The sequence below is a fragment of the Janthinobacterium sp. ROICE36 genome (genome assembly GCF_002869965.1).
In the GTDB taxonomy this organism is placed as follows: domain Bacteria; phylum Pseudomonadota; class Gammaproteobacteria; order Burkholderiales; family Burkholderiaceae_D; genus Janthinobacterium.
The window spans coordinates 1-55,705 of record NZ_PEBS01000009.1; the positions used below are offsets into that span (position 1 = coordinate 1).

Here is a 55,705-nt window from a genome sequence, read left to right on the forward strand (position 1 = left end):
ACAAACCACGTTCACTTTCGCCGCTTACAACCTGACGCGCATGGCGACGATCTTTGGCTGGCGTTTATCGGCGGTGGTTGGATAACTCCGTCCATAGAGTACGGAAAGCGCTAAAAAATGTCAAAAAACGGCCTGAAAAGTGGCTGAAAACTGCTTTTTAGGCAAAATGCGGCTTCCAGCCCGAAAAATTCGCATGTCTGGCGACAAAATCCGAAGGACTGGGGTCCTTTTTCAACACCCTGTTAGGAGCGCCGCGCGGCGGGGAGCTGCAATAGCAGCGCGGCGATGGCCACGGCGGCGGCGGCGGCGGCCAGCAACCACATGGGCCAGTTAAGCAGGAGCAACAAGCCGCCCGTGGTGGCGGCGATGGCGCTGCCCAGATACAGCGCCGATTCGTTGAGGGCGATGGCCAGGTTGCCGTCGCCCTGCCGCGCACGTACGGCCAGCAACCGCTGGTTCTGCGGCACTTGCAGGGCCCAGCCCGCCGCGCCCCACAGCGCAATCGGCGCCAGCATCAGCCAGGCCGACCAGCCTGCCGCCAGCGGCAGCGCGCACAAGGCCAACACCAGCAACAGCAAGATGAACAGCGTCAGTTTCGGTGCCGCCACTTTGTCCGCCCATGGCCCGACCAGTACGCTGCCAACGATCCCCCCCACGCCCCAGGCCCACAGGAAGGGCGTGGCGGAAATCACTGCACCGTGCGCAGACCATGCCAGCAACGGTGCAATAAACGTGTACATGCCCAGGCTGGCAATCGCCGCCAGCAGCGATACCATCAGGATAGCCAGCACCTGCCCGTCGGCCAGCAAGGCCAGCTTGCGGCGCAGCGGCATGGCCGATACCGTCGGCAGCGCGGGCAGCTTCCACAGCAAGCCCGCGAGCGCCAGCGCGCCGAGAATGGCGACCAGCCACAGGGCCGCCGTCCAGCCCAGCTGCTGCGCCAGCAGCAAGCTCAATGGCACGCCCAGCACCGTGCCGCCCGCCATGCCACCCATGATCACGCCGATGGCCTTGCCCCGCTGCTGCGGCGCCGACACGCGGGCCGCCGCCGCGATGCCCAGCGCCAGGTAGACACCGGCACCGATGCCGGCCATGGCCCGCCATGCCAGCAAACTGCTGAAACCGGACGCCAGCGCGCTGGCTCCGTTCGCCAGCACGAACACGGCCAGGGCGGTCAACAGGCCGGCACGCTGCGCGCGCGCCGGCAGCAAGGCGATGGCCAGGGGCGAGCCGAGGCCATAGGCCAGAGTAAACGCCGTCACCAGTTGCGCGGCCATCGCCAAGGAGACAGAAAATGCACTGGCGATCATCGGCATCAAGCCCGCCGTCACATACGACGCCATGCCCAGCGCGAACGCGCCCACGGCGATCAGGTAGACGGTGGCAGGCAACATGGTGGCGGCAGGCGCTGCGGCACCGGAAGAAAAATAGTCAGACATGGGCAAGCTTTCGGGAAGAAAGCAGGTATTCTGGAATACAATATAAACAATTACAATTTAACTGTTTATGCTATTACTGATAGCAACAGGCTCACAGGAAAGACAGCACCATGCGCACTTTGGCCCGCACCCGCCACGAACTGGCCGCCTACCTGCAGGCGCGGCGCGCGCGGCTGTCGCCCGAGGAAGTGGGCCTGCCCGGCGGCGGGCGGCGCAGGACGCCGGGCTTGCGCCGCGAAGAGGTGGCGGCGCTGGCCGGCGTGGGGCTGACCTGGTACACCTGGCTGGAGCAGGGGCGCGACATCGGCGTCTCCAGCGCCTTTCTCGACAAGCTGGCCGAAGTGCTGAAGCTGGACGGGGGCGAACGGCGCCACCTGTTCCTGCTGGCGCATGCGCGTCCGCCGGCCGAAGAGGGCAAGACGTATTGCGTGGTGCCGCCGCCGGTGCGCCGCTTGATGCACGAACTGGCGCATCCAGCCTATGTGCTCAACTTGCGCTGGGACGTGCTGGCGTTCAACGGGGCAGCCGATGCCCTGTTTGGCTTCGGCGTGCATGCTGCCGCGCGCCGCAATCTGCTGTGGCTCTTGTTTACCGATCCGCTGCTGCGCTCACGCTTCGCCGGCTGGGAAGAGCAGGCGCCGCTGATGCTGTCGAGCTTTCGCCGCGACTACGCGCGCGCCACGCAGGAAGCCGATATCCACGCGCTGGTAGAAGAACTGGAAAAAGTGTCGCCCGAGTTCAAGCTGTGGTGGCGCCGCCATGACGTGCATGCGCCCTGCGCCGGCGTGCGCCATCTGCACGTCGACGGCGAGCAGGTCGCCTATGAGCACACCTCGCTGACCATCGATGCGGACCGCCACTTGCGGCTGGTGGTGTATGCGCGCCAGCAGCCGCAGTGAACGGCAGCGCACAACGAAAAAACCGCTGACCCTCTTGCGAGGAGCCAGCGGCTTCGAAATGGTTGCGGGGACAGGATTTGAACCTGTGACCTTCGGGTTATGAGCCCGACGAGCTGCCAGACTGCTCCACCCCGCACTCGAATTATATACCAGATTGTTGCGCGGCGTAAAGGGCAAGAATTGACAATGTCATTCCTGCCCCGTCTTCCGGAGTTTGTCGTTGGGTAGCAATGAAAAAAGCCGCTGATCTTTTTCAAGAGTCAGCGGCTTTCAGGTATTGGTTGCGGGGACAGGATTTGAACCTGCGACCTTCGGGTTATGAGCCCGACGAGCTGCCAGACTGCTCCACCCCGCACTCGAATTATAAGGGCAAACGGGTGGCTTAGGCAATAGCTATCTCAACTTCTACTGCAATAGAGCCATTTAATGAAAAAATCCGGCCAATTGCCGATTGGCATTGTGTCCGCCTGTCACGCCACGTCGCGCGCAATCGGTGTACAGTAAGCGTTACACTAGACACCCATTTTCCTAAGCCCGCCCATGAAATTCTGCTCCGAATGCGCCCATCCTGTCAGCCTGTCCATTCCGGAAGGCGACAACCGTCCGCGCTATGTCTGCGCCAACTGCGACGCCATCCATTACCAGAACCCGAAAATGGTGGTCGGCTCGATCCCCGTGTGGGAAGAGGAAGGCCAGCTGCAGGTCTTGCTATGCAAGCGCGCCATCGAGCCGCGCCTGGGTTACTGGACCCTGCCGGCCGGCTTCATGGAAAACGATGAGACCACGTCGGACGCGGCCGAGCGTGAAACGGTGGAAGAAGCGGGCGCCAATATCGAACTGGGCCCCCTGTTTTCGCTGCTCAACGTGCAGCGCGTGCACCAGGTGCACCTGTTCTACCTGGCGCGTTTGCGCGACCTCGATTTCGCACCGGGCATCGAAAGCCTGGAGGTGCAGCTGTTTACGGAAGCCCAGATTCCCTGGGATGACCTGGCCTTCCCCACCATCCGCGCCACCCTGGAACTGTTCTTTGCCGACCGCGTGAAAATCCGCGAAGGCGGCAGCTATGGCGTCCATACGGGCGACATCACGCGCCCGATGGCGCGCACGGATGCCGAGTAAGCCCCTGCCACCTGCCACATTTGACACCGCATGATTCCCTGGCTCGACATCCACACCCCCTTTCCCGACGTCTCGCGCGCCCTGACGGACGAAGCGCCCGGCCTGCTGGCGGCCGGCGCCGACCTGTCGCCCGCGCGCCTGCTCGACGCTTACCGGCACGGCATCTTCCCCTGGTTTTCCGAAGGCCAGCCCATCCTGTGGTGGAGCACCGATCCGCGCATGGTGCTGATGACGGAAAACTTCAAAGTGTCCGACAGCCTGGCCAAGGCGATCCGCAAGGTCGAGCGCAGCGCCGCCACGGACGGGCGCTGGCAATTGCGCTTCGACGGCGATTTCGAAGCGGTGTTGCGCGCCTGCGCTGCGCCGCGCAAGGATGGCCCGGGCACCTGGATCTCGGACGAGATCATCGCCGGCTACACGGGCTTGCACAAACTGGGCTACGCGCACTCGTCGGAACTGTGGCTCGATGGTGAACTGGTGGGCGGCGCGTATGGCGTGTCGATCGGGCGCATGTTCTATGGCGAATCGATGTTCGCCCGCGTCACGGATGGTTCGAAGATCGCGCTGGCGCAGCTGGTGCGCTTTTTGAAGGCGCGCGGCGTGACCATGATTGACTGCCAGCAAGAAACAAAACACCTGGCTTCGCTGGGCGCGGCGCCCATTTCACGCGCGCGCTTCCTGGCCCACGTACGCAGCGCCATTGAAACAGCGCAAATCACCGACTGGCATGCTGCGCCGCCCGCATAAAAAAGCTATGATATCTGCACGCAGACATCCATTGCCGCGGCCAGACCAGACAGGATCAGCATGACGCACCTGAACGAACTACCGTTTGCCACCCTGCAGTTCTACACGACGGCACCCTACCCGTGCAGCTACCTGGACGACCGCCAGGCCCGCTCGCAGGTCGCCACGCCTTCGCACCTGATCAACAGCGACGTGTATTCGGAACTGGTGCGCAACGGCTTTCGCCGCAGCGGCATCTTTACCTACCGCCCGTATTGCGACGGCTGCCAGGCCTGCATCCCCGTGCGCGTGGTGGCGCAGTCCTTCACGCCCAATCGCAACCAGCGCCGCGCCTGGAGCCGGCACGCCGACCTGCAGGCGGGCGTGGCCAGCCTGTCCTTCCTTGACGAGCACTATGAGCTGTACCTGCGCTACCAGAGCACGCGCCACGCGGGCGGCGGCATGGACCAGGACAGCCGCGACCAGTACGCGCAATTTTTGCTGCAAAGCCGGGTCAACACGCGTCTGGTGGAATTTCGCGATGCCGAAGGCACCCTGCGCATGGTCAGCATCATCGACGTACTGGCCGATGGCCTGTCATCCGTCTACACTTTTTTTGATCCGGACGTGCCGGGCGCCTCCTACGGCACCTACAACGTGCTGTGGCAAATCGCCCAGGCGCGCGAACTGGGCCTGCCGTATATCTACCTGGGTTACTGGATCGCGCAAAGCTCGAAAATGGCCTATAAAATCAACTTCAAGCCGCTGGAAGCGCGCATCAAGGGGCAGTGGGTGATCCTGTAAATTAAACCCAACGGCAGACACTGGGGTCGTACCCTGAAGGTACGACCCCGGCCCTTGCTGGTGGGTTTGAATTGCCGCCTTACTTGCTCTTGTCCGGAAACGCCGGTCGTGCAGGCCGCGCGGGCGGATTCTTCGCCAGTTCGGCCTGGATCACCTCAATCGCTTTTTCCAGCTGCGGATCACGGCCGGCGATGACGTCGGCCGGCGTTTGTTCGACTTCGATATCGGGCGGCACGCCTTCGTTTTCCACGCCCCAGCCGTTCTCGCGCGTCCAGAATGCCAGATTCGGCGCCGTGATGAAGCCGCCATCCATCAGCACGGGGAAGCCCAGCACGCCCACCAGACCGCCCCAGGTAGCCTTGCCGATCAACGGACCCATATTGTTTTTGCGGAACATCCACGGCAGCAGGTCGCCGCCCGAACCGGCCGTCTCGTCGATCAGCATGGCGCGCGGCCCCTGGATGGAGGCCGACGGCGTCTTCATGTCGGCGCCATAGCGCATGCTCCACCAGGCGATTTCCTTCCTCTGCAGGATCTCGATGTAGTAATCGGCCACGCTGCCGCCGCCGTTGAAACGCTCGTCGACGATGATGGCCTGCTTGTCCGCCTGCGGGAAGAAATAGCGCTTGAAGTAGGTATGACCCAGGCCCGCCGTATTCGGCACGTACACGTATGCCACCTTGCCGCCCGTCGCCGCATTGACCTTGCGCATATTGCCTTCGATCCAATCGCGGTTGCGCAAGGCATCCTCGGTCGGCACGGGCACCACGGTGATCGTGCGCGCACCCTTGCCGTCGGCCGACGGCCCCACGGTCAGGTCGATGGCCTTGCCGGCCGTGTTTTCAAAGGCGCTGTACAAGTTAGTGGGCGGCAACAAAGGGCGGCTATCGACGGCCAGCAGAAATTCGCCCGCCTTCACGTTCAGGCCCGGCTCCGTCAGCGGGGCGCGCAGGGCCGGATTCCAGTTCAAGCCGCCATACACTTTCTTGAAGCGGTAATGTCCGTCGCTCACCTCGTAGTCGGCGCCCAGAAGCCCGCCCGGCACCTTCTTCGCCTCGATAAAATCGTCGCCGCCGCCACCGCGGTGGTGGCCCACGGCCAGTTCGCTGCACATCCACTGTATCAAACGATTCAGGTCGGCGCGGCTGGACAGCTCGGGCAGGAAGACGGCGTACTTGTCGCGCATGGCCTTCCAGTCCACGCCATGCATGCCCGGATCATAAAAGTAATCGCGATTGATGCGCCAGACTTCATTGAAAATCTGCGTCCACTCGGCGCGCGGATCGGCTTTTACCTCGATGGCGTCGACCTTGATTTTGCCTTCGCCCGGCACCAGCAGCTTGCCCGTGGCCGAGCCCATGGCCCACTTATCCTTCTGGCGGTACAGCAGCTTCTTGCCATCGGCCGACACGTCGAAATCGTCCGCCTCGGCCACCACGGTTTCCGCCTTGCGCTCTTTTAAATCAAAGCGCTGCACGGCCTTCTTGCCATCGCTTTCGCGCAGCAAAAAGATCTGCCCTGCGGCGCCGGCGGCCAGGCTGGAGAACTGCGCGGCCGGCAGCGGCAAGTCGACGATGCGCGTGGCGATGCCGTCGAAATCGATGTGGATCGGCGCCACGGGCGCCACCACCACTTTCGGGTCGTCGCGGCCCGTCTTCGGATCGACCTTCGGTTCGCTCTTCGCCTCCGGTTCGTCTTTCGTCGCCTCCTTCTTCGGCTCCGCGCTGGCCGCCTTTTCCTCGTCGCTTTCCTTGATCAGTGGCGAAGGCAGGTCGCGCCGCAGCACGGCCATCCAGACCGTGCGCGTCACCAGGTTGTCTTCATTCTGCTGCGAGAACCAGTTATTGCTGGGGCCTGCATTCGTCGAAGCGAAGAAGTACAGGTATTTGCCGCTCTTGTCGAACACGGGTTCGGCCACGTCGGACAGGCCATCGGTCACGGGCATGGACTTGTTCTGCTCGATGGAATAGATGTAGGCGCTGCGCGTGTAGGTGGGCGAATTGAGCGTGTAGGCCAGCCAGCGCGAATCAGGGGCCCACGAGGCGCGCATGCTTTTGTCGACGCCATACATCGGCTCCGTGGCTATTCTTTGCAGCTTGCCAGTGCCGACGTCGATCACGTACATGTTCCAGCCATTGTCGGCGAATGCAATCTTCTTGCTGTCGGGCGACCAGACGGCGTTGTCATAGAAGCCGCTGCCATGGAGCTTGAACTTGCGCACGGCGCCCTTGCCGTCCTGCGCCCGCACATGCAATTCATACTCGCCCGATTCGTCCGAGAAATACCCGACCGAGCGGCCGTCTGGCGACCAGATGGGCGTGCGCTCGTGGGCGCCGGCCGTCTGCGTCAGATTGCGCACGTCGCCCTTGTCGGCGGGGATGGTGACGATCTCGCCCCGGTATTCGAAGGCGACGCGCGCGCCCGACGGCGAAATCGACGCATCGCGGATGTATTTCGCATTCTTGACCCAGCGCGGGCGCGTCTGCCCCAGGTCGCTGGCCACGCCGATGGTGAGTTTATGCGCCTGGCCGCTGGCGATATCGAAGGCGTGCAAATAGCCGGCCTGCTCGTAGACGATCGTGCCGTTCGCCGCCGACGCGTTCAACACGGGAAAATCCTTGTGCTGCGTCAGCTGGCGCACGGCCTTGGTCTTGACGTCATAGGCAAACAGGTTGAATTCGCCGTTGCGGTCGGAGCGAAAGTACACGCTGTCGCCCAGCCACATCGGGTCGACGTCGTTCGAGCGGGTGCTCGGCTGGGGGATTTTTTCGATGGATTTGTCGCTGGACGAAAACAGCCACAGCCAGGAATTGGTGCCGCCCCGGTAGCGCTTCCATTGCTTGAAGGCGGGCGCCAACGGGTTGTACGCAATGCGCTTGCCGTCCGGCGAATACGCGGCGCGCGACGCGTTGGGAATCTCCAGCTGCGTTTCCACGCCGCCCGCCACCGGCACCGTCAACAACTTCTGAAAGCGGTTGTTGAAGGCGGCGCGGGGCGAGGTGAACATCACGGCCTGACCATCGGGCGTGAACGATTGCGCCAGATCAACACCCGGGTGGAAAGTCAGGCGGCGCGGCACGCCGCCTGCCGCCGCGATCACATACACGTCGACATTGCCGTCGATGCTGGCGCTATACGCGATCAGGCTGCCGTCGGGCGAGAACACGGGGTTGGACTTGTAGCCCAGGTCGGACGTCAATCGCCGCGCGCCGCCGCCGTCCAGGTTCGACAGCCACACATCGCCCGCATAGATGAAGGCGATATGGCGGCTGGAGACGGCCGGTTCGCTCAGCATGCGGGTGTCTTGGGTATTGGGCAGGGCCAGGGCCGGGTGGCTCAGCAGCAGTGCGCTGGCGGCGGCGATGGCCGTCAAGATGCGTGTCTTTTTCAATCGATGTCTCGCTTATTGTGTAAGAAAACAGAGGATGTCAACAGTCTGGGCTGGACTCAATATTGCTTGAGGCCAATGACAACTATACACCGGAGCCGGCGCGGAACACGGTAAAATACCGCCAATTACATAGCCGGCCGTCAGCCCTTTCCATTGGCCCGCACACCTACTCAAAGCGCCCCATGTCTGAAAAATTCCTGTACTCCCTCGCCCGCCCGCTGCTGTTTTCGATGGATGCCGAAGCGGCCCACCATCTCACCCTGCCCGCCCTGAAACGCGCCAGCGCGCTGGGCCTGACGAAGCTGGCAGGAAAACCTGCTCTTGATCCGCGCACGGTGATGGGCATCACCTTCCCCAATCCCGTGGGCCTGGCCGCTGGTCTGGACAAGGATGGCGCTTATATCGACGCGCTGGCCGACCTGGGTTTTGGCTCCATCGAAGTGGGTACCGTCACGCCGCGCGCGCAGGCCGGCAATCCGAAACCGCGCATGTTCCGCCTGCCGCAGGCGCAGGGCATCATTAACCGCATGGGCTTTAACAACGGCGGCGTGGACGCCTTCGTGGCCAACGTGCAGGCGTCGAAGTTTTACCAGAACCGCGCCGGCGTGCTGGGTCTGAACATCGGCAAGAACGCCGATACGCCCATCGAACGGGCAGCCGACGACTACCTGCTATGCCTGGAAAAAGTCTACCCCTACGCCAGCTATGTGACGGTGAACATCTCGTCGCCGAACACCAAGAATTTGCGCCAGTTGCAAGGCGCGTCGGAACTCGACGCCCTGCTGTCGCAGCTGAAGCAAGCGCAGGCGCGCCTGGCCGACCAGCACAAGCGCTACGTGCCGCTGGCCCTGAAGATCGCCCCGGACATGGATGGCGAGCAGGTGAAAAGCATCGCCGAATCGCTCACGCGCCACCGCATCGACGGCGTCATCGCCACCAACACGACCCTGTCGCGCAGCGCCGTCGAAGGCATGCCGCATGGCGCCGAAGCAGGCGGCCTGTCGGGCGCGCCCGTGTTCGAACTGTCGAACAATGTCATCCGCCTGCTGAAGGCGGAACTGGGCGACGCCCTGCCCATCATCGGCGTGGGCGGCATCATGCAGGGCAAGGATGCCTTGGCCAAGTTCGATTCCGGCGCGCAACTGGTGCAGCTGTACAGCGGCATGATTTACGCCGGTCCGGCCTTGATCAAGGATTGCGCGCGCGCGCTTCGCGGCAAACAGCCAGCATGATAGCGAAGGTCAGACTCGGTTCCAGCAGCCTGGAAGTGAGCACGATCTGCCTGGGCACGATGACCTTCGGCGAACAGAATTCGGAAGCCGAAGCGCACAGCCAGCTCGATTACGCGCTGGAACGGGGCATCAACTTCATCGACACGGCGGAGATGTATCCGGTGATGGCCAGCGCACAGACGCAGGGCAGCACCGAGCGCCATATCGGCAGCTGGCTGAAGAAAAGCGGCAGGCGCGGCGACATCGTCCTGGCCAGCAAAGTAGCCGGGCCGAACTCGCGCATGCACTGGATACGCAAGGGCAAGACGGACCACGACGCGGTCAACATCCGCGCCGCCGTCGAAGACAGCCTGCGCCGGCTGCAGACGGAGCACATCGACCTGTATCAATTGCACTGGCCCAGCCGCAACCTGCCCATCTTCGGCGCCAGCGTCTACAACCCACGCAAGGAACATGCCTCGGTCGCCATCGAAGATACTTTGGCCGTGCTGGGCAAGCTGGTCGAGGAAGGCAAGATCGGCCACATCGGCGTGTCGAACGAATCGTCGTGGGGCGTGTGCGAATTCATTAAGCAGGCCGAGCTGAAAGGCTTGCCGCGCATCGCGTCCATCCAGAACCTGTACAACCTGACGGCGCGCCATTTCGAGACCAGCCTGCTCGACGAAACCTGCCACCGCGAGAACGTCGGCTTGCTGGCCTACAGTCCGCTGGCGTTCGGCCAGCTGACGGCGAAATACCTCGACGATCCGCAGGCCAAGGGCCGCCTGACGCGCTTCCCTGCCGGCTGGAGTCCCCGCTACGTGCGCCCCGCCACCATCGCGGCAGCCAGCCAGTATGCGGCGCTGGCCCGCGCGCACGGCTTGACGCCGGCGCAACTGGCGCTGGCCTGGTGCTATACGCGCTGGTTCGTGGCCGCCACCATCATCGGCGCCACCAGCGTGCAGCAGCTGCAGCACAATATCGATGCGCATCAAGTCACCTTGTCGCCGGAACTGGTGGCGGCCGTCGACGCCATCCACGCCAGCGCGCCCAATCCGGGTCAGTAGACATGCGCCGCCAGGCCTGCAACGTTCATTCCCTATAGTCGTATTTATACAACAGCTACCCATTTACTGCTGTGCAGCATTGCAGCCTTGCCATGCCCGGTCGTATGCTGGACACAAGGCCATATGCGCTACTCGCGCCATTTTTACGTGCATCAGATATTTATTGCATATCGATAGACAGAACGATTCGTAAGCAGGCCGTTCGCCCGCTGATAGGCTGATTTCGTCACCGGACCGCCATGGTCCGCGCAACCACTAACCGAAGAGATATTGTCGATGAGTTCAAGCACCGCCCGCTGCCAGCTTCCCGCCCTCCCCGTAAAAACCGTCCTCGCCGCCAGCCTGATCGCCTGCTTCACCCTGCCCATGCATGTGCAAGCGCAGCAAGAGCTGCCGGCCGAAGGGGAATTGCAATCGGTGGTAGTCCCCGGCACCTTCGCCAAGAACCGCCGCACCATCGATTCCGAATCGCCGATCGACATCCTCACCTCGCGCGACCTGCAAAGCACGGGTTCGGGCGAACTGGCCACCGTGTTGGCGCGCCTGCTGCCATCGCTGAACTTTGCCCGCGCCACGGGCGCCGACGCCAGCGACGCCGTGCGTCCGGCCCAGCTGCGCGGCCTGTCGCCCGACCAGACCCTGGTGCTGGTGAACGGCAAGCGCCGCTACACTTCGGCCGTGGTCAACGTCAACGGCTCGCTGGGCCGGGGTTCGGCGCCCGTCGACCTGAACGCCATTCCCCTGGCCGCCATCGACCACGTGGAAGTGCTGCGCGATGGCGCGGCGGCCCAGTACGGCTCCGACGCGATTGCCGGCGTGATCAACATCATCCTGAAAAAAGGCGCGGCCGGCGGCGATATCGAAGTGGGCTATGGCCAGACGCAGGAACGCGACGGCAAGCAAAAATCCATCAAGGGTTCGGCCGGCTTCGCCCTGGGCGACGACGGCTGGGTGCGTGTCTCGGCGGAAGTGGCCGAACGCGATCCGACCAACCGCGCCGGCGCTGACTTCCGCAATCCGCTGGAACCGCGCTATGGCAAGGTCAACCAGCGCTATGGCGACCCAGAAAGCAAGCCGGCGACGATATTCCTCAACAGCGAATACCGCATCAATGACAATGTGGACTGGTACGCCTTCGGCAATTACGGCAAGCGCGACACCTCGGCCGCCGCCACCTGGCGCACGGCGCTGATCGCTGACCCAAATAATGCGAAGCTGTTCGTCCAGCGCACGCCGCTCTTCCCGGAAGGCTTCCTGCCGCTGCAAAACAGCACCCTGACCGACCAGTCCATCGTCACGGGCTTGCGCGGCGAGGCGGCCGGCTGGCGCTGGGATGCCAGCATCAATTACGGCAGCAACAAGTTCGAACTGGACCTGGACAACACGGTCAACCAGTCGCTGGGCGCAGCCAGCCCCACGCATTTCTATGCCGGGTCGCTGAAAAACGAACAAACGGTATTCAACCTCGATGCCGCGCGCGAATTTCCCGTTGCTTACTTTACGGGACCGCTGACGGTAGCCGTGGGTGCCGAAGCGCGGCATGAAAAGTACAGCATCGGTGCAGGCGACGAAGCGTCGTACACAGGCGGCGGCTCGCAAGGCTTTGCCGGCTTCCGTCCTGCCAACGCAGGCAGCCATTCGCGCCACAACGAGTCGATCTATGTGAACCTGGAAGCGGAAGCGACGAAAAACCTGTCCGGTGGCGTGGCCCTGCGCCATGAACGCTACAGCGATTTCGGCAGCACGACCTCGGCCAAGGGTTCGGCCCGCTATGCGTTCACCGATGCCCTGTCCCTGCGCGGCACCGTGTCGAGCGGCTTCCGCGCGCCATCGCTGGCACAGCAGTACTACACCATCACCACCACCAACTTCCAGGTCGTCAACGGCGTCAACACACCGATCGAGACGGGTACCTTTGCCGTCAATACGCCGCAGGCGCGCGCCCTCGGTGCGCAAGACCTGAAACCGGAAAAGGCCCGCAACTACAGCCTGGGCCTGCAATTCCAGCCCAGCCGCAACTTCACGACGACAGTGGATGCCTACCGCATCGACATCGACAACCGCATCCTGTTCTCGGCCAATCTGATCCTCAGCAATGCTTTGAAGAACATCCTGGCAGCACAGGGCACGCCGGTGGGTTCGGGACGCTACTTCACCAACGCCGTCGACACGCGCACGCAAGGCGTGGACATCGTCAGCACCTACCGCATCGACCTGCAAGACAAGGACCGCCTGGACCTCACCGTGGCGTACAACCATAACAAGAGCACGGTGCAGAAAATCGCCGACAATCCGGCCATCCTCACGGCCAACAACCTGAAACTGATCGACCGCCAGAGCATCGACCGCATCACGGTGGCGTCGCCGAAGGACAAGTTCAGCCTGGCCGCGGACTACGGTTTCGGCATCTGGAATGCGCACGGCGTCGTGACGCGCTACGGCAGCTTCACCGTGCCGCAGAACGATGTCAAGCTGGACCAGACGTATGATCCACAATGGGTGCTGGATGTGTCCGGTTCCGTGAAGCTGGGCAAGAACTGGCGCGTGGTAGCCGGCATCGACAACGTCAGCAACCGCTACCCCGCACAAGTGACCAGCAACGGCAACCTGAATGTCAACGGCACCCAGCCGTACAGCATCTTCGCGCCGAACGGCTTCAACGGCCGCTATTACTACGCCAAGGCGGGTTATAGCTGGTAATCGCCGGCAATAGCAACGCAGCACGGGAGGCATCTGCCTCCCGTTTTTTATTCCGGCATGCCCCCTTGGCGTATGGGTGGCCATCCTGGCAAGCAATCGGCTACCATGGACATTCCCCCACTCTGACGACGGAATACCATGCCCAGCTGGCATCTGACCGACGCCGCCCATCTGGCGGCGCGCCATCCCTACACTTTTTACAAATCGCCACCCGAGGCCATCGCCCAGGTGCGCCCCGGCGACGTGGTCAAGCTGATCTTCGCCTTCCACAGCGACGATACGCAAGCGCCGGGTGCCGAGCGCATGTGGGTGCTGGTGGAGACGCTGGAAGCGCATGGCCACTTCACGGGCAAGCTCGACAACATGCCCGGCTACATCGCCGATCTGCACGCCAAAGACCCCATCGCCTTCGAAGCGCGCCACATCATCAATACGCAACACGACGATGACGACAATCTGGTCAACCGTTATGCGGGCCTGTGTTTCGTCACAAAACGCGTGCTGGAAGACGGCGCGCCCGTCGGCTATCTGTACCGCGAGGAGCCGGACAACGACGACGACAGCGGCTGGCGCTTCACGGCCAACGACGAGAGCGACGACTACATCAACGACAGCGCCAACGTGGCCCTGGTATCGATCGGTGCCGTGCTCAGCGTGGATGACCGTTTCATCCGCCTGCTCGATGCTCCGGCCGGGTCGGCATATGCCTTCGACCACAGCACGCAACAATTCATGGCGGTTGAGGAATGACAAGCGATGAACTGAAGCAATTTTGCGCGGCCCTGCCCGGCGCGCAAGCCGTACTGTACGGTGCGCCGTCGAACATCCTCGTGCTTGAAGTGAGCGGCAAGAAATTTGCCTACTTTAAGACCAACGCACCGGAGCAGTGGCGCTTCAGCCTGCGGGTCAGCGCGGAACGCTTTATTGAACTGACGGACATGCCCGGCGTCAAACCGGCCCGCTACATGGGCCGCTTTCACTGGGTCACCATCGTCGATGTGACACGCTTCCCGGCCGATTACCTGGCCGAGCTGGTGCAAGATAGCTACGCGCGCGCCGTGGCCAGCCTGACGCGCGCGCAGCGGGCAACCATCGGCTAGAGGGCTTCCTCGCCCGCCATGGCGCGGTCGATGTCTGCGCGCGTCAGGTCCGGCGCCAGTTGCAGGATGAACTCGTAGGCGTAGGTGCGCAGGTAGGCGCCACGGCGCACCGCCAGGCGCGTCGTGTTGGTGGCGAACAAATGCGACGCCTCCACCGCCCGCAAGCCCTTGTCACGGCCGTGGTCGAAGGCCATCGATGCCACGATGCCCACGCCCATGCCCAGCGCCACGTATTGCTTGATGACGTCGGAATCCATGGCCGTCAAAATAATATCGGTGGCCACGCCCGCCTTGGCGAACGCGTCATCGATATGGCCGCGGCCCGTGAAACCCTTGTCGTAGGTAATCAACGGGTATTTCGCCAGGTCTTCCAGGCGGATAGGTGTATGTTCGAGCAGCGGGTGGCCGTCCGGCACGACGATCAAATGGCTCCAGCGGTAGCATGGGAACGACACCAGGTCGTGGAACTGGCTCAGGCCTTCCGTGGCGATGCCGATATCAGTCTTGCCTGACAGCACCCATTCCGCGATATGTTCAGGCGCGCTTTGTTGTAGCGCAATACGCACGTCGGGGAAGGCGGCGCGAAAGCCTTGCACCACTTTCGGCAGCGCATAGCGCGCCTGCGTGTGCGTGGCCGCCACCGATAAGGTGCCGCTGGTCTGGCCGCTGTATTCCAGGCTGGCCTGCTGCAGGTTTTCCGCCTCGATCAAGAGGCGGTCGACGATTTTCAAAATGCCCTTGCCCGGCTCGGTCAAGCCCGTCAAGCGCTTGCCGTTGCGCTCGAAGATGACCACGCCCAGCTCGTCCTCGAGTTCGCGTATCTGCCGGCTCACGCCCGGCTGCGACGTGAACAGGGCGTTCGCCACTTCTGTCAGGTTGTAGCCGCGGCGCGCCGCTTCGCGGATGGAGCGCAGTTGTTGAAAATTCATAGTGTTCCAGCCTCTCAGGTTCTTGTCGGTTCAACGAACACGTGTAATCGTTTCGGGCGCACGACCAAGGTCTCGCCCTCTTTCAGCTGCAGATGGGTAAAACGCTCGTTCGACATCACCGCTTCGATCAGTTCGCTGTTATCGACGCGCTGCAAGTCCAGCTGGGCCAGCGGGCCGATCGCATGGGCGCGGCTCAGCTTGACCACGATGCCTTCGGCGCCCTGCGTGTAACGGTCGATTTCCAGGTCGTGCGGACGCACATAGGCCGTGCCCTTGCTGTCGCTCACGCCCGCATAATCGGGCACGTCGAAGCTGGCGTCACCGGTGGCCATCACGCCGTCATGCACGCGGCCGTGGAACAGGTTGACGTTGCCCAGGAAGCCATACACGAAGGGCGAAGCCGGGTGGTTGTAAACTTGTTCCGGGGAACCGAGTTGCTCGACGGTACCCTTGCTCATCAGCACGACCTGGTCCGCCACTTCCAGCGCCTCTTCCTGGTCATGCGTGACAAAAATGCTGGTCACGTGCAAGTCGTCGTGCAGGCGGCGCAGCCAGCGGCGCAATTCCTTGCGCACCTTGGCATCGAGTGCGCCGAACGGTTCGTCCAGCAGCAGCACACGGGGCTCGACAGCCAGCGCGCGCGCCAGGGCGATACGCTGGCGTTGCCCGCCCGACAGTTGCGGCGGATAACGGTCGGCCAGCCAGTCCAGCTGCACCAGTTCCAGCAAGTCTTTGACTTTGCGGCGGATCTGGTCTTCCGACGGGCGCTCGCTGCGCGACTTCACGCGCAAGCCAAAGGCCACGTTTTCAAACACGGTCATGTGCTTGAACAGCGCATAGTGTTGAAAGACGAAACCGACTTGCCGCTCGCGCACGTGGCGGTTTGACGCATCTTCCGCATCGAGCAGCACCTGGCCGCTGTCCGGGTGTTCCAGGCCGGCGATAATGCGCAGCAAGGTTGTCTTGCCGCAACCGGACGGGCCCAGCAGGGCCGTCAGTTCGCCGGCGGGAAAGTCCAGCGAGATATTGTCGAGGGCGACGAAATCGCCGAAACGCTTGTGGATGTTGTTGACTGCGATGGTCATATCAGTGCTCCGTAGAACGTAAGGCGGAATCGTCGGCGTCGCTCTCGTTCAAACGCCACTCAATAAAGGCTTTCAAGGCCAGGGTCACCAGGGCCAACAAGGCCAGCAGGGAGGCGACGGCAAACGCGGCGGCGAAGTTGTACTCGTTGTACAGAATCTCCACTTGCAGCGGCATGGTATTGGTTTCTCCACGGATATGGCCGGAGACCACGGAGACGGCGCCGAACTCGCCCATGGCGCGGGCATTGCACAGGATCACGCCGTACAGCAAACCCCACTTGATGTTTGGCAAGGTCACGCGGCGGAAAGTATTCCAACCCGAGGCGCCCAGCACGAGTGCCGCCTCTTCCTCTTCGCTACCCTGCGACTGCATCAGCGGGATCAGTTCGCGCGCGACGAAAGGGAAGGTAATGAAGATGGTGGCCAGCACAATGCCGGGCACGGCAAACAGGATCTTGATGTCGTGTTCCTGCAGCCACGGACCGAACCAGCCCTGGGCGCCAAACATCAGCACATAGATCAGGCCGGAAATCACGGGCGAGACGGAAAACGGCAAGTCGATCAGGGTCAGCAGGATGCTCTTGCCGCGGAATTCAAACTTGGCGATGCACCACGAGGCGGCCACGCCGAACACCAGGTTCAGCGGCACGGCGATGGACGCCGTGATCAGGGTCAGCTTGATGGCGGAAATTGCGTCCGGATCGATGATGGCGGCGATATACGCTTCCCAGCCCTTCTTGAACGCTTCGGCAAACACGGCCACCAGGGGCACGATCAGGAACGCCGTCAGGAACAGCAAGGCGATGGTAATGAGGACGGTGCGTACCCACAAGGGTTCCAGCACGACGGGACCGACACTCGGTTCGAAACGGCGCGCTTTTGGCCGCGCATCTTCCACATTCGCCACCGCAGAGACATTGGTACTCATAATTTCTTCGCCTTTCCGCGTGTCCATGCTTGCAGCAGGTTAATCGTCAACAACAGCAGGAAGGACACCACCAGCATCACCACGGCGATGGCCGTGGCGCCCGCGTAATCGTATTGCTCCAGCTTGGTAATAATGAACAGCGGTGTGATTTCCGACACCATCGGCATGTTGCCGGCGATAAAGATCACGGAACCGTACTCGCCCGTGGCGCGGGCGAAGGCCAGCGCAAAGCCCGTCAGCAGCGACGGCAGAATCGTGGGAAAGATGACGCGGATAAACGTTTGCAGGGAATTGGCACCCAGGCTGGCGGCCGCCTCTTCGAGTTCCTTTTCCGCGTCTTCCAGCACCGGTTGCACGGTGCGCACGACAAAGGGCAAGCCGATGAAGGTCAGCGCCACCACCACGCCCAGCGGCGTGAACGCCACCTTGATGCCCAGCACGCCTTCGATGAACTGGCCGAACCAGCCGTTCGACGAATACAGGGCCGTCAGGGTGATGCCGGCCACGGCCGTCGGCAAGGCAAATGGCAAGTCGACCAGCGCATCGATGATGCGCTTGCCGGGGAATGTATAGCGCACCAACACCCAGGCCAGGATGCCGCCAAACACCACGTCCAGCAGGGCGGCGATCAGCGAGGCGCCAAATGTCAGCTGGTATGACGCCATCACGCGATCGGACGTGACGGCGCTGAAGAAGGCGTCCCAGGTCATGGTGAAGGTTTTCAGGAACACCGACGAGAGCGGAATGAGAACGATCAAGGCCAGGTAAAAGAGCGTGAAGCCCAGTGACAACTTAAACCCCGGCATGACCCGAAACGGCGCGCCGCGCGCCTTGACTGGCGCTGCTGATGCTGGTCCTGCAGACATAGAAAAACTCCTTCTTATTACATTTTTGAGTTATAGAGTGCAATATTCACATGCAATCGTTATAAAAAGAACTAACCATTTCTCATTTGCTTAGATGGATTTTGCATACTTGCTTGCAGAATCTGCGGGCGAAAAAAAGGGGTCGGACCTTGCGGGTCCGACCCCGGCTTTTGGGGTGGGGTTGGGGTGGGCACACACTAAACCCAACACCTTGACGGCTGGGGTCAGACCCGGCGGGGAAAAGCGTCCTAGTAGGACGCATTTTAATCGCGAAGCGACTGACCCCGTTCTTTCTTGTTCGGCTGCGGCGTCAAGCGCAGGGATGGTTTCGCAGCCGTAAATCCCTTCGGATATTTCTGCTTGATCACGTCCGGGTCTTGCACGGTCAAGGGGATGATGACGTCGTCGCCATCTTGCCAGTTACCGGGCGTGTCCACCGTGTAGCCATCCGTCAATTGCAGAGCATCGAGGACGCGCAGGATTTCATTGAAGTTGCGGCCCGTGCTCAGCGGATACGTGAGGATCAGCCGTACTTTCTTGTTCGGGTCGATGATGAAGACGGAGCGCACGGTGGCCGTGACGGATTGCTCCGGGTGGATCATGTCGTACAGCACCGACACTTTCTTGTCGACGTCGGCGATGATGGGGAAACCCACGACCGTATTTTGCGTCTCTTCGATATCCTTGATCCAGCTCTTGTGCGACTCGGCCGCGTCCACGGACAGGGCGATGGCTTTCACGTTGCGCTTGTCAAATTCCGGCTTGAGCTTGGCTGTCAGGCCCAGTTCCGTCGTGCACACGGGGGTAAAGTCGGCAGGGTGGGAAAACAGTACCACCCAGGAATTGCCGGCCCACGCGTGGAACTTGAGCGTGCCGATCGAGCTGTCTTGTTCAAAATCAGGGGCGACATCGCCCAGGCGTAAAGTCATCGTGATCTCCTTGAAAAGTTGTGTGGCGGGATGTTCGTCGAATCAGGCTGCCTGACGGTGGCGTTTATCGCTTTGCGCCAGATCAAACAGTGTTTGCAGTTGCGCCTGGCCGTAGACCCAGTCACCAAGGCGCGACTCGGCATTGATATGGCCCAGCGCACCGCCATCAATATACTGGCAATTCCAGCGCCGTGCCCACTGCGCCGCGTGCTCGGCCGTCATCCACGGGTCCGTCTGGCTGGCGATCAATATGCCGGGGCAAGGAAAGCGCTTTTGCGGCAATGCCTTGGCCACGCCAAACTTGTGCGGATCGGCAGGTCCCGCCAGCAGCACGCCAGCCACGCCGTGCGGGTCGCGGGCCAGGCTGTGCGCCGTCGTCAGGCAGCCGAAACTGTGGGCGACGATCAGGGTCGGGCGCGCATCTTGCCGCCGCACCTGGTCCAGGCGCGCCGACCAGGTGGCCAGGTCGGGTTCGTTCCAGTGGTCCTGCTCGACCCGCTCGAATTGCGGATACAGGCGCTGCCAGCGACTCTGCCAGTGCTCGGGACCGCTGTTATGCAAGCCCGGCACGATCAGTACCCGGTAATCGGAAAAGCTGCGCAGCGCCATGATGGATCCTTGCGTGATCGATGCCGGCAAGCATTGCCGCCTGCCGGTGAAGATTACTTCGGCTGATAAATCTGGTCGAAGATACCGCCATCGGCAAAGTGTGCCTTCTGTGCTGCCGTCCAGCCGCCGGCCACTTGCTCGATGGTGAACAGCTTGACCTTGGCAAACTGGGACGCGTATTTCTTCGCCGCCTTGTCCGTTGCCGGACGGTAGTAATTCTTGGCGATGATGTCTTGCGCTTCGTCCGTGTACAGGTAGTTCAGGTAAGCCTCGGCCACCTTGCGCGTACCGTGCTTGTCGGCAAATTTGTCGACGACGGCGACGGGCGGCTCGGCCAGGATGCTGACGGACGGCGTGATGATATCGAACTTGGTCGGGCCCAGTTCCTTGACGGCCAGGTAAGCTTCGTTTTCCCAGGCGATCAGCACGTCGCCGATGCCCCGTTCGACAAAGGTGGTGGTGGCGCCGCGCGCGCCGGAATCGAGCACGGGCACGTTCTTATACAGTTTGCCGAGGAAATCCTTGGCCTTGGCTTCGTTGCCGCCCGGCTGGCGCAAGGCATAGCCCCAGGCGGCCAGATGATTCCAGCGGGCGCCGCCCGAGGTTTTCGGGTTTGGCGTGATGACGGACACGCCCGGCTTGATCAAGTCGTTCCAATCCTTGATGCCTTTCGGATTGCCCTTGCGCACCAGGAACACGATGGTCGAAGTGTAAGGCGCGCTGTTGTGCGTCAAACGCTTTTGCCAGTCGGCGGCCAGCAGCTTGTGCTCGGCCAGCGCATCGATGTCGTAGGCCAGGGCCAGGGTCACCACGTCCGCTTCCAGGCCGTCGATGACGGCACGCGCCTGTTTGCCGGAACCGCCGTGCGATTGCTTGATCTTGACGTTGTCGCCCGTCTTGCCTTTCCACTCCTTGGCAAATGCCGTGTTCACATCCTAGTACAGCTCGCGCGTCGGGTCATACGACACGTTGAGCAGGGTGATATCGGCAGCCTGCGCCGCTTGCAGAATGGCAAACGCGCTGAGGGCGGCGGCAATGATGATTTTTTTCGACAGCATCTAAGATCCCCGTGTGGTTGAACTTCCAGAGCCACCAGATTACGGCGCAACGGCCGCAAAGAGAACGAAGCGTTTCGCGGTTTGATATGCAATTTCCGCATATGCACGGCGCGTAACGGGGATAAAGCAGTTAATAAAAATGGTTAAACAATACAACGGCCCAGGTAGCAAAGGCCAGGATGCAAGTCAGCAGCACGGCGGCGCTGCCGAAGTCCTTGGCGTTTTTCGACAGCGGATGACGCTCCAGCGAGATGCGGTCGACCACGGCTTCCAGCGCGGAATTGATCAATTCGATGATCAAGACCAGCAGCAGCACGCCGATCAGCAGCAGTTTTTCAAAGGCCGAGATGCGCAGCAGCAAGGCGATCACCGTGCCGACCACGAACAAACCCAGTTCTTGGCGAAACGCGTGTTCATGGCGCCAGGCCGCCTTCAAGCCATCGAGCGAATAGAAAAAGGCGGCAAAAATCCGTTTCAAGCCACTTTTGCTCTTGAATTCATTTACAGGTTGCATAGTTTTCCGTGGTCCAAAGTCCGTGCAGTCGCCAATTATGAGGGTCGGCATGAGAATTGTGACAATTTATTCGCTGAATATCTCGGAACATTTCACTATTTTTTCACATCATGGTATAAAGAAGAATGAATACTGCATTGCACCAAATCCATCATGAAAATTGAACCGGTCGCAGCTCCAAAGACGACGATCCAGGTGATCGAACGCATGGTCGCCCTGCTCGATGCCCTGGCCAAATATTCCGACCCGGTCAGCCTGAAGGAATTGTCCAAGGTTTCCGGCTTGCACCCCTCGACGGCGCACCGCATCCTCAACGACATGGTGCTGACGCGCTTTGTCGACCGCATCGAACCGGGCACGTATCGGCTGGGCATGCGCCTGCTGGAACTGGGCAATGTAGTGAAAAGCCGCCTCAGCGTACGCGAAGCGGCACTGGACTTCATGCGCCAGTTGCACAAGAAAACCCAGCAAACCATCAACCTGTCCGTGCGCCAGGGCGACGAGATTGTCTACATCGACCGTGCCTTTTCCGAGCGCTCGGGCATGCAGGTGGTGCGCGCCATCGGTGGCCGCGGTCCGCTGCACCTGACCTCGACAGGTAAGTTGTTCCTCTCCGTGGATGAGCCGAAAGCCATCCGCGCATATGCCACGCGCACGGGATTGGCCGGGCACAACAAAAATTCCATCACGGATCTGCAAAAACTCGAGCGCGAGCTGAGCCTGGTGCGCGAACGCGGCTATGCGCGCGACAATGAAGAGCTGGAGCTGGGCGTGCGCTGCATGGCCGCCGGCATCCGCGACGACTCGGGCAAGCTGATCGCCGGCCTGTCGATTTCCGCCCCGGCCGACCGCCTGCAGGATGAGTGGCTGGTCGACCTAGTGGAAACGGCGAACCAGATTTCCGTCACCTTGGGATTTATCCCACAGGATTAAAGCTGGGGTCTGATCCGACGGGTCAGACCCCGGTCAACGCCGCCATGGAATTGTCAACCGCCAGGCAGACTCATGTTGGCTGGTTTCAAGGCTTCCAGCCACTTGCGCATGCGCCCCGCATCGGCCGTGCGCGACTGTTTCCCCTTGGAATCGAGGAAGACCATGATCACGGCCCGTCCTTCGATGACGGCCTGCATCATCAAGCAACGTCCCGCCTCATTGATGAAACCCGTCTTTTGCAAGCCGATTTCCCAGCCGGGATTGGCCACCAGGCGATTCGTATTGCCAAACTGCATGGGCTGGCCGCTGGCTTCGACGATGGCTTTCGGGTCCGTCGAATACTCGCGCAGCAGCGGATGGCGGAAGGCGGCCATGGCCAGCTTGCCCAGGTCGCGCGCGCTGGCCACGTTCATTTTCGACAAGCCGCTGGAATCGACGTAATGCGTATCGAGCATGCCCAGCTGGCGCGCCTTGCTGTTCATGACGTCGACAAAGGCCGGCAAGCCGCCCGGATAATTGCGGCCCAACGCCGAGGCGGCGCGGTTTTCCGAGCTCATCAGGGCGATATGCAGCATATTGGCGCGCGTCAATTGTGAGCCCACCTTCAGGCGTGAGCTGCTGAACTTGGCGCGATCGACGTCTTCGTCCGTGATCGTCAGCAATTCATCCATGTCCTGGCGCGCTTCGACCACCACCAGACCCGTCATCATCTTGGTGATGGAGGCGATGGGCAGGGCCACATTGGAATTCTTTTCAAACAGCACTTCCGAATTGGCCTGGTCCAGCACCAGCGCCACGCTCGATTTGAGGTCGAGCGGATCGCGCGTCAGGTTCAGGCCGGCCAAGTCGCCCATGGTGGGCATCGGCGCGGCCATGGGCACGGCCACGCTGCTGACTTTTTGATAGATGACCTTGCGTTTGCCGCGCACCATGACGACCCGGCGCACGGTCTTGTCACGCGGCGCGGCCGTCGCGCCCTTGCGCAGCACGACTTTGACTTTCTTGGTGTTGTGTTTCTTGGAGGCTGAGGATTTGCCGTTCGCTTCCCTGGCGTGCACGGCCGCAGCCGGTGCCAACGCAAACAGCAGGGAAGCCAGCACACCCAGCGCAAGTTTAAACTTAGCCATTCGATAATTCCCCGTGAAGCTGTTGCCTTATTGCAGTGTAGCGAAATGCAGAGTAATCGCAAGCCAATTTAACAGTTGGGACAGTATTTATTGCAGCAACGAAATACAAATCATTGTCAATCAGCAAACAAACTCATCCTTAATCGACTGTTTGCTTGCGCAAATCGCTGGCGTGTCTATTTGTCCATGAATTTAACAAAGCCGGCCAGCGGCTCGCGTTCCGTGTTCAAGCGGTTCTCGATCTTGTCCGGATCGGCATAGCCGAGCGCCATGCCGCACACCACCATTTCGCTGGCCGGCACGCCCAGTTCCTCGCGGATGATGTCATGGTAGTGGATGAAGGCCGCTTGCGGGCAGGTATCGAGTCCCCGCGCGCGCGCCGCCAGCATGATGTTTTGCAAGAACATGCCGTAGTCGAGCCAGGAGCCCTGCTCCAGTACCCGTTCGATGGTAAAGATCAGGCCCACGGGCGCATCGAAAAACTGGAAATTGCGTCCATGCTGGGCCGCCATGCCGACCGTGTCGCCCCGCTGCAGGCCCAGCAGCTGGTACAGGTCCAGGCCGATCTTGCGGCGGCGCTCGATGAACGGCGCCGTCCACTGGCGCGGGTAATAGATATACGACGCCGTGCGCGCGGGCGCATCGGGCGCCTTGGGTGCGGCATAGGCATCGAGGATGCGGCGCGACAGGCGCAGGCGCGCTTCGCCCGACAGCACATACACTTTCCACGGCTGCATGTTGGCGCCCGAAGGCGCGCGCGCCGCCACTTCCAGGATGCGCGCAATATCGTCCTGCGCCACCGGCGTGGGCAGGAAGGCGCGGATCGACCGGCGCGACACAATGACGGCGTCCACCGCTTGCTGCGCCGACGGTGTTTCAGATGCTTGCTTGCTCACTGTCCTGCTCTCCCGCTTGTTATCTGCTTGTTCTCCAGCTGATGCGCTATTTCTTGACGACAAATACCACGCCGACCACGGCCACCAGCATGCCGGCGATGCCCAGCATATTAAATGCTTCGCCAAACATCAGCCAGGCCATCACGGCCGTCGTGGGCGGCGTCAGGTACAGCAAGCCCGTCACTTTCGTCGCATCGCTGCGACGGATCAGGGCAAACAGCAGGAAGATGGCGCCGATGGACAGCACAAGTACCGACCACAGCAAGGCGCCTATGAAATTCGCCGTCCATTGCACACTACTGAAATGCCCATCCAGTCCTTCGTAATACAGGGCAAACGGCAACACCACCACGATAGAGGCGGCAAACTGCACCACCGTGCCGGTGCGCAAGTCGAATTGAGGACAATGGCGTTTTTGGTACATGGTGCCGGCCGTCATCGACAGCAGCGCGAACACGCACAGCAGCACGCTGTCCACGGTCAGGCCCACGAGATTGATCTTGGCATACACGACGAGGGCCACGCCCAGCAGGCCAAAGAATAGGCCCAGCCACTGGCGCGGACGCACGGATTCGCCGATCAGGGGCGCGGCGCACGCCGTCAGCACGGGCTGCATGCCCACGATCAACGCGGACAGGCCGGCCGGCATGCCCAGCTTGATGGCGCACCAGACGCCGGCCAGATAGCCGGCCTGCATCAGGATGCCAGCCACGGCGATCTGGCGGAACTGTCCCACGGGCCACGGCGCGCGCAACAGCAGCACCAGCGGCAGCAGGATCGCCAGCACGCCAAGAAAGCGCAGCAACAAAAAGGTCAGCGGCGGCGCGTACGGCAGGCCAAACTTGGCAACAATAAAACCTGTGCTCCATAACAACACGAAGAAGCCGGGCAAGGCCATCGGCGCCAGGGTCGTCAAGAAAGGGGCTTTGGGGGCTTTGCCGCTGGTGCCAGCCGCGGCGGGAAGATTGGACATGGTATCAACACGGGAAACGGGATCGGCACGGGGGCGCTACGCCAGTGCGGGAGACAAAGTCTAGCATGCTGCGCCGCGATCGTCCCTGCCGCCCCTGGAAACGATAGTTTAAGCACAAACTATTGACACGTAGAAATCAAATATTTCCCTTTAGAAACAATGACTTTTGATGCAAATCTATTCAATTGTTGCATCGCACAAAAATCGCTTGACTTCGTTTTTTTTCACCGTAGAATAGGGTTTGTTGCGTTGCACAATTCTTGTTCAGCTTGAAAATTTAGATTCACCTGCTTTCCCAAACGGTACACGCAGCATCAAATTAACCAGATTTCGATTTTTTGGAGATTTATATGTTTTCAATTCCTGAGCAATTTTCGTCCGCTACCAAAACCAACCTGGAAGCCCAATTCGCCCTTTTCTCGTCGCTGACGAGCAAAGCCTTCGAAGGCATCGAAAAGATCGTCGAACTGAACCTGACCGCTGCCAAGGCAACGCTGGAAGAATCGACGGCTGCCGCCAAGCAATTGCTGTCGGCAAAAGATCCACAAGAATTCTTCTCGCTGAGCGCTGCTCAAGCCCAGCCTAGCGCTGAAAAAGCCGTCGCTTACGGTCGTCACCTGGTTGCCATCACGTCCGGCACCCAAGCCGAGTTCAGCAAAGCAGCTGAATCGCAAATCGCTGAAACCAACCGCAAAGTCCTGTCCCTGGTGGAAGAAGTGACCAAGAACGCGCCAGCCGGTTCGGAAAACGCCGTCGCCATGCTGAAAAGCGCCATCGGCAATGCCAATGCAGGCTACGAGCAATTCTCGAAAACCAGCAAGCAAGCCGTCGAAACCATCGAAGCGAACCTGACATCGGCCGTGAACCAGTTCACGCAAGCGGCTGAAAAAGCCGTTCCGCGCACGGCCAAGTAATTCTGGCGCGACCGCGACGGCGGTCCGCTGTTACCAGCTCCTCCAGGCATCCATCCCGCACCTCCCCGACGGATGCCATTATGCCCCAGCCCAGCTGGGGCATTTTTTATGCCTGAACACTTACTGAACGCGATTACTCGCCCAGATACGCCGCCTTCACGCGCGGGTCATCGAGCATGGCGGCCGCGTTGCCACCCATGGTGACGAGCCCGGAATCCATCACATAGCCGCAGTGCGCCGCTTGCAGGGCCAGGCGGGCATTCTGTTCGACCAGCAAAATCGTGATGCCTTCGGACGACACCTTGCGGATCACCTCGAAGATTTTTTCCACCATGATGGGAGACAAGCCCATCGATGGCTCATCGAGCAGCAGCAGTGTCGGATGGCTCATCAGCGCGCGCGCCATGGCCAGCATCTGCTGCTCTCCGCCCGACAGGGTACCGGCCATCTGCGCCGCCCGCTCCTTCAGGCGCGGAAACACGTCGAACCAGCGGGCGATATCGTCTTCGACACCCGCCTTGTCCGTGCGCGTGTAGGCGCCCATCATGAGGTTTTCGCGGATCGACATGCGGGTAAACACGCCCCGCCCTTCCGGCACCATGGCCAATTTCCTTTCCACCAGGTGAAACGATTTCGTGCCCTTGAGCGACTCGCCCAGGTAGCTGATCGTCCCCGCGACCTTGCAGGCGGGCAAGGTGCCCGTGATGGCTTTCAAGGTCGTCGTCTTGCCGGCGCCGTTTGCGCCGATCAGGGCGATCAGTTCGCCCTGATTGACTTCCAGGTCGATGCCTTTCACCGCCTTGATGCCGCCGTACGCCACGTGCAGGCCCGCGACCTTGAGTACATTCTTGTTCAAGCCATTCTCAGTCATGCGTGCGATCCCCCCAGGTAAGCCTCGATGACGGCCGGGTTTTGTTGTATTTCGGCTGGCAAGCCTTCGGCGATGCGCTTGCCATATTCGAGCACCGTGATGCAGTCGCACAGCCCCATCATCAGTTTCACGTCGTGCTCGATCAACAGCACGGTCTTGCCTTCGGCCTTGATTTTTACCAGCAACTCGCGCAGGGCCAGCTTTTCCGTCGCATTCATGCCGGCCGCCGGCTCGTCGAGGGCCAGCAGAGTAGGATCGGTGGCCAGCGCGCGGGCGATTTCCAGGCGCCGCTGGTCGCCATACGATAAGAAGCGCGCCGTGCGATTGGCAAACTGGGCGATGCCAACGAAATCGAGCAATTCCATCGCCCGCTTGCGTATGGACGCCTCTTCCTCACGCGCCGCCTTGTGGCGGAAAATGGCGCCGAACACGCCCTGGTGCGAGCGTACATGGCGCCCTACCATGACGTTTTCCAGCGCCGTCATGTCGCCAAACAGGCGAATGTTCTGAAAAGTGCGGGCGATGCCTGCCTTGGCCACCTTGTGCGGCGCAGACGGCGAATACGGCTTGCCGGCCAGCTCGAAGGTGCCCGTGTCGGGCTGGTACAGACCCGTGATGACATTGAAAAAGGTGGTCTTGCCGGCACCGTTCGGGCCGATCAAACCGTAAATTTGCCCCTGCCGGATGGTAATGCCCACGTCGGTCAGCGCCTGCAAGCCGCCGAAACGCTTATTCACGCCGGCAATGTTGAGAATGATCTGTTCGCTCATGCTAGCCCTCCCTTAAGCGGACACGACGCCGGTGGATTTATTCGGCTGGTCCACATCGTGGTCGGGCCGGTCCTCGTGCTTCGGCGATGGCCACAATCCGGCGGGACGGTTGAGCATGATCAAGACCATGGCCAGGCCGTACAGCAGCTGGCGCAGCACTTCCGCCTCGATTATCACGTGGCCGAACAGCGCCTGCTGGGCAGGTTCCACCACGTGGCGCAGCACTTCGGGTATCGAGGCGAGGATGACGCCGCCGAGGATCACACCGGGGATATGGCCGATGCCGCCCAGCACCACCATGGCCAGCACGGCGATCGATTCCGTCAGCGAGAACGATTCGGGCGAAACAAAGCCCTGGAACGAGGCAAACATGGCACCGGCCACGCCGCCGAACGAGGCGCCCATGGAAAAGGCCAGCAGTTTGACGTTGCGCGTGTTGATGCCCATGGCTTTCGCGGCGATCTCGTCTTCGCGGATGGCCACCCAGGCACGGCCCAGGCGCGAATGCTGCAGGCGCTTGGTGACGAACACGACGGCGATGCACAGGAAGAGGAACAAAAAGTAATAGGCGTTCACGGACGGCATGGAAAAGCCGCCGACCACGACGGTGCTATTGGTGCCCGCCTCGCCGGCCAGGTTGACGCCGAAGATGCGGATGGGATCGATCAGATTGATGCCTTGCGGCCCATTCGTGAAATTGATGGGGTCGTTCAAATTGTTCATGAAGATGCGGATGATCTCGCCAAAGCCCAGGGTCACGATGGCCAGATAGTCGCCGCGCAGCTTCAAGGTCGGCGCGCCCAGCAAGGCGCCGAACAGGCCGGCCACAAACGCGGCCAGCGGCACGATGAGCCAGATCGACAGATGGATGCCGTTTTCGCGGATTTCAGGCCCCATCAGCTGTACCAGGGTTGCACCCAGCACCGGATATTGATTCACCACCGATTCGAGCAGGATGGCGAACTGCGGCGACGCCAGCAAGGCCGTCAGGTAAGCCCCCACGGCATAGAAGGCGATATAACCGAGGTCGAGCAGGCCGGCAAAGCCGACGACGATGTTCAGGCCCAGGGCCAGCATGATGTACAGCAAGGCCATGTCGATGATGCGCACCCACGAGTTGCCGAACTGCGCGGCAAAAAACGGGAACACCATCAGCAGCGCTGCCAGGCCCAGCATGCCGGCGTAAGCCTTGGCGGGATTCTTTTTTGCGTCGAAATCGAGTAATGCCATGATTAATCTCCCAGTTTCACATCAGGCACGGTCGGCCACTCTTTCGCCCATGATGCCGGACGGGCGCAGGGTCAACACGATGATCAGCACGACGAAGGCAAAGATATCCTGGTAGTGGCTGCCGAGGAAACCGCCCGTGAGGTCGCCGATATAACCGGCGCCCAGACTCTCGATGAGGCCCAGCAAAATCCCCCCCAACATGGCGCCATAGATATTGCCGATGCCGCCCAGCACGGCCGCGCAAAAGGCCTTCAAGCCGGGGATGGCGCCCATGGAAAATTGAATGGATGCATAATTGGCGCCCCACATCACACCCGCCACGGCCGCCAACGCGGCGCCGATGGCAAAGGTGGCAACAATGACCTTGTCGGAATCGACGCCCATGAGGCCCGCCACGCGGGGGTTTTCCGCCGTGGCGCGCATGGCGCGGCCCATTTTCGTTTTTTCCACCAGCAACACCAAGCCGCCCATCGACAGGGCAGCCAGGGCCAGCAGCAATACTTGCGTTTGCGAAATCACGGCGCCGCCTATATTGATAGGGTCGGTCGACAGCAATTGGGGAAAGGGCAAGGGATTGCGCGTCCAGATCATCATGGCAAAGGTTTGCAACAGGATGGAGACGCCGATGGCGGTAATCAGGGGGGCGAGGCGGGGGGCGTTGCGCAGGCGGCGGTAGGCAACCCGCTCGATGATGATGTTGACCAGAATACAGATGGGAATGGCGCCGAGGATGGCGGTGGCCAGTTTCAAATAGCCGGGCCAGTCCGGCACATAGATGCCCAGCAGCTTGAGGATGGTCAAGCCCACCATGGCGCCGATCATGAGCACATCGCCGTGGGCGAAGTTGATCAGGTTCAAGACGCCGTACACCATCGTGTAACCGAGGGCGACTAAGGCATACATGCTGCCCAGCACCAAGCCGTTAATGATCTGCTGGATGAATGTATCCATGATTGCCCTATCAAATATGCATTTTTCGGGAACAACATCCGCCAGAACATGGGGTGCTGATACAAAAACGGCACCGGAGGAAGAATTCCTGCAGTGCCATCCCTGGACCGTTCTCACCAGCATGGTGCACGCACTCAAAACGGGCGTGACCTTGCTTAGTCATAACGACAACATATTCAAGCTTGAGGCAATCATAACGATCTTTTGCAAAAACTAAGCTTGGAATAAATCAATCATTTCCGAATTAAATTCGGTTTTGAGGTGCTTATTTCATTGATACTCAATTGCCCTACACACTCAGGCGACGTCGCGCTTGAGGCCATCGAGGCCTTTCGGCATCGGGAACGTGACGGCTTCCTGCACGCCGTCGAGCGGACGCACGCTCTTCACGCCGCACTCTTTCAAGCGGTCGATGACGGCTTGCACCAGCACCTCGGGTGCCGAGGCGCCAGCCGTCACACCCACGCGCAGCTTGCCTTCCAGCCAGGCGGGGTCGATCTGCGAAGCATTGTCGACCATGTAGGCAGGCGTGCCCATCTTCTCGGCCACTTCGCGCAAACGGTTCGAATTCGAGCTGTTCGGGCTGCCCACGACGATCACCACTTCCACTTGCGGCGCCATGAATTTCACGGCTTCCTGGCGATTGGTGGTGGCGTAGCAGATGTCGCCTTTTTTCGGCTCGGCGATGTTCGGATATTTCAGCTTCAAGGCCTCGATAATGTCGCGAGTGTCGTCAACTGACAACGTTGTTTGCGAAACATAGGCCAGGCTGTCCGGATTGGCAACCTGCAATGCCGCCACATCTTCGAGCGTCTCCACCAGATGCATGCCCATATCGGCCTGGCCCATCGTGCCTTCCACCTCTGGGTGGCCATCGTGGCCGATCATGATGATCTCGCGGCCTTCGCGGCGCATCTTGCCCACTTCCATGTGCACCTTGGTGACCAGCGGGCAAGTCGCATCAAAAATGCTCAGGCCGCGCGATTCCGCCTCGGCGCGCACGGCTTTCGACACGCCATGGGCGGAAAACACGAGCGTATTGCCAGCAGGCACGTCATCGAGGTCGTCGATGAAGATGGCGCCCTTGTTGCGCAAGTCGGCCACCACATAGGCGTTGTGGACGATTTCATGGCGCACGTAGATCGGTGCGCCAAATTGCTGCAAGGCACGCTCGACGATTTCAATCGCCCGGTCGACGCCAGCGCAGAAACCGCGGGGCTGGGCCAGTAACAGTTCTTTATCCATCGCTATTCCTTCACAACACCGAAATGAGCTTGACTTCAAAGCGCAGCGGCTGGCCGGCCAGCGGATGATTGAAGTCGAACAGGGCCGAGTCCTCGCGCATTTCACGCAGCACGCCGGCAAAGCGGCCGCCGCCCGGCGCGGCAAAGTCGACCAGGTCGCCGATCTTGTAGTCGGCGCCCGGCACCGAGTTCTCGTCCAGGGTGGCGCGCGAAACCGACTGCACCAGCTCGGGATTGCGCTCGCCAAAGCCTTCGCCGGCGGCCAGCTCGAACGTCTGGTGCGTGCCTTCAGGCAAGCCCAGCAGGCGCTGCTCGAGGAATGGCGCCAACTGGCCCTGTCCCAGCATCAAGGTAGCAGGATTTCCACTAAAGGTAGTGACAATATCAGTACCGTCAACAGTAGCAAGACGATAATGCAGGGTGAGGTAAGCCGCTTCGGTGACGACTGCTGGTTGCTCGTTGGACATAGTGAGTTTTCAAGTAGCTGATGCAAAACGATATTGTAAGCCACACTGGCCGCGCCTGCGCCATGGCTTCGTCAAAGAAGACCATGCTGGGGCACGCGCCGGTGACAAACAGGAGAACAGCATGGGCATCAAGGATTGGCCCGCCAGCGAACGGCCACGCGAACGCCTGATCGAGGATGGCGCGCAATCGCTGTCGGATGCGGAATTGCTGGCCGTCTTCCTGCGCACGGGCGTGCGCGGCAAGAGCGCGGTGGAACTGGCGCGCGACACGGTGGAGCACTTCGGTTCCCTGCGGGGCCTGTTCGGCGCCAGCCTGGTGAGTTTTTCCGCCGTGCATGGCATGGGCAGCGCCAAGTTTGCCCAGCTACAAGCGGTAATGGAACTGGCGCGGCGCGCCATCATCGAGGACTTGCAGACGGGCCAGGCGCTCAATTCGCCGCACGCCGTCAAGGATTACCTGCGCCTGACCCTGGGCAACCTGCCGCATGAAGCATTTCACGTGTTGTTTTTGGACGTCAAGAATCGCCTGATCACGGCCCGGGAAATGTTTCGCGGCACCCTCACCCATACCAGCGTGTACCCGCGCGAAGTGGTCAAACAGGCGCTGCTGCACAACGCGGCCAGCGTCATGCTGGCCCACAACCACCCGTCCGGCACGCCGGAACCGAGCGAATCGGATTTATTACTGACGCGCGCGCTGGTGCAGGCATTGTCGCTGGTGGACGTGCGCATCCTCGACCATTTCGTCGTGGCCGGGCGGCAAGTGCATTCGTTTGCAGAGCACGGCCAGATCTAGCGCAGACGCGGCATGGCAGCGGTCAATTATCAGTTAACCATGTGTAAACAAGGACATACGTGACCGCAGCAAGGCGCTTATCTAACAGTAAACAGCGCTGCTTACCAGTGCTCTTCCCTATGAAGAAAGGTAAAAGTCAAATTGTTAAATTATTTCAATACAACATGACACAATTGTTTTTCGCAAGTCATTGATAAATCTGCTTATTTTGGATATACTCTCGTTTTTCCAATTTGGAATATCTTTAAGGAGTGCGCCATGGCACGTGTTTGCCAAGTCACTGGGAAGAAGCCGATGGTCGGCAACAATGTTTCCCATGCAAACAACAAAACCAAACGTCGTTTTTTGCCTAACTTGCAGAATCGTCGTATTTTTGTTGAATCTGAAAACCGCTGGGTCTCCCTGCGTTTGTCCAACGCCGGTCTGCGCGTCATCGATAAAGTCGGCATCGACGCCGTATTGGTCGATATGCGCGCTCGTGGCGAAAAAGTCTAATTAGCAGAATAAGGGAGCTATCATGGCAAAATCAGGCCGCGACAAAATCAAGTTAGAATCGACCGCCGGTACGGGTCACTTCTACACGACTACCAAAAACAAGCGTACGACGCCTGCGAAAATGGAGATCATGAAATTTGATCCTAAAGCACGCAAGCACGTAACGTACAAAGAAACCAAAATCAAGTAATTGATATTGTGTTCTGTAAAAAGAGCCGCTCCGATGAGCGGTTTTTTTTCGTCCTGATTATTTACGCCACCCTCGCCCTTTGCCAAGGCGAAAAAAAACCCTGGAAACCAGGGTCTTGATATGCAGCAGCTTACTTATGCATAACTGCGCAGGCGCAAGGAGAAATCCTGCAGCGACTCGATGCCCGACGCTTCGGCGCGCGTGCACCAGTCTTGCAGCTTCTGCAGCAATTGCTCGCGCGTAAAGTGGGAACGCTCCCAGATGGCGCCCAGTTCCACGCGCATGTGGTGCATGGTTTCCAGCGCCTTGCTGTGCTGGAACAATTCAGATAACTGCTCGTGCTGCGCATCGGCCAGCTTGCCCGGCTCACGCTGCATCAGCTTGCGCGACGACTTGAGGAAACGCTTTTCCAGTTCGGCCTTGTTCTTCAGGTGTTCCAGCTCTTCCTTCCAGGCATGCTTGATCGATTTCGCATACTTGGCCATCACGTCATAGCGGTTGGCGATGACCGATTGCAAGGTCTCGAAGTCCGCTTCCAGCTTGCCGTGCGAGAACTTCGGTTCTGGCGCCAGCTTTTTCACCTTGGCCAGGCCCAGCATTTCCAGCGCGCGGATATACGCCCAGCCGATATCGATTTCATACCATTTCGACGACAGCTTGGCCGACGTCGCATACGTATGGTGATTGTTGTGCAACTCTTCGCCGCCGATCAGGATGCCAAACGGAATGATGTTGGTGGCCGCGTCGGCGCAATCATAGTTGCGGTAACCCCAGTAGTGGCCGATGCCGTTGATGATGCCGGCTGCCGTGATCGGGATCCACATCATTTGCACGGCCCACACGGAAATGCCGATCACGCCGAACAACACAAAATTGATGACAAACAGCGACACCACGCCCAGCCAGCTGTATTTGGTGTACAGATTGCGTTCGATCCAGTCCGTCGGCGTGCCATGACCGTACTTGGCCATGGTTTCCATGTTCTTCGATTCAGCGCGGTACAGCTCGGCGCCTTCCCAGAAGACTTTCTTGATGCCGCGCGTCACGGGGCTGTGCGGATCTTCTTCCGTATCGCACTTGGCGTGGTGCTTGCGGTGGATGGCCGCCCATTCCTTGGTGACCTGGCCCGTCGTCAGCCACAGCCAGAAACGGAAGAAATGGCTGGGAATTGCGTGCAACTCCAGCGCCCGGTGGGCCTGGTGGCGGTGCAGGTAAATCGTGACGCTGGCGATCGTGATGTGCGTGACCAGCATGGTGTACAGGAAAACTTGCCATGCGGACAGATCGGTAATGCCAGTTGCCATGAACTGCAAAACGTCGTGTAAAACGGAACTCAATGTCATTACTACTACTCCAAGTGGACAGGCATGCGCACGGTCGCTCCAGTGACTCCAGAGGTCCGGCAGAGTTAATTTTAGACGTAATTGTACGCCCTAATGGGTGCTATCAGGCAAAATCGGAGGCGGGCAGCGAGGTTATGGCTGGGTGCCGGATGGCGCGGACTCACCCTCTGCCGCACCCGCGAGCGGGGCAGGAGGCGTACCAACAATACGCAATTCGCGTTGCGGAAACGGTACACTGACCTTATGTTCCTGCAAGGTGCGCCAGATGGCGCGGTTCACATTCGACTTCACGCCGCCCGTGCCGTTTTCCGGATCCGCGATCCAGAAGCCAATCTGCACGTCGAGGCCGTCGGCGCCGAAACGCACGAGGGTGGCCGATGGCGGCTTGCTTTGCGACACGCGCGGCACCTTGGCCGTCGCCGCTTCCAGCAAGGGAAAGATGACGTCGAGATCCGTTTCATAGCCCAGCGACACAGGCACGCCCAGCCAGATCATACGATTGCTCAGCGACATATTTTGTACACCGCCGGATATCAGCATTTCATTGGGCACGATGGATTCAACGCCATCGGCACCCAGTAACACAGTATAGCGCGTATTGATTTGCGTGACTTTGCCCGTGAACTGGCCGACAGTGATCATGTCGCCGATGGTCAGGCTACGGTCGAGCAAGATGATAAAGCCGGACACAAAGTTCGCGGCGATCTTTTGCAAGCCAAAGCCCAGCGCCACGCCGAAGGCACCGCCAAATACGGATAGCACGGTCAGGTCGATGCCCACCAGCGACAGGCTGACCAGCACGGAAACGAGGATCAGCACGGCGCGCCCCATGCGCGACATCACCACGCGCAAGGAAGTGTGCAGACCCGGCATTTTCATCAGGCGCTCGTCGAGCGAGGTGCCGGCCCACATGGCCAGCACCAGCAGCACGGCCACCGAAACAGCGGCTTGCAAGATGGCAGCCACGGATACCTTGTTGCGTCCCAGCGGCACGACGATGCTTTCCAGGAATACATGCAATTCCGGCCACAGGCCCGTGATATACAGGGCCATGCCGGCCCACACCACGACCGTGAATATCTTTTCCAACAGCAACATGGTCGGGCTGATGTCGCCATGGCGGGCAAAAATGCGGCGCAGCACATAAAAACCGAAGCGCACCAGCGCCATCGAGGTGCACAGGGGAATGGCGATACTGAGCAGATTCACCGACTGGAACTTGGCCAGGAAATGTTGCGCAATGCCCAGCAGCATGGCCGCCAGCACGGGCGTCAGGATGCGGATGAAACTGTCCGTGCGCTGCAAGGTTTCCGGCGTAGCCGGGACAACGGCCGCTTCCGCCCGCTGGTGCAGGAATTCGCGCAACTGCCGCACCAGCAACCAGCTCAAGGCCAGGCAAGCGACGATGACCAACGCTTGCCACAGGATGGCCGGTTGACGGAAATCATTGACAAAATCAGTGATCAGGTTGAGCAGCGGGGTTTCGTTCATGGCAGATGGGGGCTGGAAGGTGGGACGGATGGACGGTGTGCCCATGCCGCCAGGCGGGCTGGCGGCATTGAAAGCGGCCACTGCAGGTGCAGCGGCCGCCCGTGACTAGCTTACTCGGCTTGTTCAGCGTCAACGTCGTCGGCCGGTTTTTCATCGGCGTAGACTTTTTTCGGCATGATCTTGCGCTCGAACACGGCGGCGAAAAAGCCGTCGGTATGGTGCAGGTGCGGCAACAATTTCAGGTAATCGCCCATTTCCAGCTCGATCTTCTGTTCCGCTAGCACTTTATTCATCGGCACCAGGGTGAAGTCCGGATGCGCGGCCAGGAATTGCTCGGCGATAAAATCGTTTTCTTCGTTCAGGAAGCTGCAGGTGGCGTACACCAGACGGCCGCCGCCCTTGACCAGGCGCGCCGCGCCGGCCAGGATGGCTGCCTGCTTGGCTTGCAGTTCGACGATGGAGTTCGGCTGCTGGCGCCATTTCACGTCCGGATTGCGGCGCAGGGTGCCCAGGCCGCTGCACGGGGCATCGACCAGCACGCGGTCGATCTTGCCGGCCAGGCGCTTGATCTTGGCATCACGCTCATGCGCGATCTGCACGGGATGCACGTTCGACAGGCCGCTGCGGGCCATGCGCGGCTTCAGCTTGGCCAAACGCTTTTCCGACACGTCAAACGCATACAAACGGCCCGTGTTGCGCATCAGCGCGCCCAGCGCCAGGGTCTTGCCGCCCGCGCCGGCACAGAAATCGACCACCATCTCGCCGCGCTTGGCGCCGACGATCTGCGACAGGATCTGGCTGCCTTCATCTTGCACTTCGATGGCGCCGCTCTGGAACAAAGGCATGTTTTGCAGCGAAGGCTTCTTGATCACGCGCAAACCCAGCGGCGCATAAGGCGTCGGCGTGCTGAGGATCGGTGCTTCGGCCAGGGCCAGCATCACGTCTTCACGCGTGGCCTTGAGCGAATTGACGCGCAAGTCCAGCGGCGCCGGCGCGTTCAGCGCATCGGTCAGCTTCATGGTTTCCGCTTCGCCGAACTGGGCGATCAGCTTGTCGAACAGCCAGGTCGGCATGTTGGCGCGCATGTTCGCCGGCATCAGGCTGCGGTCGATCTGCGTGATGCGTTCCAGCCATTCGACTTCTTCTTCCGTCAAGCCGCCCAGGGAGTCGGCACCGACAGCTTCGGCCAGGCCGAGGATGGTCAGGCGGCGCATGGTCGGGCCACTGCCCGCTTCGGCGAAATCGGTAAAGAACGATTTGTTGCGCAACACGGCATAAATGCCTTCGGCGATGGCGCCGCGTTCGCGCGAACCGAGGCGCGGATGGTCGCGGAAATAGCGCGACAGGGTGGTGTCGGCCGGGGCCGTGAAACGTAAAATTTCGCGCAATACTTCTTCAGCATTGGCAAGTATCGCTGGTGGCAATCTCATTGTTATTCTTCCTGTAATATTTTATTGAGGGTCCACGCGGACCTGGCCATGCTCGACCGACAGTTTATCGTCAATGAACAGGCGGATGGCGCGCGGGTAAAGCAGATGTTCCTGTACCAGCACGCGCGCCGATAAGCTGTCTTCTGTGTCGCCCGGCAAGACGGGGACTTTGGCGCTCGCCACGGCCGGGCCATGATCGAGCTCGGCAGTGACGAAATGCACGGTCGCGCCGTGTTCCGTCACACCCGCCTGGAGCGCCTGGCGGTGCGTCGCCATGCCCGGGAACAGCGGCAGCAGCGACGGGTGGATATTGAGCATGCGCCCCGCGTAATGCTCGACGAAGGGCGGCGTCAGGATGCGCATGAAACCGGCCAGCACGACCAGATCGGGGGCGTAGCCGTCGATCACGGCTTGCAGCGCCGCATCAAACTGTTCGCGGCTGGCATAATCCTTGTTGGCAACGACTGCCGTCGCTATCCCATGTTGCGCGGCAAAAACCAGTCCCTGGGCATCGGCCCGGTTACTGATGACGGCGGCAATCCGGGCAGGCCATTGCTCGGCTTGCGCCACGCGTACGACCGCTTCCATGTTGCTGCCGCGTCCGGAAATGAGGATAACGATATTTTTCATAGCGCGCATTGTACCCGCTATGGCGATACGAATCTAGAAAGGCCGGCATTATTGTTGCAACGCAACATAAGCGCCGGAGCGCCAGAGTTGCCCGGCGATGCCGATTGCCATCTGCATGGAAGGCCGGTTTTACGGCGCCGCGACAAGAGTAAGTATTTACTCGAATGAATAGAAGACGCGGAACGGCACTTTCTTCTCGGCCCAGTAGTCGGCCGCATCGCGAAACACGTCGAGCAGGATCTCGCGCGCTTCCTTGTCGAATTTTTGCGTATTTGGCAATTGCTCGAGCACCACCAGGAAGCCCGTTTGCGTACCGGCCTTGTGCATGGTGTCCGTCAGGCACAGGCGCAGGGCATCAAAATTCTTCGCCAGGTTTTTCGGAAACAGGAATGCTTCTGCAATAATGCCGATGACTTGTTGTTTGGTCTGTCCAGCGTTGCAATGCGCATATAAAAAGTGCTGCCCGAGACGAACCGCCTCGTCTTGTAATTCGGTCACGCGAAAGGCACGGATGGACTGGACAAGGTTGGGCGGCACGGTTAGTAACAAACTCATTTTTCCCTCAAATCGACCTGTTATGTATGGATTTTTTCTAGCTGTTCTTCTTATTGCATCCCCGCACGCGGGTCAATGCGCACGCGGTGATTCGATCTGTATCAACTTTTATGCGATTCAGTGCGATTTTATATAAGCCATACGCGTATTAGGGTAACGTGTTGTCCTGTATGAATCAACCCGAATATGATGTCAAACGCAAGATTTGTTACAAACCGCTGGTTTCAAGTCATCCAACATCATGTATCGATTGAAAGTGCATGTTACAGACTGTGGGGCAAGGGGCTTGGGCTGTTACATTTTGTTGCTATGCGAAACACTTGCCCCGGTCTGGCGGGATTACTATAGTCCCAAGTTGTAAAAAATACCCTGAAAGATTCTCTACATAATGAGGTTATAAATGAACTTGCAAGCCAAATTGATGATGTCAGCCCTTTGTATCGGCGCATTGCCACTCGCCCAGGCTGCCGACTTTGAAGATTTCGGCAAAGTCGTGCGCGTCGTGCCGCAAGTGGAACAGATCAATCGTCCACGCCAGGAATGCCGTACGGAATACGTGCAAGTGCAGGCGCCACCGCAGCAGCGCAGCGCTGGCGGCTCCATCGTCGGCGGTATCGCCGGCGCCCTGTTAGGTAGCCAGGTCGGTGGCGGCAATGGCCGCACGGCCGCCGCCGCTGCTGGCGCGATTGCCGGCGCAGTCGTTGGCGACCGTGTCGACAACCAGAACAACTACCAGGGCGGCATGCAGGAACAAGCCGTCAAGCAATGCCGCCAGGTCGACCACTGGGAATCGCGCAACAATGGCTACCAGGTCACCTACGACTACCGCGGCCGCAACTACACGAGCATCATGTCCTATGATCCGGGCGAACGTATCCGCCTGCGCGTGTCGATCGAGCCAGCACAGCAGTAAGCGCAACAAGCGGCCCGTAGCATGCCAGTCCCAGCGGCTGGCATTTTTTATGCTGCTACGGCACGGGCTATAATGCGGCACACTTTCAGGCCGCCTTATGCTTATCAAACGAAAATCCATCGAACAAGTCGAATCCTCGCGCCCCGCGCGCAAGCCCCGCTATGCCCCTGTCACCCTGTCCGAAATGGATGGCGTGCGCTATTTGCATTTCGGTACGGAATGGGTGCAGGGCGCCATGCGCATCCGCAAGCCGGACTGGCCGGAACTCGAATACGCGCAGCAAATGATGGCGTGGATGCTGTGGATAGCGCAACCGCAGCACCTCGTCCAGCTGGGCCTGGGCACGGGAGCGCTGACCAAGTTCTGCTACCGCCAGTTCCCGCAGGCGCAAGTGGAAGCCATCGAACTCAATCCCTCCGTCATCACCATCTGCGCCTCGATGTTCAAGCTGCCACCCAACGATGAGCGCCTGCACGTGCGCGAGATGGATGCGCTCGACTACGTCAACGACGACGCCAACCACGACACCCTGGACGCCCTGCAGGTAGACCTGTACGACGCCACGGCGCGCGGTCCCGTGCTCGACAGTGCGGATTTTTATTCCGCCTGCTGCGCCTGCCTGGCGCCGCACGGCATCATGACGGTCAACCTGTTTGGCGACCACCCCAGCTACGCGAAGAACATCAAGGCGATGAAGTTTGCGTTTGCACAGGTGATCTGCCTGCCGGAAGTCCATGATGGGAACGTAGTGGCGATCGCTTTCAAGACGAAAGTGGCACTCGATACCGAAGCGCAAGCAGCCCTGCTGGAACGGGCCAAGCAGATCGTCGCCGAGACCAAACTGCCCGCCAAGACCTGGGTCAAGGGCATCGTCAGCACTCTGTAAGCGCCGGCACAGCCACGCAAGGCCGGCAGCCCTGAAAGGCACCGGCCATGCCCGCTTCCCCTCCTCCTTCTCCCGATACGCCGCTGGCGTTGCCGCAACTGCTGGCCTGGCTGCAGGAAGACGGCTTGCTCGACGCGGCACAAGCGGCCGCCATCGTCGCCCAGGCCGCCCTGCTGCCGGCGCCCCCCTTGCATCCGCTGTGCAACATCGCTCACGGCGCGCTGACGCTCGACACCCTGTGCGCGTGGCTGGCACAACGGGCCAGCCTGCCGTACATGCGCATCGATCCCTTGCACATCGATTTCAGCCAGGTGGCCGACGTCATGACGGCCGGCTATGCGGCCCGCTTCAACATCCTGCCCGTGGAAAGCACGCAGGAGCGCATCGTCATCGCCACGGCCCAGCCCTACGCGCTCGCTTGGCAGGCGCAGCTGGGGAATCTGGCGCCACGCAAGCTGAGCCTGGTCATCGCCAATCCGCTGCACATCGCCGACGCCATCGCGCAATTTTTCAGCCTGGCCAGTTCCGTCAAGGTGGCCCAGCAAGCGTCCACGCAAGACCTCGCGCTGCGCCACAATTTCGAACAGCTGGTGGAACTGGGACGCAACAAGACCGGCCTCGACGCCAACGACCAGCATGTGGCGCGCATCGTCGACTGGCTGTGGCAATACGCGTTTGCCCAGCGCGCGTCCGACATCCATCTGGAACCGAAGCGCGACGCCGGCCTCGTGCGCCTGCGCATCGACGGCCGCCTGCACCAGGCCTATCAATTGCCGCCCGTGGTGCTGCTGGCCATGACGGCGCGCATCAAGTTGCTCGGACGCATGGACGTGGTGGAAAAGCGCCGCCCCCAGGATGGCCGCATCAAGACGCGCAATGCGCAGGGCCAGGAAATCGAGCTGCGCCTGTCCACCTTGCCCACGGCCTTCGGCGAAAAGCTCGTCATGCGCATCTTCGACCCGGAAATCGCCATCAAGAGCCTGTTTGACCTGGGCTTTCCGCCCGCGGACGCCGAACGCTGGCGCCAGCTGACGGCGCGCACGCACGGCATCGTGCTGGTCACGGGACCCACCGGCTCGGGCAAGACCAGCACCCTGTACAGCACCTTGAAGGCGCTGGCTGGCAGCGAAGTCAATGTCTGCACCGTGGAAGACCCGATTGAAATGGTCGAACCGGCCTTCAACCAGATGCAGGTGCAAACCCAGGCCGGCATCGAACTGTCGTTTGCCGATGGCGTGCGGGCGCTGATGCGGCAAGATCCCGACATCATCATGGTGGGAGAAATCCGCGACCTGGCCACGGCCGAAATGGCCATCCAGGCGGCGCTGACGGGCCACCTGGTACTGTCTACCCTGCATACCAACGACGCGCCCTCGGCCGTCATGCGCCTGCTGGAACTGGGCTTGCCCGCCTATCTGCTGGAAGCGTGCCTGATCGGCGTGCTGGCGCAGCGCCTGCTGCGCTGCCTGTGTCCGGGCTGCAAGCAGCTGGACGCCGCCACGGGCGAAGCTTCATGGCAGCGCCTGACGGGCGGCCAGCTGGAACGGCCGCAGGCCACGTACCGCCCCGTCGGCTGCGCCCAGTGCCGGCACAGCGGCTACCTGGGACGTGCCGGCATTTATGAACTGCTGAGCGTGACGGAAACGTTCGGCCAGTTGGTCAAGGCGGGCGCCGACCTGCACGCGCTGCGCCGTCAAAGCATCCTCGACGGCATGACGCCGCTGCGCATCGCCGGCGCACGCAAAGTCATCGACGGCACGACCAGCATCGACGAAGTGCTGAAGCTCACGGCTGCCCTGCATTAACTGGCCTGCAATTTCTCGCAGGAATGCTTTGCATTCTTTTTCAACTGATATATAATGCGGCCTCTTTCGGGTCGTTAGCTCAGCTGGTAGAGCAGCGGACTTTTAATCCGTTGGTCGCAGGTTCGAATCCCGCACGGCCTACCACGAATGCGCAGTACTAAAAAGCTCATCCTCACGGATGGGCTTTTTTCGTTTCCGGCCCTCGCGGTTATACTGGCGCTTCGTCTTGCCAGCCCTGAAAGAAACGCATGAAACCTGCCGCCACCCTCTTCCTGGCCGCCGCCTGCCTATCCGCGCAGGCACAAGCTCAACCGCCCATCGTGCTCGACGGCCAGTACAGCGCCCGCACTGATGAGATGAGCTTGCAGATCATCGGCAAGCGCGTCTGCTTCGCGCCCGACAAGGCGCAATGGGGCCGATTGCCCCGCCCTGCCGCCGCGCACGATGCGTGGTTCTGCTTTTCCAACGATGGCGAGGCGCGCCGGCTGCTGCGCGTGCCCGCGCGCCAGGCCGACAATTGCGGTTGGCAAGCCCGCGCGCGCATCGTCATCGATACCTATCAAGCGTATGTCGGGCAAGGCGATGGCAACGACATGGCGCGCCTGGCGTCGGTGGTGAAGGTGGCACAACCGAACGCCATCGCCTGCGAGTAATCAGTCCAGTTCGTATTCCTGCAAATAACGGGCAAACAAGTCGACATCGGCCAGCGGACAGACAAAACCCGCGCCCCAGTCGGCCAGCAACAGCTGTTCTTTCATGGGCAGCAGCAACAGCTCTGGCATGCCATCGCTGCACCACAGGTCGCACACGATGCCGCTCTCGTCCAGGCCGGCGAACAGGGTTTCCGTGCTGTCGCCGCCAAAGGCCAGCACATTCTTGCATTCCACGCGGTAACTGCTGTAGCCCGTGTAGACGGCGTCATACGGCGGCATGGTATCGGCCAGCGCCAAACGCAGCTGCCGGGCCGTGATGCCCAGCACGCGCAACGGCGACGGTGGCGCCTCGGGCACGTACATCTGCGTCCAGCCGGCGCCGCTGCGGTGCGCGTCGGCGAACGCCTGCTGCTCGCCCATCTGCGTCAAACAGTGCTGCAAATTATCGAGCGGCAGCAATTCGATCATGCAAAAATCGTCTTCGTGATAATAGGCTTCCCGCATGCTTCAATTCTCCAGCATAGCTTGCAGTTGTGCATTGCGCCGCGCCGTCAACAGGCCGGCCCAGGTATCGCTCGTCACGGACGGATAACGCAGGGCGCCGAAATTCATCCAGGCATCGCGGTAGGCCAGCCACAGGCGCTGGGTGGCGCGGATGCCATCCTTGCCCACCGCACCCGCATAGGTTTCCGCCGGCTTTTTCATCAGCTTGCCGTAGATGGCGTTGAGCCCCTTGTCGAGCGCCGCCACTTGCGCCTTCGACCTACTTGCCGGCAGCTTGCCCGCTTCGTACTCGCGCACGTCCAGCGCCAGCAAATCGAGTTCGGCCGTGCGGGCGGCGATGCTCAGGGCGGCGCGCGCCGTGCCGCTCAAGTCCGTTTCATGGGCTGCGCGCGCATCGGCAAACTTGTTCGCCGCCGCCTGCAGCTTTTGCAGCGACGCTTGCGCCACGGCCGGCATGTTTACACTGACTTTGCCTGTCGCCTGGGCGCGCACGCGCTGCTTTTGCCGCGCATCGATGGCGCTGCACACACCCATCATGTAGCCGCTGGTGATGTCGTCGCACCAGTCCAGCATGCCGCGCCCGCTGGCATTGATCTGCTGCAAATGTTCTATGCGTCCCTGCATCTCGGCCGGGGCCGCATCGATGCTGCACGCATGCTTGAGCGCCAGCAAGGGGTCTTTCTGCACACCCTGTCCATTTTGGTACAGCATCATCAACACGGCGCTGTTGTGCGTAGCCATGGCGCAATGTCGCGCGGGACGCCAGTCGGCAGGCTTGGGCGAGGACATACTCTTGGTATCGTAATACAGCTCGCTGGCCTGGCACTGCTGCAAGGCAGCCACGGCGGACGGCGCCGGCAGGTCGGCCGGCGGCGGCGCCGCATCCTTGACCTTCAGGCAAGTCGCATACCAGGCCGTGCTTTCCGCCTGCCCCACGCCCATGGCGCTGGTATTCGGGTACGGTGCGGGGGCCGCGGCAAGAAGCGGGGCAGCTACCAGGCAGCTCGCGCACAGCAACAGCGTTTTCAATAAGGGTGGACTAATTTTCATGGCAGGCCCAAGGTGGCATCAGTAAAACAACAAGTTTAACTGATCAGCCGGGGCGCGCGCGTCCGATACGCGGCCGTCCCGCCTTGTAAGTAATGGTACACAGGCTTGGCAGTGCAGGAAACGATGGGCAATAATGTTGCCCGTTGTACTTTTTTCACTTCCCGGACCACGCCCATGACCTCACCCCGTCTTCGCCGTTCCCTCGGCTCCCTGCTGATCGCAGCAGCCTGCGCCTCGCTGGCAACGACCATCCACGCCGCCGATACCACGCCGGCGTCGCCAATGGCCACCACGCAAACGCAAATTAAACATGCGATCACGCATGAGGACGTGTGGCTGATGAAACGCGTGGGCGCGCCCGTCGCCAGTCCGGATGGAAAGTGGGCCGTGTTTTCCGTCGTCGACAGCGCCTACTCCAGCCAAGAGCAATGGTCGGACCTGTGGATCAAATCGCTGCTTGACGACAGCCCCGCGCGCCGCCTGACCTATTCCAAAAGCGGCGAAGGCGCCGTGGCCTGGTCGCCGGACAGCCGCCAACTGGTGTTTGTCGCCAAGCGCGACGGCGATGAAGCGGGACAGATTTACCGCCTCGACGTGGCCGCTGGCGGCGAAGCGCAGCGCCTGACCTCGCTCACCCTGGGCGCGCGCATGCCGAAATGGAGCCCGGACGGCAAGCAATTGCTGTTCATCAGCGACATCTATCCAGGCAACAAGACGGAAAGCGACGTCAAGCAAAGCGCCAAAGAGCGCAAGGAAAGCAAGGTCAGCGCCCGTTCGTATGAAACGACGGCGCCCCGCTATTTCGACAAATGGCTGACCGACAAGCAAGTGCGCCTGTTCGTCATCGACGCCGAACCTAACGCTGTCTCACGCGATATCCTGTCTGGCACGCAACTCGTCACCCTGCCGGGCTTTGGCGGCGGCCAGGGCGACGAGGGACAATCGCTGGACGCCGTCTGGACGCCGGATGGCAAGGCCGTCGTCTTCAACGCGGCCACCAACCACGATGCGGCCCAGCGCGAAGCCGTCTATTCACAACTGTATTTGCTGCCCGTGATGGGCGGCGAAGCGCAGCGTTTGACGCAGGACAAACATAGCTACGGTTCCTTGAAATTTGCGGCCGACGGCAAGACCCTGTTCGCCTTGAGCGACGCGCAAACGCCAGGCAAGGTGTATGACGTGAAACGCCTGGCCAGTTTTGCCTGGCCAATGAGCAACCCTGCGCCAACCATCCTGACGGCCAAGCTGGACCGGTCGATTTCGCGCTTCGTGCTGCCCGAAGGCGACAAGCGCGTCCTCTTCAGCTACGAACATGCGGGCCTGGAAAAGCTGTACTCGATCGACGCCAAGGGCGGCGATGTGCGCGAGGAAGCATCCTTGCCAACGGGCAGCATCAATTCGCTGAGCAGCGGCGGCAAGGCCCTGGTGGGCGTGTGGGAGTCGTCCATCAACCCGCCGGAAATCTATGCCTTCAACGGCAAGCAGCCGAAGCGCCTGACGGCCTTCAACACGGACAAGGCAAGTAAAATCGACTGGCAGGCGCCCGAGCACTTCTGGTTCACCACGGCCGACGGCGGCCAGATCCACAATATGCTCGTCAAGCCGGCCAACTTTGATCCGAACAAGAAATACCCGCTGTTTACCGTCATCCACGGCGGCGCGGCCAGCATGTGGCGCGACCAGTTCGTGCTGCGCTGGAACTATCACTTGCTGGCCAAGCCAGGCTATGTCGTGCTGCTGACGGACTACAAGGGTTCCACCGGCTACGGCGAGGAATTCTCGCGCTCTATCCAGTTCGACCCGTTGAAGGGCCCGGGCGATGAAGTCAACCAGGGCGTCGATGAAGCCATCAAGAAATACGCCTTCATCGACGGCACGAAGCTGGCCGCCGGCGGCGCCAGCTATGGCGGCCACCTGGCCAACTGGCTGCAAGCGACCACCACGCGCTACAAGGCCATCGTCTCGCACGCGGGCGAAATGGACTTGATCATGCAATGGGGCACCAGCGATGGCGGTTTCGGCCGTGAGACGAATGCAGGCGGCCCCGTCTGGTCGAACCTGCCCGTATGGCGCGAGCAAAGCCCGGTCATGCAAGCGGGCAACCATGAAAAAGGCACGGGGTTTACGACCCCCATCCTGATCACCGTGGGCGAGCTCGACTACCGCGTGCCGGCCAACAATGCCTTGATGAACTTTGCCGTGCAACAGCGCCTGAACGTGCCGGCGAAATTGCTGGTCTTCCCGGACGAAAATCACTGGATCTTGAAGGGCGAGAACAGCCGTTTCTTCTACAGCGAAGTCGAGGGCTGGCTGGCGAAATATTTAAAGTAATCCTGCTGCACACTTCTTGCAAAGCCAGGCGCCGCTCATGCGGGCCTGGCTTTTTTCATGCAGGCTGGGCGCCGGCCACAGCCGCCTTCTGGCGCTGAATCGCCAGCACCATCAGCGCGGCCACCAGGCAGGCGGCGCCGGCTGCGAACAGGGCCGGGTTGTAGGTCAGCATCAGGGTGCGGATGCGGCCCGCGCCGTAGGCGGCCACGGCGGCGCCCAGCTGGTGGCCCGCGAAAATCCAGCCAAACACCATGCCCGCACGCTCCCGGCCAAACGTGGCCCCCACCAGCTTGACCGTGGGCGGCACGGTGGCGATCCAGTCCAGGCCATAGAACATGGCGAACAGCGACAGGCCGTACAGGGTAAATTCCGAATACGGCAGCCAGAACAGGGATAGCCCCCGCAAACCGTAGTACCAGAACAGCAGTTTGCGGTTGTCATAGCGGTCCGACAACCAGCCAGACAAGATCGTGCCGAACAGGTCGAACGCGCCCATCATGGCCAGCACGGTGGCGGCCGGCACGGCGGACAGGCCCGAATCGCCGCACAGGGAAATAAAATGCGTCTGGATCAGGCCGTTGGTACTGAGGCCGCAGATGAAGAAGGTGCCAAACAGTATCCAGAAGGTGCGGTTCGACGCCACACTGCGCAGTATCACAAACGGCGTGGCAAACGTCATTGGCGCCGCAGGCGCCACCACCAGGGGCGTGGCCGGGTCGGCGCCATATGGACGCAAGCCCACGTCCTGCGGCCGGTTGCGCATGCACAGGAAGGCCAGCACGGCAACGATGGCACAGCTGGCAAACACGGGCATGACAGCCGTGCGCCAGCCGAAGTGCTCGATCAGCCAGGCACCCACGGGCAGGAACAGCAGCTGGCCCGTGGCCGAGCTGGCCGTCAGCACGCCCACCACCAGGCCCCGGTGCGTCTCGAACCAGCGGTTCGCCACCACGGCACTCAAGACGAGCGCCGTCATGCCCGAGCCCAGCCCCAGCAGGATGCCCCACAGGGCGACCAGGTGCCAGAACTGCGTCATGCGCGTCGCCAGCAGCATGCCGGCAGCGATCAGGCCCAGCGCCACGCAGATGCCATTGCGCAAGCCGAAGCGCTCCATCAGGATGGCGGCAAACGGCCCCATCAGGCCAAACAGCACGAAGCGCACGGCCAGAGCCGAGGAAATCTGCTCCGCATCCCAGCCGAATTCGCGGCTCAGGGGCTGCATCAGCGCCCCAGGCAAGCCCAGCGCGGCCGACGAGGTCAGCGCGGTGAGGAAAGTAATGGCGACGATAACCGAGGCAAAGTGGCGGCCGCGCCGCTCCAGCCATTGCGAAAAAGGATAGGAAAGCATGCTGTTCTCATGAGAAAAAGTGGATCCCCATCCACAACAGCGGGCGGGATTTTTCTCATGTTATATGATGATCGTAATTTAAACAATCAAAAAAACTGGAGCCATGTCGCGGTGCGCGGCTCCAGTTCTGGCGGCAAGACTTGCGAAAAAAGCCCCTTACTTCACCTTCAAACCATTCTTCACATCCGTCACGCCTTCCACGCCACGGGCCAGGTCGGCGGCTTTTTTCACTTGCGCCTGTGACGGCACGAAGCCGCTAAGCATGACGACACCATGCACCGTTTCCACGTGCACGTCCAGCGCTTTCAAGTCATTGTCCTTGACGAGGTCTGCCTTGATCTTGGTGGTGATGACAGAGTCTTCCACTGCCACCTTGGTGCTGCTGGCCGCATTGCGCGTCACGCAGGCAGCCTTGGCCGTTGCATCCATGGCGTCGCAATTTTCCTTCATGCTGGCAGGCGGATTTTGCGCCACGTTGGTGCCGGCCCTGGCGCCCATATTGGCGTCAGCCAGCGCGGCCGTTTTCGCTGCCTTGGCATCGTTCATGCACGTGGTCTTGTCGGTGCCCGAGCGATCGCCGCACTTGGCCTTGGCCAGGTCATACTCGGCATTGGCGACATCCTTGCGGACCTTGCCCAGTTCGCGCGGCGTGTTGCGGTATTGGGCCACGGCGTCCGAATCTGCCTTGGTGCGCGCCAACCTGGCTTCTTCCACGCAAACTTTTTTCGCTTTGCCGCCGTGGGCATCGCAGGCAGCCTTGGCCTGTTTGTAGTCGGCCGTTGCCTTGTCCGTCAAACTCTTGTACGAGGCATCCTGCGCATACGCGGGCGTGGCGGCAAGCAGGGCGCTGGCACTGGCGGCCAGCATGAGTGCGATCACTTTGTTCATGGTATTTCCTCTCTGGTTAGTTGATGCCCAGATTAGACCCCTGCCGCACGCAAAGCTCCGTGCGACAGCACACGCTGACAGGCCATCCGCGTAAAAAACAGCGTTTATTTGTCGCCGCTCAAACCCTTCCGCCACAATACTTGCGCCTGTTCAAATGGTGAAGCGGACGCATCAAATGCGCCGTCCCCATCCACCAGCGCCAGCCATGCCTGCGTGGCGTGGGAACTGCCCGCGCCGTCGCCGCCGGCGCGCACGCCGCGTATCCAGGCCAGCACATCAGGGTATTGCCCGGGGTGGCGTGCATGCATCCAGGCCAGGGCCACCAGATCCGCATAGGCCTCTTCGCGACGCGTCTCTCGCAGCTCCTGCGCCAGCCGTGCCAACTTGCCCCGCTGCGTGCTGAGCGGCTCGCCTAAGCCGCGTGGCAAGGCGTGCCAGTCGCCCTGTGCATGGCGCTGGCAATGGCCCATTTCATGCGCCGTCATCGCTTCCATCATCATGCCTTGGCGCGCGGGCACTACCTCTTGCAAGACACTGTCTGCCTGCGCATTGCCGCGCAGCGACAGCACCAGCTTGCAGCGCCCCGCTGCGTAGCCCAGCGCCAGCGGCACGGCACCGGGCGCATCCTGGGGTTGCACGATGATATCGATGGACAAACCTTGCGCGCGCGCAAACGCGATGACGGGCTGGCCCGCCTGCAGCCAGCGGCTTTCCAGATCGGTGAGCTGGGCGGCAGCCACGGCGGGCACAGGGGATAAAGCAATGAGCAAGCTCATCAGCAAGAGCGGATTGGGCATGGGATAGCCGGGACGAAAGAGAAGCAACTACTGCAGAGTAAGCGGTGAAAATATTTCCACAAGGAAAAACTGGCAACTTTTCAGAAAAAAGGCGAAAAAAAACCGGCGCAGATGCACCGGCTTTCCACTCTGATAATACAGCGTCAGGCTCAGGTTTATTTCTTCGTCGCTTGATCCAGGGCGCGGGCCGTGACGAATTCCGGGCGAATATCGTTCGGCACGGCCTTCATCTTGTCGAGCGCCACTTGCACCTCAGGACGGATGACCACGTACTTGGCCATCAAGTCTTTCGCGCGCGCATAATCGCCCGTCGCCTCGATGGTCAAAAATTCACGGTCCAGGTCGATCACGGCTTGCTTGATCTTGCCAAAATCGACGCCGAACTTGCCGTCGCCCAGGGAAACAAAGCCGCCCTTGTCGAGAATGAAATTGATCTGGATGGCCATGCCGCGCGCGTGCGAATCGGTCAGGCCGAAATGCAGGGTACGGAAACCGGAGGCGAGGAAAGTGTTGTACAGCTTGCGTTCGGCCACGTCGCCCTGGCCCAGGGTATCGTTGAGTTGCCCCTTGTCCATCATGTAGCGCAGCGCAAACAAGCCCGTGATATCGGCCTTGGCTTCTTCGATGGTGGAATACGCTTCCTTCAAGTCCTGGCGCGGTGTGGATGGCTTGCCATCGACGACGGTGGCGTGCGGGCCCAGGCCGTGCATGATTTCATGCGCGAGGATGTGCGTGAAGAAGGAATTGAAATCCACGTCCTGCTGCGCTTCGGCGCTCAGCACCAGCTTGGAGATGGGCGTCAGGGTGGCCTTGAACTTGGCTTCCTGCACGTTTTTCAGCATCACGCGCTTGGAACCGCGCGCGCTGATGATGCGCTCATCGTTGGGCAGGTTGTAGGCGGCTGTCTGCACCGCCATGTTGCCGTCGCCGGCGCCATACACCTGGTTGACCACCACCATCGGCGCCAGCGCGCCCACTTTCGGGTTGCGGTACTGGGCGTCCAGCGGCAAGTTGTCTTCCAGCTCCTGCATGTGCTTGGCGAAGAAATTGAGCTTTTGCGTTTCCGCCTGGTCGCGGATGTTCACGTACGCCTCGAACGCGGCCTTGTAGCCGAACAGCTCGTCGTTATACGTTTCATACGGGCCGATGGTGATGTCGACGGGCGAATCGAGGTCCATCCAGGCGAAATCGGAGGGCAGATAATCGTTGTCGAGGAAAGCCTTGGCGCGCAGGGTCAAAAATTTCTTCAGTGAAGCATTGTCCGTGGCGGCCGCCGCCTCGTCGAGCAGCTTGGCCAGCTGTTTCAGCTCCACCTTGTACTCGTCCGCATACTTGACGGTTTGATACTTCCCATCCTTGCCCGCGCGGATGGTGGTGAAGAACCATTGCGCCTGCTGCTTGTCGTCCGCCGACAAGCCATTCATCCACGATTCCAGGCTGGCCTTGGTGGCGCCCTGCGGATAGAAATTGCCCGCTTCCGGCTTGTGCGCGGGAATGGCGATGCCGGCATAGCTGGCCGGCATGAAGGAGGCATGCGCATCGAGCACCGACCATGGGCCCTTGTTGATCCAGAAATAATTCAAACGAGCCTGACCCAGCGCCGACTTGTCTTTCTTCAGCGCTGCCCACAGCGCTTCATTGCCGGCCCAGCGCTGGCGCAGTTGCAGCACGTCGACCAGCTTGGCCGCTTCGACCAGCTTGGCGATGGCCTGGCGGTCGCCGGCAGACAGGTGCGTGACATCGGCGGTCAGCGCAACGGGCGCGTAGCGGGCGCTCATGGCCGTCAGTTGCGCAGCGGTGGCCGGTGTTGTTGGCGCGGCACAGGCGCTACCGACGGCGGCAGCCATCAGCAGGGGAATCAAGAGTTTTTTCATGGGGGTCTCGGTAAGATTTTTCTCAGAAGCGGCTGGCGCGGATCGCGCGCTACCGCTTTCTTGCTCAGACTGCGATTGTCCCACCTGCCCCTTCGCATGGCAAGCCGCTTACCAGACCCTGCACACCTGCCCCGTCTGCGCCCCTTCCACGCTGCGGCTGTAGGCGAAGGCCACGCGACGGCAAAGCCTGACTGAAATCGGCCAGTAGTATATGTAACAATGGGAACAATCGGAACAATCGGAACAAGGGGAACAATGCCGCCAGATACTGGCCAGTATCCGTGCGGCGCAACGAGGTGCGGCAGCCATGCGCATGGCGCCGCGCGGCAAGCTGAAAATCACGGCGTCCGTGTCCTTTGGCAGCGAGTGCATCGCGCCGCTGCTGGCCGACTACCTCGGTGCGTATCCGGAAGTGAGCCTGGCGTTGAACCTGAACGCCAGAATGGACGCGCCATGTGCGCTGGCGCCTGGCCAAGAGCGGCGACGACGATGGCCGCCGCGTGCGCGAAAGCGGCTTCCGCTCGAACAATGGGCAGGCGGCGCCGCGCCCCATGCACCTCGTGTATGCACGCGAGCGCCAGCCCACGCCCAAGCTGACGACCTTTATCGATTTTCTGCTGCAACGCTACGGGCCGGCGGCGACACCGCCACCGGCCACGCTCACGTAACCGTTGTACCTAGTTCACTGCTTACTTAGTTGGCCTTCGCCAGCTTCCCCAGCTCGCCATCCGGCTGCCAGCCGGCACCTAAAGAGCGGGCCACGGCGACGGTCGCCAGCAAGCGCTGGGTCTTGATCTGCGCGGCGGCGCGGTCCGCTGTCAGCGAGCTGCGCTGCGCGTCCGTGACGTCCAGGTAAGTCGAGATGCCGCGCTCATAGCGCGTGCGCGCCACCAGATAGGCGCGCGCCGCCGCGGCCTGCGACAGTGCCTGGGCGTCGCCCTGCAACTGGCGCTGCTCCACGTCGGACAGCGCATCTTCCACTTCGCGCAAGGCCGTCAGGAGCTTGGTTTCGTGATTCGCCACGGCTTCCGCATAGCGCGCCTTGGATAAATCCAGGTTGGCCTGGTTGCGGCCACCGTCGAAGATCGGCAGGGACAGGGCCAGCGGGCCAAAGCTGAACTGGCGCGAACCGCCTTGCGCCAGGTCGCGCAGCTTTTCGGACGCATAGCCGAAATTGCCCGTCAATTGCAGCGACGGATAAAACGCGCCTTCGGCCACGCCCACTTGCGCGTTCGCCGCGCGCAGGCCCGCCACGCTGGAAACCAGGTCCGGGCGGTGCGCCAGCAAGCTGGCCGGCAAGCCGACTGGGATACTTGGCGGCAGCGGCAAGGCCGATGGATCGGCCGCCACCGGCAATTGCAGCGCCGACGGCGGCTTGCCCGTCAAGGTGGCCAGGCTGTTTTCCAGCTGGTTGCGCTGGCGCTTGACTTCATGCAGGTCGGCCTGGGCGTTCGACAATTCCACTTTCGCGCGCGCCAAGTCCAGTTCATTCGTCAAGCCCGCACTGAAGCGCGCCTCGACCAGCTGCGCCGACTCGCGGCGCGTGTCCAAGGCGCCATTCAAAATCGCCATTTCCGCATCGAGTCCGCGCAGCTGCCAGTAATTGCTGGCCACTTGCGACGACAGCATCAGCAGCACGCCGTCGCGGTCGGCCTGCGCCGCCAGCGCCTGCGAGTCAGCCGCTTCGACCATGCGCTTTACACGCCCCAGCAAGTCGACTTCGTACGACAGCGAACCGCCCACGGAGAAGTTATTACCGCTGATGGAGCGGCCGCCCAGGGCCAGGCCCTGCGCGGTATTGGCCGAGGTGCGCGAGTTCGCAATACCCGTGCTGAGGTTCACGCTCGGGCCCTGGCTGGCGCGCGCCGTGCCGCTTTGCGCCAGCGCCTGCAGCAATCGCTCGCCGGCCGCTTTCACGCCGGGATTGTCCTGCAGCGCGCTGCGCTCGAGGCGGTCCAGGGTGGCGTCGCCGTAGATGCTCCACCACTCTTTGGGCAGCTGCGCGGCATCCGCTGCGGCCGCGCCGTGGCGGAAAACGCCGTTGTCGACGCCGGCCACATTCGCCGGCGCGGTGAAATCCTGGCCCACGGTGCCGCAGGCGGACAGCGCCACGGCAAGGGAAGCGGCCAGAGCGAATTTCGTCAATACTGTTTGCATGGTGTATACCTTCTTGTTCTTTAAGGGCTTGCGTTGGCGGTCAATGACCGCCGCCACCGCCACCGGGGGCTTTGAGTTTGTCGGCCAGCCACAGGGGCACGATGCAGGCCAGCAGGATGGCGCCGATCAGGAAAAAGCCATCGTTGTAAGCCATCACATAGGCTTCGCGGCGCACGACGCCGTCGATCACCTGCAAGGCCTGGTTACCGGCCGTGACGGCGTCATAGCCCTTGGCCATGAACGAGGACGTCAGCTGGTCGATACGCAGCTGCGTGGCGCTGGAATACGCATTGATCGCTTCACCCAGGCGCTGCGAATGAAAGTGTTCGCGGGTGCTCAGGGCCGTGGCCAGCAGGGCGATGCCGATCGAGCCGCCCAGGTTGCGCGTCATGTTGAACAGGCTCGACGCCGATGGCATGTCCTTCGGCTCGATGCCCTTCATGGCGAAGTTCGACAGGGTCAGCATGACGAAGGGCTGGCCCAGCGCGCGCACTACCTGCGACCACAGCAGCTGGTCGTAACCGGTGGAAGCGTCCATGTAGGCATTCATCATGCACGAACCGCCAAACAGCAACAGGCCGATCGAACACAGGATGCGGTTATCCACCGTCGACGACAGCTTGGCGACGAAGGGCATGATGAACAGCTGCGGCAAGCCCACCCACATGATGACTTCACCGATCTGCATCGGCGAATAACCGGCGATCTGGCCCAGGAACAGGGGCAGCAAAAAGGCCGAGCCATACAGGCCCATGCCCGTCACGGCCGACAGCACGGTGGCGACCAGAAAATTGCGCTGGCCGTACAAGGCCAGGTTGACGAACGGCTCGGCGCGCGTGGCGCTGGTGACGACCCAACCCAGGATACCCGTCAGGGCCAGCGCGGCGAAGGCGATGATGAAGCCCGAGTCGAACCAGTCTTTCGAATTGCCCTCTTCCAGGAAGATGGTCAGGCAACCCAGGCCCATGGCCATGAAGAAGATGCCCAGCCAATCGGCTTTCCAGAACATCTCCAGCTTCATCGGCTCCTTGTCCAGGCCATAGATCATGCCGGCAATCAGCAGCACGCCCGGCACCCAGTTGATGTAGAAGATCGAGGGCCAGCCATACAGCTCGGAAAGATAGCCGCCCAGGGTCGGGCCCATGGCCGGCGCCAGGGTAGCCGTCAGACCGAAAATGGCCATGCCGACGGCACGCTTCGACGGCGGCAGCTTGAGCATCACCAGGGTGAACGCCATGGGGATCAGGGCGCCGCCCGTAAAACCCTGCAGCATGCGGAAGACGATCATGCTTTCCAGGTTCCAGGCCGTGCCGCACAGGGTGGAGAACAGCAGGAAGAAAGCGGTGGTGCCTATCATGTAGGTGCGCAAGCCGAACACGCGCGCCAGTAGCGCGGTGAGCGGGATGACGATAATTTCCGCCACCAGGTAGGCCGTGGAAATCCACGAGCCCTCTTCCTGGGTGGCCGACAGCGAGCCAAGGATATCCTTGAGCGAGGAGTTGGTGATCTGGATGTCGAGCACCGCCATGAAGGCGCCCAGCATGCCGGCGGCGACCGCCAGCCAGGTGCGCCCGGAGACTTTCTCGCTGATCACGGGAAACGCCGGCGATGCCGCCGGTGTGGTGGAGGAGCTGCTCATGGAAGCTTAGCGGGCGGCGCTCTGTGCGGCGGGAGCGGCTGGAGCGGCGGCGTGGCGCGCGTCCTTCTCCTGATCCGCATTGGGCTGGTTCACTTCCACTTCGGCGATCACCGACATGCCTGGCACCAGGCGACCATTCATGGCCTTGATGTCTGCCGGCTGGAAGACGATTTTCACGGG

55 protein-coding genes and 3 tRNA genes (1 of these 58 cut by a window edge) are annotated in these 55,705 nt (G+C 61.2%); 22 read left to right on the forward strand and 36 right to left on the reverse strand.

All coding sequences use genetic code 11. The annotated features are described in order from the left end of the window. Positions 1 to 242: 242 nt before the first annotated feature. The gene (locus CSZ94_RS05535) at positions 243 to 1,439 is read right to left on the reverse strand and encodes an MFS transporter (RefSeq protein ID WP_258000793.1); all 1,197 of its coding nucleotides are present in this window, start codon (positions 1,437 to 1,439) and stop codon (positions 243 to 245) included. A 110-nt stretch (positions 1,440 to 1,549) separates the two neighbouring features. On the opposite strand from CSZ94_RS05535, the gene CSZ94_RS05540 reads away from it, so the two are divergent. Then, entirely contained in the window at positions 1,550 to 2,338 is a 789-nt protein-coding gene (locus CSZ94_RS05540) for a helix-turn-helix transcriptional regulator (protein WP_102120601.1), read from the forward strand. Between the two features lie 59 nt (positions 2,339 to 2,397). Here the strand turns inward: CSZ94_RS05540 and CSZ94_RS05545 are convergent. Both CSZ94_RS05545 and CSZ94_RS05550 read right to left on the reverse strand, forming a co-directional pair. Continuing rightward, positions 2,398 to 2,474: transfer RNA gene (locus tag CSZ94_RS05545), tRNA-Met, on the reverse strand. Positions 2,475 to 2,616: 142 nt separating this feature from the next. Further along, positions 2,617 to 2,693: transfer RNA gene (locus CSZ94_RS05550), tRNA-Met, on the reverse strand. 185 nt (positions 2,694 to 2,878) lie between these two features. Between CSZ94_RS05550 and CSZ94_RS05555 the strand changes: the two genes are divergently transcribed. Genes CSZ94_RS05555 through CSZ94_RS05565 form a run of 3 tightly spaced genes read left to right on the forward strand, consistent with a single transcriptional unit; the run spans position 2,879 to position 4,987 of the window. Further along, a complete protein-coding gene (locus CSZ94_RS05555; protein WP_102120602.1) occupies positions 2,879 to 3,457 on the forward strand; it encodes an NUDIX hydrolase in 579 nt (192 codons plus the stop codon). Positions 3,458 to 3,487: 30 nt separating this feature from the next. Beyond that, positions 3,488 to 4,204 carry a leucyl/phenylalanyl-tRNA--protein transferase gene (aat, locus tag CSZ94_RS05560; protein WP_102120603.1) on the forward strand — a complete coding sequence of 239 codons (717 nt, stop codon included), beginning with the start codon at positions 3,488 to 3,490 and terminating at the stop codon, positions 4,202 to 4,204. A gap of 60 nt (positions 4,205 to 4,264) precedes the next feature. Beyond that, on the forward strand, positions 4,265 to 4,987 hold the full coding sequence (locus CSZ94_RS05565) for an arginyltransferase (protein ID WP_102120604.1): 723 nt from the start codon (positions 4,265 to 4,267) through the stop codon (positions 4,985 to 4,987). Positions 4,988 to 5,066: 79 nt separating this feature from the next. Here CSZ94_RS05565 and CSZ94_RS05570 read toward each other — a convergent pair whose 3' ends face one another. Then, positions 5,067 to 8,378 carry a S41 family peptidase gene (locus CSZ94_RS05570; RefSeq protein ID WP_102120605.1) on the reverse strand — a complete coding sequence of 1,104 codons (3,312 nt, stop codon included), beginning with the start codon at positions 8,376 to 8,378 and terminating at the stop codon, positions 5,067 to 5,069. Positions 8,379 to 8,560: 182 nt separating this feature from the next. On the opposite strand from CSZ94_RS05570, the gene CSZ94_RS05575 reads away from it, so the two are divergent. From CSZ94_RS05575 to CSZ94_RS05595, 5 genes are all read left to right on the forward strand, one after another. Further along, positions 8,561 to 9,610, forward strand: coding sequence for a quinone-dependent dihydroorotate dehydrogenase (locus tag CSZ94_RS05575; RefSeq protein WP_102120606.1), 1,050 nt, complete (start codon positions 8,561 to 8,563; stop codon positions 9,608 to 9,610). Next, positions 9,610 to 10,656 (forward strand): aldo/keto reductase, encoded by a 1,047-nt coding sequence (locus CSZ94_RS05580; protein ID WP_102120679.1) that lies wholly within the window; start codon positions 9,610 to 9,612, stop codon positions 10,654 to 10,656. Before CSZ94_RS05575 ends, CSZ94_RS05580 begins: the two co-directional genes overlap by 1 nt. A 276-nt stretch (positions 10,657 to 10,932) precedes the next feature. Further along, positions 10,933 to 13,356: a TonB-dependent receptor plug domain-containing protein gene (locus tag CSZ94_RS05585; protein ID WP_102120607.1), complete on the forward strand. Its 2,424-nt coding sequence runs from the start codon at positions 10,933 to 10,935 to the stop codon at positions 13,354 to 13,356. Between the two features lie 138 nt (positions 13,357 to 13,494). After that, positions 13,495 to 14,106: an immunity protein Imm33 domain-containing protein gene (locus tag CSZ94_RS05590; RefSeq protein ID WP_102120608.1), complete on the forward strand. Its 612-nt coding sequence runs from the start codon at positions 13,495 to 13,497 to the stop codon at positions 14,104 to 14,106. Then, positions 14,103 to 14,456 carry an MmcQ/YjbR family DNA-binding protein gene (locus tag CSZ94_RS05595; protein ID WP_102120609.1) on the forward strand — a complete coding sequence of 118 codons (354 nt, stop codon included), beginning with the start codon at positions 14,103 to 14,105 and terminating at the stop codon, positions 14,454 to 14,456. Before CSZ94_RS05590 ends, CSZ94_RS05595 begins: the two co-directional genes overlap by 4 nt. On the opposite strand, the gene CSZ94_RS05600 is transcribed toward CSZ94_RS05595, so the two are convergent. The 9 genes from CSZ94_RS05600 to CSZ94_RS05635 form a co-directional block, all read right to left on the reverse strand. Next, entirely contained in the window at positions 14,453 to 15,385 is a 933-nt protein-coding gene (locus CSZ94_RS05600) for a CysB family HTH-type transcriptional regulator (protein ID WP_102120610.1), read from the reverse strand. The two genes, CSZ94_RS05595 and CSZ94_RS05600, sit on opposite strands and share 4 nt — an antisense overlap. Before the next feature lie 14 nt (positions 15,386 to 15,399). After that, on the reverse strand, positions 15,400 to 16,470 hold the full coding sequence (locus tag CSZ94_RS05605; RefSeq protein WP_102120611.1) for a sulfate/molybdate ABC transporter ATP-binding protein: 1,071 nt from the start codon (positions 16,468 to 16,470) through the stop codon (positions 15,400 to 15,402). A 1-nt stretch (position 16,471) separates the two neighbouring features. After that, positions 16,472 to 17,398, reverse strand: coding sequence for a sulfate ABC transporter permease subunit CysW (gene cysW, locus CSZ94_RS05610; protein ID WP_102120612.1), 927 nt, complete (start codon positions 17,396 to 17,398; stop codon positions 16,472 to 16,474). Further along, complete coding sequence (gene cysT, locus CSZ94_RS05615) at positions 17,395 to 18,264, reverse strand: sulfate ABC transporter permease subunit CysT (RefSeq protein WP_102120613.1); 870 nt, start codon at positions 18,262 to 18,264, stop codon at positions 17,395 to 17,397. Before cysT ends, cysW begins: the two co-directional genes overlap by 4 nt. A gap of 263 nt (positions 18,265 to 18,527) precedes the next feature. Continuing rightward, positions 18,528 to 19,193: a peroxiredoxin gene (locus CSZ94_RS05620; protein WP_102120614.1), complete on the reverse strand. Its 666-nt coding sequence runs from the start codon at positions 19,191 to 19,193 to the stop codon at positions 18,528 to 18,530. Between the two features lie 42 nt (positions 19,194 to 19,235). After that, the gene (locus tag CSZ94_RS05625; RefSeq protein ID WP_102120615.1) at positions 19,236 to 19,802 is read right to left on the reverse strand and encodes an RBBP9/YdeN family alpha/beta hydrolase; all 567 of its coding nucleotides are present in this window, start codon (positions 19,800 to 19,802) and stop codon (positions 19,236 to 19,238) included. Between the two features lie 53 nt (positions 19,803 to 19,855). Continuing rightward, positions 19,856 to 20,734, reverse strand: coding sequence for a sulfate ABC transporter substrate-binding protein (locus tag CSZ94_RS05630; protein WP_258000794.1), 879 nt, complete (start codon positions 20,732 to 20,734; stop codon positions 19,856 to 19,858). Between the two features lie 3 nt (positions 20,735 to 20,737). Continuing rightward, positions 20,738 to 20,860: a hypothetical protein gene (locus CSZ94_RS28480; protein WP_258000795.1), complete on the reverse strand. Its 123-nt coding sequence runs from the start codon at positions 20,858 to 20,860 to the stop codon at positions 20,738 to 20,740. A 130-nt stretch (positions 20,861 to 20,990) separates the two neighbouring features. Further along, positions 20,991 to 21,374: a diacylglycerol kinase gene (locus CSZ94_RS05635; RefSeq protein ID WP_102120616.1), complete on the reverse strand. Its 384-nt coding sequence runs from the start codon at positions 21,372 to 21,374 to the stop codon at positions 20,991 to 20,993. A 153-nt stretch (positions 21,375 to 21,527) separates the two neighbouring features. On the opposite strand from CSZ94_RS05635, the gene CSZ94_RS05640 reads away from it, so the two are divergent. After that, the gene (locus tag CSZ94_RS05640) at positions 21,528 to 22,307 is read left to right on the forward strand and encodes an IclR family transcriptional regulator (RefSeq protein ID WP_046685991.1); all 780 of its coding nucleotides are present in this window, start codon (positions 21,528 to 21,530) and stop codon (positions 22,305 to 22,307) included. A 53-nt stretch (positions 22,308 to 22,360) separates the two neighbouring features. Here the strand turns inward: CSZ94_RS05640 and CSZ94_RS05645 are convergent, their stop codons facing one another. From CSZ94_RS05645 to CSZ94_RS05655, 3 genes are all read right to left on the reverse strand, one after another. Continuing rightward, positions 22,361 to 23,434 carry a serine hydrolase gene (locus tag CSZ94_RS05645; protein WP_102120617.1) on the reverse strand — a complete coding sequence of 358 codons (1,074 nt, stop codon included), beginning with the start codon at positions 23,432 to 23,434 and terminating at the stop codon, positions 22,361 to 22,363. 176 nt (positions 23,435 to 23,610) lie between these two features. After that, positions 23,611 to 24,330 carry a nitroreductase gene (locus CSZ94_RS05650; RefSeq protein ID WP_102120618.1) on the reverse strand — a complete coding sequence of 240 codons (720 nt, stop codon included), beginning with the start codon at positions 24,328 to 24,330 and terminating at the stop codon, positions 23,611 to 23,613. Between the two features lie 46 nt (positions 24,331 to 24,376). Further along, the gene (locus tag CSZ94_RS05655) at positions 24,377 to 25,303 is read right to left on the reverse strand and encodes a DMT family transporter (protein WP_102120619.1); all 927 of its coding nucleotides are present in this window, start codon (positions 25,301 to 25,303) and stop codon (positions 24,377 to 24,379) included. 350 nt (positions 25,304 to 25,653) lie between these two features. On the opposite strand from CSZ94_RS05655, the gene CSZ94_RS05660 reads away from it, so the two are divergent. Then, positions 25,654 to 26,217 carry a phasin family protein gene (locus CSZ94_RS05660; protein ID WP_102120620.1) on the forward strand — a complete coding sequence of 188 codons (564 nt, stop codon included), beginning with the start codon at positions 25,654 to 25,656 and terminating at the stop codon, positions 26,215 to 26,217. A 133-nt stretch (positions 26,218 to 26,350) separates the two neighbouring features. On the opposite strand, the gene CSZ94_RS05665 is transcribed toward CSZ94_RS05660, so the two are convergent. From CSZ94_RS05665 to CSZ94_RS05680, 4 genes are read right to left on the reverse strand one after another with little or no spacing between them, the layout of a single operon-like run. Next, positions 26,351 to 27,073: an ABC transporter ATP-binding protein gene (locus tag CSZ94_RS05665; protein ID WP_102120621.1), complete on the reverse strand. Its 723-nt coding sequence runs from the start codon at positions 27,071 to 27,073 to the stop codon at positions 26,351 to 26,353. A gap of 11 nt (positions 27,074 to 27,084) precedes the next feature. Continuing rightward, positions 27,085 to 27,858 carry an ABC transporter ATP-binding protein gene (locus CSZ94_RS05670; RefSeq protein WP_102120622.1) on the reverse strand — a complete coding sequence of 258 codons (774 nt, stop codon included), beginning with the start codon at positions 27,856 to 27,858 and terminating at the stop codon, positions 27,085 to 27,087. Between the two features lie 12 nt (positions 27,859 to 27,870). Further along, positions 27,871 to 29,088, reverse strand: coding sequence for an ABC transporter permease subunit (locus CSZ94_RS05675; RefSeq protein ID WP_102120623.1), 1,218 nt, complete (start codon positions 29,086 to 29,088; stop codon positions 27,871 to 27,873). Positions 29,089 to 29,109: 21 nt separating this feature from the next. Continuing rightward, the gene (locus CSZ94_RS05680; protein ID WP_102120624.1) at positions 29,110 to 30,039 is read right to left on the reverse strand and encodes a branched-chain amino acid ABC transporter permease; all 930 of its coding nucleotides are present in this window, start codon (positions 30,037 to 30,039) and stop codon (positions 29,110 to 29,112) included. Here CSZ94_RS05680 and CSZ94_RS05685 point away from each other — a divergent pair. Then, positions 30,038 to 30,256, forward strand: a complete 219-nt coding sequence (locus CSZ94_RS05685) for a hypothetical protein (RefSeq protein ID WP_070281343.1) — start codon at positions 30,038 to 30,040, stop codon at positions 30,254 to 30,256. The two genes, CSZ94_RS05680 and CSZ94_RS05685, sit on opposite strands and share 2 nt — an antisense overlap. Before the next feature lie 80 nt (positions 30,257 to 30,336). Here the strand turns inward: CSZ94_RS05685 and ispH are convergent, their stop codons facing one another. Beyond that, a complete protein-coding gene (gene ispH / locus CSZ94_RS05690) occupies positions 30,337 to 31,284 on the reverse strand; it encodes a 4-hydroxy-3-methylbut-2-enyl diphosphate reductase (protein WP_102120625.1) in 948 nt (315 codons plus the stop codon). 10 nt (positions 31,285 to 31,294) lie between these two features. Next, complete coding sequence (locus CSZ94_RS05695) at positions 31,295 to 31,750, reverse strand: FKBP-type peptidyl-prolyl cis-trans isomerase (protein ID WP_070224501.1); 456 nt, start codon at positions 31,748 to 31,750, stop codon at positions 31,295 to 31,297. Positions 31,751 to 31,871: 121 nt separating this feature from the next. On the opposite strand from CSZ94_RS05695, the gene radC reads away from it, so the two are divergent. The 3 genes from radC (at position 31,872) to rpmG (ending at position 33,231) form a co-directional block, all read left to right on the forward strand. Further along, positions 31,872 to 32,546: a RadC family protein gene (radC, locus tag CSZ94_RS05700; RefSeq protein ID WP_102120626.1), complete on the forward strand. Its 675-nt coding sequence runs from the start codon at positions 31,872 to 31,874 to the stop codon at positions 32,544 to 32,546. A gap of 258 nt (positions 32,547 to 32,804) precedes the next feature. Then, on the forward strand, positions 32,805 to 33,041 hold the full coding sequence (rpmB, locus tag CSZ94_RS05705) for a 50S ribosomal protein L28 (protein ID WP_010400928.1): 237 nt from the start codon (positions 32,805 to 32,807) through the stop codon (positions 33,039 to 33,041). A gap of 22 nt (positions 33,042 to 33,063) precedes the next feature. Then, entirely contained in the window at positions 33,064 to 33,231 is a 168-nt protein-coding gene (rpmG, locus tag CSZ94_RS05710; protein WP_010400929.1) for a 50S ribosomal protein L33, read from the forward strand. Positions 33,232 to 33,365: 134 nt separating this feature from the next. On the opposite strand, the gene CSZ94_RS05715 is transcribed toward rpmG, so the two are convergent. The 5 genes from CSZ94_RS05715 to CSZ94_RS05735 all read right to left on the reverse strand — a co-directional run bounded on the left by CSZ94_RS05715 (position 33,366) and on the right by CSZ94_RS05735 (position 38,680). Next, positions 33,366 to 34,535 carry a DesA family fatty acid desaturase gene (locus CSZ94_RS05715; protein WP_374703560.1) on the reverse strand — a complete coding sequence of 390 codons (1,170 nt, stop codon included), beginning with the start codon at positions 34,533 to 34,535 and terminating at the stop codon, positions 33,366 to 33,368. 171 nt (positions 34,536 to 34,706) lie between these two features. Then, complete coding sequence (locus tag CSZ94_RS05720; RefSeq protein ID WP_258000797.1) at positions 34,707 to 36,146, reverse strand: mechanosensitive ion channel family protein; 1,440 nt, start codon at positions 36,144 to 36,146, stop codon at positions 34,707 to 34,709. A 29-nt stretch (positions 36,147 to 36,175) separates the two neighbouring features. After that, on the reverse strand, positions 36,176 to 37,495 hold the full coding sequence (locus CSZ94_RS05725; protein ID WP_102120628.1) for an RsmB/NOP family class I SAM-dependent RNA methyltransferase: 1,320 nt from the start codon (positions 37,493 to 37,495) through the stop codon (positions 36,176 to 36,178). 21 nt (positions 37,496 to 37,516) lie between these two features. Then, complete coding sequence (gene purN / locus CSZ94_RS05730) at positions 37,517 to 38,125, reverse strand: phosphoribosylglycinamide formyltransferase (RefSeq protein WP_102120629.1); 609 nt, start codon at positions 38,123 to 38,125, stop codon at positions 37,517 to 37,519. Positions 38,126 to 38,281: 156 nt separating this feature from the next. After that, positions 38,282 to 38,680, reverse strand: a complete 399-nt coding sequence (locus CSZ94_RS05735) for a barstar family protein (RefSeq protein WP_102120630.1) — start codon at positions 38,678 to 38,680, stop codon at positions 38,282 to 38,284. A gap of 400 nt (positions 38,681 to 39,080) precedes the next feature. Here CSZ94_RS05735 and CSZ94_RS05740 point away from each other — a divergent pair, with 400 nt between their 5' ends. The 5 genes from CSZ94_RS05740 to CSZ94_RS05760 all read left to right on the forward strand — a co-directional run bounded on the left by CSZ94_RS05740 (position 39,081) and on the right by CSZ94_RS05760 (position 42,937). Next, positions 39,081 to 39,593, forward strand: a complete 513-nt coding sequence (locus CSZ94_RS05740) for a glycine zipper 2TM domain-containing protein (RefSeq protein ID WP_034785134.1) — start codon at positions 39,081 to 39,083, stop codon at positions 39,591 to 39,593. Between the two features lie 97 nt (positions 39,594 to 39,690). Beyond that, complete coding sequence (locus CSZ94_RS05745; RefSeq protein ID WP_102120631.1) at positions 39,691 to 40,479, forward strand: spermidine synthase; 789 nt, start codon at positions 39,691 to 39,693, stop codon at positions 40,477 to 40,479. Positions 40,480 to 40,526: 47 nt separating this feature from the next. Beyond that, positions 40,527 to 42,284: a GspE/PulE family protein gene (locus tag CSZ94_RS05750; RefSeq protein WP_180977376.1), complete on the forward strand. Its 1,758-nt coding sequence runs from the start codon at positions 40,527 to 40,529 to the stop codon at positions 42,282 to 42,284. Positions 42,285 to 42,352: 68 nt separating this feature from the next. Beyond that, positions 42,353 to 42,428: transfer RNA gene (locus CSZ94_RS05755), tRNA-Lys, on the forward strand. A gap of 104 nt (positions 42,429 to 42,532) precedes the next feature. Continuing rightward, the gene (locus CSZ94_RS05760) at positions 42,533 to 42,937 is read left to right on the forward strand and encodes a hypothetical protein (protein WP_102120632.1); all 405 of its coding nucleotides are present in this window, start codon (positions 42,533 to 42,535) and stop codon (positions 42,935 to 42,937) included. On the opposite strand, the gene CSZ94_RS05765 is transcribed toward CSZ94_RS05760, so the two are convergent. Beyond that, entirely contained in the window at positions 42,938 to 43,441 is a 504-nt protein-coding gene (locus CSZ94_RS05765) for a hypothetical protein (protein WP_102120633.1), read from the reverse strand. Positions 43,442 to 43,444: 3 nt separating this feature from the next. Continuing rightward, positions 43,445 to 44,491 (reverse strand): lysozyme inhibitor LprI family protein, encoded by a 1,047-nt coding sequence (locus CSZ94_RS28270; protein WP_219725975.1) that lies wholly within the window; start codon positions 44,489 to 44,491, stop codon positions 43,445 to 43,447. 174 nt (positions 44,492 to 44,665) lie between these two features. Here CSZ94_RS28270 and CSZ94_RS05775 point away from each other — a divergent pair, with 174 nt between their 5' ends. Further along, the gene (locus CSZ94_RS05775; protein ID WP_102120635.1) at positions 44,666 to 46,822 is read left to right on the forward strand and encodes an alpha/beta hydrolase family protein; all 2,157 of its coding nucleotides are present in this window, start codon (positions 44,666 to 44,668) and stop codon (positions 46,820 to 46,822) included. Between the two features lie 55 nt (positions 46,823 to 46,877). Here CSZ94_RS05775 and CSZ94_RS05780 read toward each other — a convergent pair whose 3' ends face one another. The 4 genes from CSZ94_RS05780 to CSZ94_RS05795 all read right to left on the reverse strand — a co-directional run bounded on the left by CSZ94_RS05780 (position 46,878) and on the right by CSZ94_RS05795 (position 51,729). Further along, entirely contained in the window at positions 46,878 to 48,170 is a 1,293-nt protein-coding gene (locus tag CSZ94_RS05780; protein ID WP_102120636.1) for an MFS transporter, read from the reverse strand. A gap of 156 nt (positions 48,171 to 48,326) precedes the next feature. Beyond that, positions 48,327 to 49,058, reverse strand: a complete 732-nt coding sequence (locus CSZ94_RS05785; RefSeq protein ID WP_102120637.1) for a BON domain-containing protein — start codon at positions 49,056 to 49,058, stop codon at positions 48,327 to 48,329. A 104-nt stretch (positions 49,059 to 49,162) separates the two neighbouring features. Further along, entirely contained in the window at positions 49,163 to 49,855 is a 693-nt protein-coding gene (locus CSZ94_RS05790) for a hypothetical protein (protein ID WP_102120638.1), read from the reverse strand. A gap of 155 nt (positions 49,856 to 50,010) precedes the next feature. After that, positions 50,011 to 51,729, reverse strand: coding sequence for a dipeptidyl-peptidase 3 family protein (locus CSZ94_RS05795; protein ID WP_102120639.1), 1,719 nt, complete (start codon positions 51,727 to 51,729; stop codon positions 50,011 to 50,013). Between the two features lie 455 nt (positions 51,730 to 52,184). Between CSZ94_RS05795 and CSZ94_RS27940 the strand changes: the two genes are divergently transcribed. Beyond that, positions 52,185 to 52,397 carry a hypothetical protein gene (locus tag CSZ94_RS27940; protein WP_102120640.1) on the forward strand — a complete coding sequence of 71 codons (213 nt, stop codon included), beginning with the start codon at positions 52,185 to 52,187 and terminating at the stop codon, positions 52,395 to 52,397. A gap of 25 nt (positions 52,398 to 52,422) precedes the next feature. Here CSZ94_RS27940 and CSZ94_RS05810 read toward each other — a convergent pair whose 3' ends face one another. The 3 genes in view from CSZ94_RS05810 to CSZ94_RS05820 are tightly spaced (at most 40 nt apart) and all read right to left on the reverse strand, a layout consistent with a single transcriptional unit that may run on beyond the window. Next, positions 52,423 to 53,886: an efflux transporter outer membrane subunit gene (locus CSZ94_RS05810; RefSeq protein ID WP_180977377.1), complete on the reverse strand. Its 1,464-nt coding sequence runs from the start codon at positions 53,884 to 53,886 to the stop codon at positions 52,423 to 52,425. A 40-nt stretch (positions 53,887 to 53,926) separates the two neighbouring features. Then, a complete protein-coding gene (locus tag CSZ94_RS05815) occupies positions 53,927 to 55,525 on the reverse strand; it encodes a DHA2 family efflux MFS transporter permease subunit (RefSeq protein ID WP_102120642.1) in 1,599 nt (532 codons plus the stop codon). 6 nt (positions 55,526 to 55,531) lie between these two features. Further along, positions 55,532 to 55,705, reverse strand: partial view of an HlyD family secretion protein gene (locus CSZ94_RS05820; protein WP_102120643.1) — the end only. It continues 1,035 nt past the right edge of the window; only the last 174 of its 1,209 coding nucleotides appear in the window; its start codon lies off the right edge, out of view — the gene reads right to left on this strand; its stop codon occupies positions 55,532 to 55,534.

Bases quoted from the DNA above. Each gene is read 5' to 3' on its own strand.
- ispH (WP_102120625.1), bottom strand. From the start codon at position 31,284: ATGGATAAAGAACTGTTACTGGCCCAGCCCCGCGGTTTCTGCGCTGGC.
- CSZ94_RS05590 (WP_102120608.1), top strand. From the start codon at position 13,495: ATGCCCAGCTGGCATCTGACCGACGCCGCCCATCTGGCGGCGCGCCAT.
- CSZ94_RS05750 (WP_180977376.1), top strand. From the start codon at position 40,527: ATGCCCGCTTCCCCTCCTCCTTCTCCCGATACGCCGCTGGCGTTGCCG.
- CSZ94_RS05565 (WP_102120604.1), top strand. From the start codon at position 4,265: ATGACGCACCTGAACGAACTACCGTTTGCCACCCTGCAGTTCTACACG.
- CSZ94_RS05795 (WP_102120639.1), bottom strand. From the start codon at position 51,729: ATGAAAAAACTCTTGATTCCCCTGCTGATGGCTGCCGCCGTCGGTAGC.
- CSZ94_RS05605 (WP_102120611.1), bottom strand. From the start codon at position 16,470: ATGACCATCGCAGTCAACAACATCCACAAGCGTTTCGGCGATTTCGTC.
- CSZ94_RS05780 (WP_102120636.1), bottom strand. From the start codon at position 48,170: ATGCTTTCCTATCCTTTTTCGCAATGGCTGGAGCGGCGCGGCCGCCAC.
- CSZ94_RS05575 (WP_102120606.1), top strand. From the start codon at position 8,561: ATGTCTGAAAAATTCCTGTACTCCCTCGCCCGCCCGCTGCTGTTTTCG.
- purN (WP_102120629.1), bottom strand. From the start codon at position 38,125: ATGAAAAATATCGTTATCCTCATTTCCGGACGCGGCAGCAACATGGAA.
- CSZ94_RS05625 (WP_102120615.1), bottom strand. From the start codon at position 19,802: ATGGCGCTGCGCAGCTTTTCCGATTACCGGGTACTGATCGTGCCGGGC.
- CSZ94_RS05635 (WP_102120616.1), bottom strand. From the start codon at position 21,374: ATGCAACCTGTAAATGAATTCAAGAGCAAAAGTGGCTTGAAACGGATT.
- aat (WP_102120603.1), top strand. From the start codon at position 3,488: ATGATTCCCTGGCTCGACATCCACACCCCCTTTCCCGACGTCTCGCGC.
- CSZ94_RS05645 (WP_102120617.1), bottom strand. From the start codon at position 23,434: ATGGCTAAGTTTAAACTTGCGCTGGGTGTGCTGGCTTCCCTGCTGTTT.
- CSZ94_RS05715 (WP_374703560.1), bottom strand. From the start codon at position 34,535: ATGGCAACTGGCATTACCGATCTGTCCGCATGGCAAGTTTTCCTGTAC.
- CSZ94_RS05810 (WP_180977377.1), bottom strand. From the start codon at position 53,886: ATGCAAACAGTATTGACGAAATTCGCTCTGGCCGCTTCCCTTGCCGTG.
- CSZ94_RS05655 (WP_102120619.1), bottom strand. From the start codon at position 25,303: ATGTCCAATCTTCCCGCCGCGGCTGGCACCAGCGGCAAAGCCCCCAAA.
- CSZ94_RS05735 (WP_102120630.1), bottom strand. From the start codon at position 38,680: ATGAGTTTGTTACTAACCGTGCCGCCCAACCTTGTCCAGTCCATCCGT.
- CSZ94_RS05745 (WP_102120631.1), top strand. From the start codon at position 39,691: ATGCTTATCAAACGAAAATCCATCGAACAAGTCGAATCCTCGCGCCCC.
- rpmB (WP_010400928.1), top strand. From the start codon at position 32,805: ATGGCACGTGTTTGCCAAGTCACTGGGAAGAAGCCGATGGTCGGCAAC.
- CSZ94_RS05555 (WP_102120602.1), top strand. From the start codon at position 2,879: ATGAAATTCTGCTCCGAATGCGCCCATCCTGTCAGCCTGTCCATTCCG.
- CSZ94_RS05540 (WP_102120601.1), top strand. From the start codon at position 1,550: ATGCGCACTTTGGCCCGCACCCGCCACGAACTGGCCGCCTACCTGCAG.
- CSZ94_RS05640 (WP_046685991.1), top strand. From the start codon at position 21,528: ATGAAAATTGAACCGGTCGCAGCTCCAAAGACGACGATCCAGGTGATC.
- CSZ94_RS05535 (WP_258000793.1), bottom strand. From the start codon at position 1,439: ATGTCTGACTATTTTTCTTCCGGTGCCGCAGCGCCTGCCGCCACCATG.
- CSZ94_RS05670 (WP_102120622.1), bottom strand. From the start codon at position 27,858: ATGAGCGAACAGATCATTCTCAACATTGCCGGCGTGAATAAGCGTTTC.
- CSZ94_RS05695 (WP_070224501.1), bottom strand. From the start codon at position 31,750: ATGTCCAACGAGCAACCAGCAGTCGTCACCGAAGCGGCTTACCTCACC.
- CSZ94_RS05760 (WP_102120632.1), top strand. From the start codon at position 42,533: ATGAAACCTGCCGCCACCCTCTTCCTGGCCGCCGCCTGCCTATCCGCG.
- CSZ94_RS05585 (WP_102120607.1), top strand. From the start codon at position 10,933: ATGAGTTCAAGCACCGCCCGCTGCCAGCTTCCCGCCCTCCCCGTAAAA.
- CSZ94_RS05595 (WP_102120609.1), top strand. From the start codon at position 14,103: ATGACAAGCGATGAACTGAAGCAATTTTGCGCGGCCCTGCCCGGCGCG.
- cysW (WP_102120612.1), bottom strand. From the start codon at position 17,398: ATGAGTACCAATGTCTCTGCGGTGGCGAATGTGGAAGATGCGCGGCCA.
- radC (WP_102120626.1), top strand. From the start codon at position 31,872: ATGGGCATCAAGGATTGGCCCGCCAGCGAACGGCCACGCGAACGCCTG.
- CSZ94_RS05725 (WP_102120628.1), bottom strand. From the start codon at position 37,495: ATGAGATTGCCACCAGCGATACTTGCCAATGCTGAAGAAGTATTGCGC.
- CSZ94_RS05685 (WP_070281343.1), top strand. From the start codon at position 30,038: ATGATTGCCCTATCAAATATGCATTTTTCGGGAACAACATCCGCCAGA.
- CSZ94_RS05785 (WP_102120637.1), bottom strand. From the start codon at position 49,058: ATGAACAAAGTGATCGCACTCATGCTGGCCGCCAGTGCCAGCGCCCTG.
- CSZ94_RS05815 (WP_102120642.1), bottom strand. From the start codon at position 55,525: ATGAGCAGCTCCTCCACCACACCGGCGGCATCGCCGGCGTTTCCCGTG.
- CSZ94_RS05740 (WP_034785134.1), top strand. From the start codon at position 39,081: ATGAACTTGCAAGCCAAATTGATGATGTCAGCCCTTTGTATCGGCGCA.
- CSZ94_RS05660 (WP_102120620.1), top strand. From the start codon at position 25,654: ATGTTTTCAATTCCTGAGCAATTTTCGTCCGCTACCAAAACCAACCTG.
- CSZ94_RS05620 (WP_102120614.1), bottom strand. From the start codon at position 19,193: ATGACTTTACGCCTGGGCGATGTCGCCCCTGATTTTGAACAAGACAGC.
- CSZ94_RS05775 (WP_102120635.1), top strand. From the start codon at position 44,666: ATGACCTCACCCCGTCTTCGCCGTTCCCTCGGCTCCCTGCTGATCGCA.
- rpmG (WP_010400929.1), top strand. From the start codon at position 33,064: ATGGCAAAATCAGGCCGCGACAAAATCAAGTTAGAATCGACCGCCGGT.
- CSZ94_RS05675 (WP_102120623.1), bottom strand. From the start codon at position 29,088: ATGGCATTACTCGATTTCGACGCAAAAAAGAATCCCGCCAAGGCTTAC.
- CSZ94_RS05790 (WP_102120638.1), bottom strand. From the start codon at position 49,855: ATGCCCAATCCGCTCTTGCTGATGAGCTTGCTCATTGCTTTATCCCCT.
- cysT (WP_102120613.1), bottom strand. From the start codon at position 18,264: ATGTCTGCAGGACCAGCATCAGCAGCGCCAGTCAAGGCGCGCGGCGCG.
- CSZ94_RS05600 (WP_102120610.1), bottom strand. From the start codon at position 15,385: ATGAATTTTCAACAACTGCGCTCCATCCGCGAAGCGGCGCGCCGCGGC.
- CSZ94_RS05680 (WP_102120624.1), bottom strand. From the start codon at position 30,039: ATGGATACATTCATCCAGCAGATCATTAACGGCTTGGTGCTGGGCAGC.
- CSZ94_RS28270 (WP_219725975.1), bottom strand. From the start codon at position 44,491: ATGAAAATTAGTCCACCCTTATTGAAAACGCTGTTGCTGTGCGCGAGC.
- CSZ94_RS05765 (WP_102120633.1), bottom strand. From the start codon at position 43,441: ATGCGGGAAGCCTATTATCACGAAGACGATTTTTGCATGATCGAATTG.
- CSZ94_RS28480 (WP_258000795.1), bottom strand. From the start codon at position 20,860: ATGCTGTCGAAAAAAATCATCATTGCCGCCGCCCTCAGCGCGTTTGCC.